Consider the following 51,953-nt stretch of genomic DNA (forward strand, 5'->3'; position numbering starts at 1 on the left):
CCTTCAAATCAATACATCACAAAGAGAAAACCGCATGCTTCGATCTATAAAATTTTATAACAGAAAATTGTGAGTTATTTCTCACATTGAACAAAAAGCCATCCCGCAACAGTCCGGCAATGTCGGCGCAATCACAGAATGGCTTTTTATCAGAAATAATCTTGTAAACTCCAGAGGACGCACTTGGAGTGGGTAGTTTCGTTGCTCAAAATTCGCGTTGGATTCCTGTTTCCCTTTATGATATGAATTGCATCTGCAGATATCAATCAATCTTCTGAAAATTTTCAGAAGATGTCATGTGCGGCTGCATCAATCCGCTTGCGGAGAATTTCCTGAACCTCCTGCATCAGCAGCAATCCGGTGGAAAACCCGTATTGAAATGCATCGCTGCTTTCTGTATCGCAGATAATCAGTGTCTGTTCCAGCATCTGGTCCACCAGCGCCATATCCTCCTCGCTCAGATTGTTCCGCAGGTCTTTCAGGAGCTGTTCAATCTCCTTGCCCGCCTGTTTGTGCCGGCTGTTTCCCTCCAGGTTATTTTCACAGGGAAGCAACTCTCCCCGGTAGATTGCATCCAATACCATGCGGATTCCCTCCTTTATCACAGAAGCTGCTTTTCTTTGTGGGTAGCAAGAGAGAAGTTGTAGGGCGCACTGGGCCGTCCGTCCGGGAAGTTGGGCGCGGGCAGGGTATTCAGAATGCGCACCATCTCCTGCAGTCTGTCAGAATAGCCGTTTGTCAGCAGGATTCCCCGGGTGGGCTGAATTCCCTCCAGAACCAGACCGTCCCAGTACATGCGCAGCTGGTACAGATCCTTCGGTTCCGCCTTTCGAGTCTTCAGCTCATAGATATCGCATTTTCCATTTTCTCCTTTGTCCACCACATCCACGCGGGTACCGGTGGGCCAGACGCAAATCTCGCTGGTTACCTCATCCTCCGGGTTTGCTGCCTTGAGAATTTTCATCCACTTCTTTTTCAGTTCATCCTCGCTGAATGTGGCTGCGTTTTTCTGCGGCGGGAACTCAGCCAGCGCTTCAAAGACCTTGTCCCAGTCCGGGTCGTTGCGGTCAATACCGGTCTTGTTGTTCAGAGTGGCAAGAACACCACGGGGCAGCTCCGGCAGGATCAGCTCGCCTACAAAATCGTTGTAGCTGTTGTGCCGGGAAATGGGCGTGCCGTCTTCTTTATGCCAGATTTCACCCAGCTGAGCGGTGGCAATCACCCGCTTGCCCAGCCGAATATCGATGCCCTGCGTGGGCTGGGTTCCCTGATAGTAATACCGGGACTTGCCGCCCAGTACCAGATGATCCCGCTTGGATTTATCGAGGGTGCCATGGACGTAGATCACCGGTACAATCTGGCCGCCCAGTTCCACTTCCAGTTTTTCGGTGCGGGCCATCATCATGGGAACCTGGATGGGCGGAACCAGCATACTGCTCTGGCCTACCGTCACCGCGATCTTGGCGCTGGGCTCCAGCGTGACCGGATCCAGTTCCAGGTAGCCCCGGTAGGCAACGCCCAGATGCTCGATCAGCCACAGCCGCAGGGTGGCCAGATCGCTAAGCTTCCGGTTGCCCTGCCGCTGCAGGGTGCGGGCAATGGCCATCGGCACCCGCACATAGATGACCGTGGAGGGATCAGGCCACTGAAGATTCAGGCCCTCGGGCAGCTGAAGAGCGTCTTCCTCTGTTACGGTCATCTTCAGGTCAAAGGGGCCGCTCACTTTGTAATAAGGGCCGGGCTGGCTGCGGGTGTAGATGCACCAGTCACCGGTGCCGCCGGACAGACAGGCCAGCGCATTGTTGAGACCATATCCGTGCTCATTCAGGCGGCTGTTGGTCAGCGGAGCACTGCCCAGCTGAAGCGCATTGGTGAGTGCGGCAAGATCCATGCCACAGCCCCAGTCGGCCACTGCCAGGTGAATATAGTTCTTGTCCGCATCAGGTGCCAGCGCCACGCAGATCCGAGCCTTTTCGCCCGCCAGTGCGGCGGCAAGAGCATCATCGCACCCCTCGAGGATACCCTGATGGAAGAGCATTCCTTGACGGGCCAGCCCGACAAAAGCCTTGCGGGTGATGTTGATGGAGATTTCGTGGCTCTCGTTGGTGGCAGCGGTGATGTTGTTCATGTTCTGGTTGTTCATATTGAATCCTCTCTTTCTTATTTATAAGGAATGTGGTTGATTCACTGCCCTCTTACGGCTTGTTTTGTTGCGGCCGGCATGTTATGATGAGAGGGCAAATTGGATTATTTTGGCGAATGGTTCATTTTGCGTTTGCCGTGTCTGAGTTGCCGCTCAGATACGGCTTTTTTCGTGTGGGGAAAGCAATCTTTATCACGGCCAGCAGGCAGGGACAATGACCGAACTGCCTGCTTCGGTGATCCGGGATGTTGTCCGCTTCATAGATGAAGTGGGCACGGATGCGTGGGATGTGTTTCATGCGATACCTCCTATTCATGGTAATCTAAGGGTGTAGTGGTGTTCCCATGCTTATATTATAATATACTGTCGACAGTATTGCAAGCAGCAATTCAGGAAAATACTGACGATAGTATAAGTTGTGGATTGTGCACTTTGACAATAGAGCTGAGAGCGACTTTCCTATATAATTAAAATACTTATAATATAAAAGGAACGAGGTGCCTATAATGCCATATACTGATGCCCAAAAAAGGGCGACGGCCAAATATAACGCCAAGGCATATGATCGCATTGAAATCAAAGTAAAAAAAGGCCAGAAAGAAATCATTCAGAAGCGGGCGGAGCTACTGAATAAAAGCGTGAACGGCTATATTACAGATTTGATTGAAGAGGATCTGGCCGGCAACGATTTGGCGGAATATGCAGAAGCCAATTCTGAGTCAATTTAAATACGACTTACAGGAAGATGGCGGTCCCCCTGAGCACAAATCGACACGTTCAACTATACGAAAGAGGATGCTTGGGAAATCCAATGCCTCAAGAGACCACCGCACCAGCCATAAACCAAGCCTGCTTACATATTGCGAGATAAAGAACCTTACATAAAGCAAAGGAACCTACCCAGAGCCTTGATTGGCACTGGGTAGGTTCCTCTTTTTATAATTTATTAAATCAACTGCCGTATCTGTCCATTACCCTCCCGGCTCAGCTTCTTCAGCCAAGTATCTTCCACCAGAATTTGCAGATGCTCCCGGAACGCAAAATCATACAGATTTTTCAGGTCACTGTGCGTATCATCTGTCATCAGAGCTCTCAGTGACGACAGAGTCCACTTCCAGCGTGAAGTCAAACGGGAACCCTAACGTTCTATATGATCCATCCGGTCAGCATCCAAAACAGACCGCACACCGAAGCCCACTGGGTGCCGATCCACATTCAGGATCATGGCGCTCTATTCCACTTCCACAAATTTTGCTGTATTGGCGTTCAATAAGTAGAAAGACCAGAGTGAATTTATGGAGAACAGCGCTTCATATACTCCTGTTTTAGATTTGCTTTTGCAACTGCTTCTGGAAGAACTGCGTGTTGTATAGCTTCCGTGCAACAGGTACATTCAGCCGGCTCTTCTTGTAGCCCAACACAATCTGACAATTGTTGGCCATATCCCCGATCAACAGTTGACCAGAAACGAATCGGGCCATCGGAGAATTTAAAAACAACAAAGGTTCTGCCATCTCGACAGGGGTAGCCAAACGACCGGCTGTGCCATTTTCTTTTAGCAGCGCCTCTATGCCTTCTTTTGTTCCAGTGCAATCCCAATCAACCGATCGGTCTGATCTGCCATAAACAGTGGGACATTCAGCACATCATCATCCAACTTCAAATTACTCAGTGAAAATCGGACACGGAGCTTAACCTGGTCTGGAAATAGTTCTTTGAATTTCTTGAGACTTCTGCTGGTGGTATTGGCTTCGGACTTGACCTCCACAGGAAAAATATCGTTTTCACGCTGAATCAGGAAATCCACCTCATAAGGAGGATTTGTCTGCGTCCAGTACCGAGGAGTCACTTCAAACTGTGTAATCAAAGTCTGAAGCACAAAATTTTCAGTTAATGCGCCCTTGAACTCGGTAAATAACCGATTACCCTCACCAAAGGCAGTCGGTGCCAGTTGCGCCAGTCGGCGGAGCAGCCCCACATCCACCAGATAAATCTTGAAAGCAGCGAGGTCATCATAAGCAGACACAGGCAAACCCGGAGCCGTACTGCGGTAGACCTTATGCACCAGTCTGGCATCCACCAGCCACTGCAAGGCATCCTCGTATTCACGGGCCCGTGCCCCTTCTTTGACTACCTTGTAGATAAACTTTTTGTTTTCCCTCGCCAACTGGGACGGTATGGACTTCCAGATCATTGAAATCTTGGGAAACTCGCTGATGTTAGGGTGCTTGGCAAAGTCACGTTCATAAGCACCAATAATCCCAGACAGAGCTTCCTGCATGGCTTCCACATCCCTTGCTTCTGTCCACATCTTGACGGGTTCTGGCATACCACCGGTCACATAGTACATTTTCAGCTTTTCATACAAAGGATTAAAGAAGGCATCGGGAATTGGCTCAATGGTGTTTACTGTCTCCAGATAATTTGCAAAGTTCGCATCTCCATTGGCCAATAGAAATTCTGTAAAGGTCATGGGATCAATCTGCATAAAATTGACCTTGCCTACCGGGAAAGAAGATGGCTTTGCTAAGGCAATACCCAGGAGAGAACCAGCGCAGGCAATATGATACTGCGGCGCATTCTCACAGAAATACTTCATGGAATTGATGACCTTAGGGCAATCCTGTACTTCGTCAAAAATAATAAGGGTCTTCTCTGGCCGAATCTTCTGACCACTTGCCAGCATCAAATTCTGCAAAATTCGGTCTACATCTTTCGTGGTTTCAAAAAACTGCTTGTACTCTTCGTTTTCATCAAAGTTGAAATAAGCAGTATTTTCGTAGTAGCGTTTGCCGAATTCTTTCAGAATCCAGGTCTTGCCGACCTGGCGCACACCTTTTAAAATTAAAGGTTTGCGATAGGGAGAATTCTTCCACTTCAGCAGTTTCTTCAGAATCAATCGTTCCATATATACGCCCCATCACACTTTTATGATATATTTAGTGCCTATTAATCACACTTTTATTATATGTCAAAACGTCAAAAAATACAAGCTGAATCACAAAATTATATGTATTTTAAGGCGATACAATCACACTATTATTAAAAATCCCAATTGAATTTTCTGGAAAAGCAGAAGGCCTGGATTTTATATCACAAGTAGCATCCAGGCCTTTGGGGAGTAACTATGGAGCTATACAGGAGCCGATCAATCTGACTACCGTAGATGCAGATTACCGGTATAATCTGGCCGCCCACTTCCAGCACTTGGCATAGTATCCGTCGGTGGCAAATTCCGGTGGGTGGAGAAAAGGCTCTGCTCACTGAAGGAGCCGTTCAGCTCGGCTTCGGCAATGCTCTCATCAAAGTCATTCTGATACAGGGAGACATTTCGCCAGCACAACTGGGAATCCGCCTGTTTTACCCAAAAGATATCGTTGAGAGAAGGCGCATGGCTGACCTGCAGAAAGCCGTCCAATGTGCAGCAGCCATATTTCTCCAGAAGCTGCTCGATGTGCTTTCGGTGCTTGGGGGCACGCCGCCCTTCCAAAAAGCTCAGAAGAGATTTATCGCCAATAGGGCGCAAGGACGAGAGCTAGATTCCTTCCAAAGCCACCACATCGCAGAATTTATCCTCTTGGGTAGAGAACTCCAGAAATGGTGTGTCTTGGTTCAGCAAAATCCAGTCCATCTTGGCCCCCTCCTTCCTGTTTTTCATCATACCTTAGAACCGGTGCTATTCTTGCCTTTCTCTGTCTGTAAAAGAGAGCACTCCCCCTTTTCTGCTCCCGCTGGTGTTGAAACTATTGATTTATTGGTGTCCAACAAGTATTCTCTTCGAGAAGAAGTACGGAAAGCCTATTCTTTTTGGAAATGCAGTCCTTAATATCCCTGAATGTCAAATCTGCTCTATTCATAGGCCTTCTCATATAATCATCGGCCATCTCCCGATGCGCATTTATTGTGGCATCTTTCCAACACCCAACGTATCGAAGGGGGCATATATTCCGTTAGTCCGTACTGCTACTTTCTTCTTTCTGCAAAATCTCAATAAGCTCCAAGATACGCTCGTAGGATTTGGCTGCCTCCGGCACACCCACCAAAGCATTCCTGATTTTTTCCAAAGCCCCAATATTGCCCAAACGATCTTCCTCTGTCTCGTTGCTTTCGCAGCTGATCAGCGATCCAAATATAAAATTCCGCATGATTTCTGTCTCGGAGTTGTCATCTCGAAACAAATCTATAATCTGATCTTTATTGTCGATCATTTTCTTCACCCTTCTCTGTATCCGTCATTTTATTATTCTGGACTCCAGTTTTCATCCAGTAATCTCTTCTGCTCTGCCACTTCCTTCTGCGTCATCTCCTTCTCTTTGCGCAGCTGTGCCACAAAGGCTCAAAATTTTTCCTGATCGATTGCAAACACTCTGCTCGTCTCAAGGAAAGCATACCAGTAATCCGGCCGAGTGGCAACCGAACAACAGTAGAGTCCCCTTTTTTCGCCCGCCTGACAGAAGATTCCCGCCCCATTTCCGGAAAATGCGGGTGGTTTTCCCTTCTATTGACACCCTGTCTGAATTCCTGTATCGTTTTTATAAAGACGGTTCCAAAATTCCGCACACTTCGTCATCCGGAAGGTGCGAAATGCAGTCATGCAGGAAGGGATGTTTGCTCATGAAATGCTATGATGAACAGCTGCGTCAGTTACAGGCCCAGTGCGCCCGCAAGAAAAAGCTGGATGCTTCCATAGAGGAACTACGCGCCCAGCGCAAAACCTATGCCGATCGTGCGGATGAGCTTCGAAAACTCCTCGCTGACGAACAGGCGGATGTGGAACGGCTGGAGGGGCGCAGTCTGGCTGCTTTCTTTTATCAGATGGTTGGCAAAATGGATGAAAAGCTGACCAAAGAGCAGCAGGAAGCCTATGCCGCTCAGGTAAAATACGATGCCGCTGCCCGGGAGCTGGAAGGCATTGAACGGGATTTGAAGCGATGCGAAGACGAGCGAAACTCGCTCTGGGGCTGTGAGGCTCGCTACGATGCCGTCCTGCAGGAAAAAACGCTTGCCGTAAAAGCTGCGGGCGGGCCCACCGCGGAAAAGATCCTGCAGCTGGAAGAGCGAAACGGCTACTTGGACAGCCAAAAGCGGGAATTGCAGGAAGCGATGAGTGCCGGGAATGCCGCACTGTCCTGCGCGGATCAAATTCTGTCCGAACTGAACAGTGCAGAAGGCTGGGGAACCTGGGATCTGGTCGGCGGCGGACTGCTCACAGATCTGGCAAAGCACAGTCATCTGGACCAGGCACAGGCTTCTGTGGAAACCCTGCAGACACAGCTGCGTTGCTTCAAAACCGAGCTGGCCGACGTGACGATTGATGCGGACATTCAGGTCAGCATTGATGGTTTTCTGCGTGTGGCCGATTACTTCTTTGACGGAATCTTTGCCGACTGGGCTGTACTGGATCAGATTCACCAGTCCCAACAGCAGGTACAGCGCATCCGCAATCAGATCGAAAGTGTTCTGAACCATTTACACACATTGATGAATCAGACGGACGCAGAGCTGTCCCGTATTTCTCGGGAAATAGAGCAACTGGTCGCGGGGATCTCCATGTAAGATTCGTGAATCGCACCTTTGCCGAGTGAAACTTTCTTCACCGCTCCACTTTGGGTTCCGTTCGGGATAAATCCAAAACGGCCTGCACACCAGTGCTCCATGGGCTTTCCGGTACAGCTCTTCCCTGTTCCGCGCCGGAAAGCTCCCACCAGGCTTATCCGGTTCCAGAATCACAGGAAGGTCGGTTTTCAGTTCTTCCACATAAACAAGAGGGATCTGCTGACAAACAGCAGATCCCTCTTGTTCAATTAACGCATGATTACCTCAATGCCTCCCGAAATTCCGAAGTGTTTCAAGGCCGCCTTATGCAAGAGCGGTTCGGTTACCCTCCAAACCTTCTGACGATACCGACTGCGATTTTTCTCCGCATTTTCTTCCATACTCAAGGTTTCATCAAAATCAGTCAGAAGATGACGTACAGCATCAGCCAAAAAATCATTTTTGGCCGGCTTGTGCGTCATTGCATAAATCACCTTATAGTGCTTTGCTGCCTCGTAATATGCCAAGCGGGTATGACCAAACGCGATTTCACTGCTGAGCGCCCCCGATTTTTCCAACAAATCACCAACCAGATACGGCTTTCCGTTGTTGGCGGGAACCCCCTTTTCCTTCGCATACACAACACGCCAGGCACAGTCCGAAATCGGGATAAACTCACGCACCAGCGGGTGCAGCAAGCAGCTTGTAGGCTTTACATCCCCGAGAGTACATTTGCCCTCACGGCAAAAAACGCAGGCTCCCATTTTTCCAGTTGCCCCAAGCGTGACTGCCGTTACAGCCTTGCTTTTTTCATCGCAAATCGGCTGACAGAACTTATCATAAAACTTTTTTGCAGATAAATTCAGGTACCGCGAAATGCGCTGAATGTCTGCCAGTGTAACCTCTGCATCGATCGCCTTGCAGCAGCAGACAGAATTCTCTGCCCGTTCCACAATGACAGTATCTTCAGCGGTCACTTCGCGGTAGGTAGAGCCTTGATTTTTCATATTCGTATTCATTTTGTTACGTCTCCTTTTTTAAGATATTTATAAAACAAAAAGCCATCCTGTGATGCTTCAGCGATAATCACGCCGATAAAATCACCAGATGGCTTTTTATTCACAACATTATTTCAATTTTGAGATTAGGAAGAAAAAAGGGCCCACTTGGTGTAGGAACTTACGAAACACCAAATGAGCCTTGGATTCTTGCTTGGTTTTATTGTATCGTTAATCAGCGGTTTTGTCAATTTTTTAAGTTGAAAATTTTATTTTTTTCAAATAAAACAATTCTTATCTTACAATGAAAAAATCCAGTTTCCGCAATATTTTCCCAGCCGTAGATCGCATGGTTTAACCAGATCCCCGCGTTATACCCAATAGCGTTCCTATCCTTTTATGATTTCACCACACCCACAGAGCATAAAAATCAAAGACTTTTAAAACACCTATTGTTATTCCCGCATATTCGTTACCGGCAAATTCAATTCCACTTTTTCTCCCTGCGAGGTATTGGAAAGATGAAGAGAACCACCATGCTGTTTTGCAGTCTGTGCGGCGCAAAACAGGCCCATCCCCAGATGCCCCTCCTGAGGGCGGCTGGCATCACTGGTGAAAAAGGGCTGGCCGCCCTTGGCGAGAGCCGCAGCTGAAAACCCGGGGCCAGTATCCTCCACCGAAAGGTTCACCTGTTTCTCTTCCGGTAATATATTCAGAACAACTTTGCCACCCGCCGGGGTATAACGCACCGCATTATCCAGAAGATTCATCACTGCCCGATCCAAAGCAGCACGATATACCCAAAGAGAAATGGGCGGAACCGAAGAACAAACGAATTCCACCTGTTTGGCTCCGCAAAGGCTTTGCCCGGTCTGCTTCCAGCCTTCTGCCAGGTACTCCAGAGAGACCTGTTCTTTCTGTTGTTCCACCATTCCTTCCGGGCTGGTCATGGCTCGGAGTTGTACCAGATACTCCTGCATTCGAACCGCACTGCGAAGGATAGTCTCTACCATTTCCTTCTGGAAACCGATTTGTCAAGGGGAGATTACCCTGGAGTTATACATTTTTCTTTTTTGAGCTTCTGAGCCGTCGCCTTTCACCGCGGCCCTAAAATTTTGCATAAACACGACACAAGATCAGCAGCGTGTAAGCAATCAGAAAAAACTAAACCGCCTGTCCCTATGGCCGAGATAAGGGTCACTAGGACAAGCGGTTTTCTTTGCCTTAAATGATGACTGGTAAGATGTACATATTCCATGACGTTAGTCAGAACGGAAATAAGCCTGGTGGTGTACCATAACATCGTCTAGAATGCCTGAATCATCAAAACCAAGCTTCCAAGAGGCCGGGTCAAGAGGGTCATCAATTTCGTATTTCAAGCTATATCCACCATAGGTTGCCTCAAAGCTATCGTTCGGTTGGCCATACAGTTTTAAGACATCTTCTCTGGTAGACCATCCCAGCATCAACCCACCGGGAAGGCGTAGTTCTGTACCGGAAAAGTCGTAGTTGCCATATATTACATGAATACCTCCCACCGTGCTCTCGGCGACGGGGATTGTGCTTTCGGTGGTGTTGAAGACACAGACGCTGATATCCTGCTCGTGGTCATTGGTCAACGAGACCCATTCCCATTCATAGGACGCATACGGGCCTTCCGCGCCAGCCAGAGAAAGCCCGGCATCCTCCTCGGAAATCACCCACCCATCGTCAAGGAAAGCCGCAAGGGGAACTGGTAATGTATAAACCGTATCATTGATCTGGATTGAAAAACTTTCCCAATCATTCGGGAGTTCAGGGGATGGTGGGTACAATTCTGCCCCTGACGCGTCGAGTTCTGTCATAAATTCGAGCGACATCAAGGTGGAGGTGTGCGGCAGGTAGGTGACTTTCGCAAACAGATTGTAGTCGTTCCCGCCCCACAGCGCGCGCCCTTCCTCGTACCTCTTTTCACTGATTTCAAAGGAATGCCGCTCGCCGGTCATATCTACGCCGCGCAGATAATAGTCGTCCGAACCATAGTCCCCGATCCCTCGCGAATATTCAAATTCCAGCCGCTCCAAATAGGCGGCTTCCGGGCGCTTGAGATAGGGAATGTCCAAAACGAGCGGCCGGACAAGGAAGAAAGCGGCGGCGACGCATAGCAGAATGCCTGCGGTTCTGCCGACCTTTTGCAGGAACGTTGCGTCCGGCCGAATCAGCAGTACGAATAAGACAAGGGCGATGATCACCGCTACCAGCCCTAAACCGCCATGGACAATGACGGCTTGCATAAACCCCGTGATTCCGATGGCAAAGGCATCGGCGCTTGTAAACCATTCCATCACCGCGAGGATGGTGATCGGCAGAAAAAAGATGACGGCAAGGAACAAAATAAACCATTTTAACTCCGCCTTGTTTTTTTCGCCGCCGGGTGTTCTTTCGTCTGTTCGGTTCTCATTTATATTGTTCATTTTCTCTCTTGCTTTTATGAAAATCAGTGTTTCAAACGCTCCAGTACCTCGCAAATCGCGAGCATCCCCTGTTTTTGATCTTTGATTTTGGCGGTGATGCTGTTGTTGACCAGCGACAATTTTATTTTGGTTTTCCCGCTTTTCGCTTTGATGATCCGCTGGGAAGGCAGTAAACCTTTTTGTACTTTCAGTTCGTCAAACTGGTCAAACGGAATGCAGATTTTACCGTAAATATGCGAGATATCAAAAGTTTCCAACACTGCGATAACCAATGTTTTTTCTGTCACGCCAACATAACAATATACATTACTCAAAGCTCCCAGTGCCAACATTTCAGCCGTCCCAGACATCAAGGTCCCCCATGCTTTTCCCTGGTACGTTTCCCCGTCCGGGCAAATACTGGCTAACATTTCATTCATATCTTTCTCATTCATGAACAAAGTCATATAGTTCACCTCGTTGTTTTGTTCATGGGTCAGTGGATCCGATTCCATCTTAGTTATAGCACTTATCTTATTTTACGATGTGAAATCAGGGTAAAATACCCGTAAATATTAGGCGAGAAAGGCACAAGGTTACCCAATAATTTGGCTACGACGAGATTCTGGAAGATGTGATGCTCGCTGAGGAGTGGGAAGGAAGTCCATGAAAATGTCAGAAAGGCTTGTTCCTGATAATGATAGCATTTAATGAAATCTTTTGAATCAGTTCCGGGATCATGCCATAATTTTACGCAATCTTAGCCTGCTCATGATAGATGTCAAACACGAATCACGATATAATTATACTGAATTGTTGTATCTAATGGATGAGGCGTTTTTTATGGGGGCTTTCTTTGACTGGCTGCTGTCAAATTCGAACGGAATCATTACAGTGATCGTCATCCTGGCGGTTGCGATTCCGTCTTTAACCGTAGTCCGCAGGCTGACGAAAGGGCATGTCAGCAAAAATTCCTGCACCGTACAGACCGTGGGATTTATCCGCTCCACCCGGCAGACCGGCCTGTATGTCAACGAAAACCCGCAGCTGCTTTTTGAACTGGACGCCCTGGCGGAGGACGGAACGGTGTTCCAGACCAGCGTGCGGAAAATCATCCCCATAACGGCGATGGCCGGTATGGTTCCCGGCAGGGCGATCCCCATCCGCTATAACCCGGACGACAGAATCCGGGCAGTGTGGGACTACCATCCGGATGAATCGCTGGCGCAGGAACGCGCCGCCCGCTATCTGTGCCAAAAGCACCCGGGCGATCTTTCCTATGAACAGCGGATGGAGCTGTTAAAAAACGGCGTGATGAAAAAGGCGTTGCTGAAAAGCTTCCGGCTGACCGGGAAAGAAGAGGCCGGGGACTATGAGGCAGAAGCGGCCATCCAGCTTGCCGGCGAGGAGCAGAGCGGCCATACATTCGAGCGAACGCTGTATGTACCCAATACGGCTTTGGAATACCTGATTCCCGGGCGGTATGTGGACGTGCGCGTCATCCCGGGCAGGGAAAATCTCTTTGTTTTTGTACTGGATACCTCCGTGGCGTCCGGCATCAGTTAAGAGGAATACGGCGTCCGTTTGATACAGAGAAAGGGGTTGACCGTTTCGTGGAAAACGTATGGCGTCTTTTTTTCAACTGGATGGCTGAAAATCCGATTCGGGCCACCGTGATCATATCTGCGGTGGTCATTGCGCTGTGTATCCTGCTGGGATTTGTGCTCCCGGCCAGATCCGAAAGGCGGAAAAGGGAGAAGGAGCAGCACTGGAGGGATGCCCGCACAGTGAAGACTTTGGGTTTTATCCGTTCCGCAAAGCATACGGGACGATGCGTCAATGACAATCCCGAGTTTCGCTTCGTGGTGGACGCACTGGCCGAGGACGGGACTTTTTTTGATACCACCGTGACGGAAATCATCCCGAGGGCGCAGCTTCCCATGTGCGCCGTCGAAGCGCCGCTCTCCATCCGGTATGACCCGGCAGACCGCTCCCATGCCATCGGGGATGATAATCCGGATGCCGATGTGCTGAATGAGCGCATCGCCCGCTACCAGTGCCGAAAACATCCGGGCGAGCTGACCTATGAACAGCGCATGGAGCTTAGCAGAAACAGCGTGGTCAAAAAAGCGCTGCTGGAAAACCTGCGGCTGACCGGGAAAGAGGAAGCCGGGGACTGGGAAGCGGAAGCGACGGTTCGGATCACGGACAATGCGGCGGGAGACACGGTCATGAACCGCACCCTTTATCTAAACGACAAGATGCTTAAGCATATGGTTCCAGGCAAATACATCGACATCAGCGTTGTGCCGGGCAGGGAGGACTTTTTCGGTATCGTAACGGATATCGCTACGAAGGTTGTCCCTGAGAAAAGCGGGTCTTGAACGTCAAGCGGGCGCTCTTTCCTGTCCGGGATAACGTCAAAAAAGAAAGGATTGCGTTTTGAAAACGATCATTCATGATCTTAATAAAGCAGACTTCTCTGCTTTTGAACTTCCAGATGAAAATGTCGTGGTTTTCACTGCGGACGGCCAGTATGCTCCGTGCAGTGGCTGCTTTGCATGCTGGCTGAAAAATACCGGATTCTGTGTGATGGACGACTCCTTGAAACATGCGGGCGCATTGATCGGGCAAAGCGACCCGCTGATCATTATCAGCCGTTTGTGCTACGGCGGCTACAGCCCCGGCGTCAAGGCTGTTTTGGACCGCGCTATTGGAGTATCCCTCCCCTTCTTTACCTGGCGGGGCGGCCAAACCCATCATATAGGGCGCTACCCGCAGCGAAAACTGCTGCGGGTTCTCTTTTACGGAGATTCTACGGAATCGGAACGGCAGACTGCCACAGAGCTTGCCGAGCGTAACCGGCTCAACCTTGGATACAAAACAGCGGAAACGCTGTTTTTCCAAAATCCTGCACAGATCAGGGGAGCAATATCATGAAGCTGCTGATCTTCAATGCAAGCCCCAAAAAGAGAGGCGGCGCTTCTCAATTTTTCTCCGGTATCCTCCGGCTGTTTCTTCCCGGCCTTGTCAAAAAAACGGTTCCTCTGCGGAGCCGGAAAGACTTTGACCATGCGCTTTCCCAGTTGGGCAGCGCGGACGCCGTATGTATCTCTTTCCCGCTTTATGTGGATGGATTGCCCTCTCATTTAGCAGAGTTCCTATCGCTGGCAGAAGAATATTGTAAAGCCCGTTCTCTTCGGTTCCGCCTGTACGCCATTGCCAACAACGGCTTTATAGAGGGACAGCAAAACCGTACTGCACTGCGGATACTGGAATCCTGGTGCCTGCATTCCGGCGCTATCTGGAGCGGCGGGATCGGGATTGGCGGAGGCGTCATGCTGCGGATGCTGGGAATCGTCTATCCTGTTTTGATCGCGCTATCTATCGTACAGATCGCCGTTTCGTTTCTTACGGCAGGAAGCGTACCGCCGGACATGCTTTATACCCTCGCCATTCAGGCGGGAAGCTGGCTGTTTTTCAATTTCGGTGTATTGTTTTGCCTGGCCCGGTTGTCTGCGGCCGTTTACAAGCGCAAAACCGTAAAGAGCCGCTACACCCGTGTGCTGCTTCCATCCTTCCTGTTTGTTCCGATTGCCGATCTGTTTATGATTCTATCCTCTCTGTCTTGCGGCCGGTTCCTGTTCGCACTTTTAAAACAGGACGATTGTTCTCGTAATAAGGGGTAAGGTGATTGCATGAAGTCTGTCATTTTATACGGAAGCAGGTACGGAAGCGCCCGCCGGTATGCGCAGGAGCTGTCAAAGCAAACAGATATCCCTGCTGTCAGCTATCAAGAAGCACCGCCGCTTTCCAAACTGGAAACGATCGTGTATATCGGCGCGCTGTATGCCGGAGGCGTTCTGGGATTGACAAAGACGCTGCGAAGGCAGTCATTCGGAGAGCATCAAAGGCTGGTGATCGTTACGGTCGGGCTGGCTGATCCGGATATACCGCAAAATCGGGAGAATATCCGGAACTCCCTGCAAAAACAGATTCCCGCCCAGCTATATGGCAGAGCAGCGGTTTTCCATCTGCGAGGCGCCATTGATTATCAGGCGCTATCTCTGGGACACCGAACCATGATGGCGCTACTGCACCGATCTCTGCAAAAGAAACCGGCGGAAGAATGGAGCGAAGAAGACAAGGCGTTAATGGAAACCTACGGCAAGCAGGCAGATTTTGTCGATTTCGCTTCCCTGCGGCCGATTATCAATGAGATGCAGAGGGAAAGCAGGTAAGAAAAATTATTTGAATGCATAGCTTAGCCAGTTTGGCTTTCTCTGCTGCGAGGGATTCTATGTAGGTGCCACGAGCGCATTATTTTACGCTCTCTTATCAATCGGGTGCTTTCACGCGTATCGGAAAGGAAATGGTTTATGGCTGAAAAGCGAACTGTCCGCTTTGTAAAATGGCTGATTAAGGTTGTGATATCCTACGCAGTGTTTATCGGGACCGGCTGGCTTCTCGGGCGGATCCCCGCTCAAAAAATTGGCCTTTCCGAGGATATGTTTTTCGATCTGCGGATATTTTTCATGCTGTTCGGCCCCATTTATCTCTCTCTGATCGTAAAAATTGTTTTGACAATTCTGGCCGCAATAAAGCATAAAGAAAAAGATACCGCCGAACAAAACAGGGGCGTTCTGCTTGCCGTCACTGCCATATTGATGCTTGCAAATCTGTCCAATGCCCAGACCGCAGCGGATCTGAGCAGCGGACTCATCGAAAGCAAAGGGCTGAAAAGCCTGAACAGGAACAAACGGTACAATCTGAAAGGCAAGCGGTTTTTAAATATTTTCCTTCCCATCGCCTTTTATATGCTGATCCTGGAGATATTGACGCTGCTGGTCTGCATCGTCACCTTCGCACCGTTATCCAACGCGGCAAGCAACGCTTTTATTTTTACCATCGCCCTGACCGCTTTGCTCCTGCTGTTGATCCCACTCATTCTCACTTTTATCTCCGGGTTTAAGGGAGACAAGGCGGAACATGAAATAAAGCGGGACAAGGAACGGCAGGCCGCAGTTGTGTCCGGCAACCTGGTCCTAGAAACCGATCCCATTCGCCGCAAACAGTATCTGCGGCTGCCGAAGCTGCTTGTGCTGGCGGTTTGCCCGGGCTCGTTCCTGCCTTCTTTTCTCGTGCTGTATTTCACCAAGAACCATCAGGACCAGTTGGCGGTCTTGATGCTGCGTCAGCCGTTTATGGCTCTGGCGGCCGCCTCGATCTTCGCTGTGATCCCGCTTCTGATGTACTGGGCAAACTGCTCAGGGACGTCTTTGGTTCAGCGCGTATATCTCTCGGAAAACCGGCTGTGCTATACCGGTCATAGCGGCAGCATGGACGAGCGGGTGGAATTTGCCTTTGTGCTGCTCCGGCTGAAAGAGTATTCTGTGGGAAGACGATCCATCTGTATCCGGGGAATATTTACCCGGAAGCCAAAGGACGCCTACGGTACGCATCAGAAAAATGCCTTTTCCAAGACGCTCTGGATTCCCCGCACCTTTCCAGTGGAGCAGGAACGGATCCTGCTGGATTTTTTAAGAAAAGCGTAGCCGTAAAATGATTTGCGCTCACACACTCCAAAAAAGATAACAAAGGAGACTTCAGAATGTATAAGACGATTGTTGTAAAATACTCTCCTAAAGCAAAGGAAATGGCTGCAAGAATCGAAGATGTAGCCAATCAAATGGAACAGGAAGGATTTGAACTGGTTTCTTGTTCTATTACACCTTCTTCCAAGGGGATTCTGGTTTTTAGACAGATAAAGGCTCCCCAACCGACCGAAGTTTGTGAACACGAAAAAGGATAAAATAAAAATCCCACCCAATTTACGCTGCTTATCTGTGAATAAGCTTATCCTGCTACACACACAGCAAAAACATAAAATTCCTTTTCAGGTTGTGCTGAGCAGTCAGTTTTGCAACCTGAAAGGGATTTTGCCATTTTGTCTATTACTGCTGCGCAGCTTCAAGTAGCGCCTTTTTAAGCTGCCGCTCGATCCTCAGGAGGTCCGCTTCCGCACTCTGGCGGGCAGCGCGGCCCTCCTGCCGGTGCAGTCCCAGAGCGATCTTGATCTGGCTTTCCCACAGTGGAACGGTGCTGAGAGCCGCCATTTGGATTTTATCTGCCGGCATTTTATCGTTGCTCTGGATCAACCGGATCTGCGGCGCAGTCTGGATGGCGACGTTTTTGCTCAGCTTTAGGTCGTGAATTTTCTCTTCAAAGCGGTTCACGGCGTCTACAAAATCTCATACCACCTGGGCGCTCATAGGATCGTCCTCGTCCGACGCCTCGGCATGAAGCTTCGGCAGGTTGGAAGCTTTATCCAGTATATCATCGCCTCCGGATGAAGGACAGCAGGACTGCAAGAATCCCAACAAGAAGGATGCCGGCCGAGAGACCCATGAGGATACCGGAGGTGAAATCCTGGGACGGAGATCCGCCCGCCGCCCTGGAAACAATCCCCAAAACAATACCGAGCAGGATCAGCAGTACGCCGATACATCGTTTCCGGCTGCTCCTGAGCTTTTGCCTTATCCGTGCGATGGCCTCCTGAAAAGAACGATTTCCCTTCATATCGCTAACAACCTGTGCTATACTTGGTGCAAAGCCATTACCATTTTGCTCTTTCATCGCTTTTCCTTTCCGCTGGGTTGTTGGCACTTTCCAGTGTACAGGATTTAAAAGAGCATCGGTAGTGGCTTTATCTTTTCCGACTAGGTGTGGCTGCGAACTCCCGACACTTGAAGGTTAGTTTCGCCCGACCCGAATAATGGTAAACACATCCGCTAAGACTTCTCCCTCAGAGCTGAGAATGAAGCAATCGTGTTTATCCTTTGAGACATCAACACCAACAGAAACGACCATACCAGGCCGGCCAGATAGCCGGCCGGTGTATCCTTGGGAAGACGAATGCGGATATTGCCCGTTCGGATCTCGATGCTTTCTTCGCAAACCACCGGCGCGGCCTTTTCCAGAGCCGTCTCTGTGCTCCGATGGGAAGATTGTTCCGGCAGTTCCACCTGCACCGGCACGATCTCCTGCGGCGCCAAAAGTTCTCCGGCCAATTCATCCCGAAGCCGTTTTTGCCACCGCATGAAGGTGGAATAGCCAATGCCGTTCTCTGCGCACCACTCCCGCTTGCTTTTTCCGCTGTGCGTACACTCCTGCACAAGCTGCAGGCACCGCTGCTTTTTCAGATTTACATATTCCTTGCCCATTTTATTGCTCCTTTGTGAGACTTTTGAGACTTCTGAGATTTTTGCGACTTCTTAGACTTTTGAGACCTCTTTTCTCATTTGTCCCATTTCCTCCTATTGTCCCACATCCTTTCAGCCTTCGGTAGCCGGGGGATTATGGAGCGGTTACGTTTTCTCCACCCAAGGCTAAAAATTGGCATAAAAAATACCCCGTCAGATTTCTCTGACGAGGTAAGATAGGTTCAGACTATTGAATCATGCCCAGCAAGGACTTTGTGCTCTCCATGATGTCCTCGTAGCTGATTGTGGCAGCGTATGGATATTTATTCTGGTAGGACTTCCACAACGCATGCAGTTGCTCATCGTTCTCAACGGCTGCAATAATCTGCGGTGCGTCCGTTCTCAAATTTTCTGTACTCCGCTTTTTGCAAGTGGCATCAAACGCTCTTCCTAAAACTTCTGCATTGATTTCCTGTTCATAGATAGCAAGCAGCGTTCTGATATCGTAGAAATCCCTCATGCGTGTGTTCAGGAGACCTCTTGCAAGAACCGTCTGAAGCTTTTCCGCAAGGATGGTTTCGAGGTTGTATGACCATAGACTGATTGATCGGTCATCCAGCAGCAACTTATATTGATACTCAACTGCCCTAGGCGTAATCACGTCGCCAGTCGAAATATCAATTTTCATTGGAGTAATGAGCTTCCCCATTACGGCGTTCATAGTGAACCGAATACCCGGATACTCCATTTCGTCCATAATGTTGGAAACTTCTTTGATCTCGAATGTCACACCGTCTCCGAGGTCAATATTCTTGATTTCATTTACAATTCGAAGTGCATCCTCCGCAGAAAGATTTTGATTCTTGAGACTGGTATCAATGTCCATCGTAGATCGGAGTGCTACGCCGACCATCGCAGTCACAAGCATTCCACCCTTGATGATGAAATTGTCCTTGTACTGCGAAACCGCAACTCGTTCCAAGAATCGTTCCATCATGTAGATTCGCATCAGTGTTCTTGCATCGGCTTTGTTCTTTTGGGCGACACTTTTAATTCGCCCCTTTACCTGATCTGGTGTAAGCTGCATTTTACAATAGTACTCCCATATATCTTCGGATCACATTATCAACACGAAACAACTTCGCATATTTCATCAATCGGTTCAGATCTTTATCTTTTCTCGACACATACGCTTTAAGAACCGAATTGAACTCCTGTGCCTCAATGGAATTACGGCTTCGCATCAAATCGCAGATTGTTCTTTCCAAATCGTACATCGGGATTTCATTACCACAATTGTCTTTGACCATGATTTTTCCGACATCCAAAAGTTCCTTCTTCACCGTGTAAGCTTTACAACTTCCATCGGCTGTCAATCTGTGCGAATTGTAGCCACTATAAATGGTAAACGTATGCACAAGTGGCTCTCTGTCCGTCAGATCATAATAGTAAAATGCTTCGTCATGCGAAAAAACAGCATTGGGGCATCTCTGATGCAGCACATACAATTCGTCCGGCCAGTTTTCACTCGCGGAATAGATTCCACGGCCGACCTGTTCTAATCCATTTTCACGAACATATTTATAGAATTTGAATTTTGATACTCCAGATTTTCCTGCAATGCGCGGCGTCAAGTAGTCATGGCTTTGAATCAGTCTTGTCATCTCATTCATAGAACCACCAACCTTTCGTGCTTATATTGTAAGTGAAATAAGCACGAAAGTCAAGTAAAATTCAACGACCGTGCTTATTTCGTTTTTAATATATGAACGGTCGTTGAGTGAGATGCTGTTAAAATTTGTCAAAGTCAGCCTGCGAAGCCAGTTCTCGATAGGGATACTCGTCGTTCTGCCGCTCTGTGAACATGTCGTTGACCAACCCGATGGTCAGCAAGTCGAGGTCGGCGATGCTGATACCGAGCTGCACACAGCGCAGCATGAAGAGCGGGGTGGTCATTACCCGCTCACTTTTGCGAGGTTTTTTCTTGCCTCTACCTCCGTCTGCACGTTCAGGCCCCACAGTTCGATCAACTGGGGCAAAATCTGGTAGATGGAGAAGGTTGCAAAAATCGCCACCCCAGCCCCATCTGCACGCAGTTTTAGCACCACCTTGCCGGAGTTTTAGCCCCACTTTCACGCACTGAAGCCCCAAAGCCTTATAATTGGTTTAGCACAGCCAAGCTGTGACTAAATCAATTGGAGGTTTCGTAATGACAAATTATCGGGAGATCTTGCGGTTAAGCAGTCTTCAGTACAGCCAGCGAACCATTGAATCAATGGCACACTGTTCCAGACATACGGTGCGAGATGTACTGCAGGCAGCAAAGAAACAAGGCATATCCTGGCCCCTCTCCGACGATGTCGCCAATGCCGATCTGGAACAGCTTCTCTTTCCGAACAGGCACAAAGCATCCAGTCAATATGCTGAGCCCGACTATCCGTACATCCACCGCGAACTGGCACGGTCGGGCGTGACCCTGACGCTGCTATGGGAAGAATACTGCGCGAAGTGTCAGGAGGCGGGCCAAAGGCCGTACATGAGTACTCAGTTTGGCGAACGGTACCGCCGCAGTGCCTATCTGGAAGAAGAGAAGCCCTACATGCTGCCGCTGCCGGTCAGTGCGTTTGAACCGGCCGTCTGGTCGGTTGCCAAGGTCGCCAACGACTATCTTGTTACGGATGGCAGGAACAAGTATTCTGTTCCCTATAACTTGATGATTGGCGAGCGCGTGGACATCCGCGTGACTAAAACAACGGTAGAGGTATTCTACCACGGCAGCCGTGTAGCCAGCCACCGCCGGCTGCAGACCCGGCAGCGTGATCCGCTGGTGAAGCGCGAGCATATGCCGCCGGAGCACCAGAAATATCTCACCTACAACGCTGACGAGTTCAGCCGCTGGGCGATGTCGGTCGGTCCTATGACCGAGAAGGTAGCCGAACACTTCCTGAAGTCCGGTAAGGCCGCCGAGCAGGGCTACAAGGCCTGCGCTGGTCTGACCAAACTGGAACAGCGGTACGGCAAACAGCGGCTGGAGGCAGCCTGCGGCAAAACTCTGGCGTACAGCACCACGCCCTCGCTGCGCACCATTGCCAGCATTCTGAAAAATGACCTGGACAAGCCGGACAAGGCCGAGAGCCAACTGTCGCAGCCCAAAGCCAATAGCTACGGCATTACCCGCGGCGCGGCCTACTTCCGGAAGGGAGGTGTTGGCGCCGGGAGATCACGACCATATTTTGTCGGGAGTATTTAACCAATTTTTGTCGGCGAACTCCCGAGCCAGTTGAATAAACAAAAAGAGTCCCAACCCAGCACTTATAAATTAGTTGTTCTTTCATTACTGTCAGCTCAACTGTAGATATCCTAACAGTTTCTTTCCGCGGAAACTTTCAACACGCAGCTTAAACACAGTGGCATCGTCGAAGATGCAGTCCAGCGTACACAGCAAAGTAGCGTCTTCCTCAAAATCCTCGTACCAGAGGGCCGGGTTCTTGTTGCTGGTGAAGATCATATTGAAACTGCCTTCTTTGTTGTAGCGCTGGTCAATCAGGTGAAAGAACAGCTCGGTATTCTCCTTGTCAAAGGCACGGTGGCCAATCTCGTTAATAATCAGGCAAGAAGGGGGCACAAGACCATTGAGGCAGGAATCGGTCTTTCCAGAACGTCTGGCTGCCGTGAATCGGTCCTGGAGTTCAGACGCCCCGATAGCCATTACCATTTTGCTCTTTCATCGCTATTTCTTTCCGCTGGGTTGTTACACTTTTCGGTGTACAGGATTTAAAAGAGCATCGGTAGTGGCTTTATCTTTTCCGACTAGGTGTGACTGAGAACTCCCGACACTTGAAGGTTAGTTTTGCCCGACCCGAATAGAGGTGACCGCTGATGCTGAACCAGGCAACGATGGATATGCTCACGGCAATGAAGATGACCGCTATGGCAGCGGAGTTCGCCAACCAGTTGAAAGACCCCACGTTCAATGAACTGGGCTTCGAGGAGCGCCTGGGCTTGCTGGTAAATGCGGAATGGAACCGACGCCAGAGCAACAAACTGAACAGATTTATCCGCAACGCGCGCTTCGCCGTGCCGTCTGCCACTGTAGAAGGCATTGAATACCACGAGGACCGAAAGCTGGACAAGGCACAGATGCTGCGGTTTGCCACCTGCCAGTACATTGACGAAGGCCACCACATTATCCTCAAGGGAGCCTCTGGCAACGGCAAGACTTACATCGCCTGTGCCCTGGGCAATGCCGCCTGCCGCCGTTTCAAGAAGGTGCAGTACATCCGTATGCCAGAGCTGCTGGACGAACTGAGCATTGCCCGCAGTGGTGGAACACTGAAAAAGGTGCTTGAATCGTACAAGAAGAAAGACCTGCTGATTCTGGACGAATGGCTGATTCGTCCGCTGTCCCCGCAAGAATCCTATGATATGCTGGAAATTGTGGAGGCGCGGTGCCACAAGTCTACGATCTTTTGCACGCAGTACGAATCTGAGGGTTGGTACACCAGGATTGATCCCAACCCGGAATCTGACAGCCCCGTTTCAGAAGCCATTATGGACCGCATTATCCACAACGCTTATGAGGTTCTGGTGGATGGCCGAGTCTCGATGCGGGAACGCAAGGGCTTGAAGGCCACTCGGGAAGGCGGTGGCCAGGATGTGTGACCGCCCATATCTTTGCGATGAGGAAAAATGTATGGTTTTAGAACTGGAACGGGCCTGCTACAACGAGATGGAGCGTGAGTCGATGGAATACTTTTACGCAGCTGAGAAAGAACTCCAACGACAGCGCGAGCGGATTCGACAGTTGGAGAACATCTTGACAGAGAACGGCATTCCTGTTCCTGAAGAAAGTTGACCTGAGCTCTGCTGGCTGGCTTAGCTGGCAGAGCTTTTGCATGTGCCACAGGGGGTGTCGTTTTAGAGCGATGAGGTGTCGCTGGTTCTCCGGCAGGGTGTCGCTAAAACTCCGGCGATGCAGGTGGGGCTTCAGTGCGTGAAAGTGGGGCTAAAACTCCGGCAAGGTGGTGCTAAAACTGCGTGCAGATGAGGCTGGGGTGGCGATTTTTGCAGCTGCGGATCGAACGGTACTTTGTGCCGGAGGAAGCCCTGCGGGAAGCCTTGCTGAACGCACTGTGCCACAAGCAGTATCAATCCGGCGTCCCCATTCAGATCAGCGTATATGAAGATAAGCTGTATATCGCCAACTGCGGATGTCTGCCGGAAAACTGGACGCTGGAAAACCTGATGAGCAAGCACGCTTCCAGCCCCTACAATCCCAACATTGCTCATGTGTTTTATCTGGCGGGTTTTATTGAAAGCTGGGGACGTGGCATTGAGAAAATCTGCTCTGCCTGTGAAAAGGACGGTGTGCCGTAGCCGGAATATACGATCAACCCCGGCGATATTATGATAAAATTCTCTGCGCCAGAGGATCGGGTCATCCGTTCTGTTACCGGCAGGGTGACAGAAAAGGTAACAGATAAAGTGACAGATACCTTGGACGAAACATCGCTCAAAATATTGAATCTTCTTGCGGTTGACCCGGCTTACACAACGACTTTTCTTGCTGAAAACCTGTCTTTGAGCCGGAAAACCGTATCTCTAAGATTGAAAATGCTCAAAGAGAATGGCTTGATTAAGCGCATCGGTTCCGACCGCAAAGGATACTGGAAGTTGCTGAAATAACGCAAAATGCCCTCACGGCAGGCTGACAAGGCTTGCTGTGAGGGCATTGCTGCTTATTCTGCGTACACAAGTTCATGCAGGACAATTTCTTCGGCCCGGCTGTGGATGCTATTTCTCCGGCGCACCCACTCCATCTGATCGTCGGCTTTCAGTGCTTCGGTCACGCCTTCCTGGCGCATCATGGCAGTCTCGATGATTTCCAGCCGGTTTTTGCAGGCGGCGTCGGTTTCCGCCAAATGGGGAAAGAGTTTTTCTGTAAGCAGCAGGGTACTGTAAAGGGCCGGACGGTACTCCTTCAGATAGGCACGACGCATCCGTCCATACTTGCCGATGTGATACTCCTTTGTGTCTGACAATACGAGGTTGGGAATCAAGTAGTCCCCGCATTGTGTGTAGGTCAGTTCCATAATGGCCTCCTTTGTGGGAATGTGTGGGGTTGACAGTTACGGTCAGGTTCAGGGGCATCCCTCCTTCATCACAACTGTCTTTTCATTCGCCACAAATGAGCCGCAGTCATGACGTAATTTTCGGTGGTGTAATCCACCCTTTATAAGTTACATCATGAGTTGGATTCAGTGCGTCCTCTTCCAGCAACTCCGCGTTTCCACTGATTACCGTCAGAGGTGTTTTCAGGTCGTGAGTCAGGGCAGCCAGCTCCAGACGGCGCTGCTGCTCCATCGCCCATTGATCTTTCAACGACTGGGCCAGACTCGCCCGCAGCTTATCCATAGCCGCCAGTGTATCTCCAAATTCCCGCACACGGGCCTGGCCGTTCAAGGGTTCATCCAGACGCTGCCGGGCGATGGTCTGCGCAGCGGAAGTGAGCAGATCTGCATCCCGCCGCAACAGTCCTGCAAAATGCCGGGTCAAAAGAGTCCCAGCTCCCAGGCAGCACACCAGCAGCACCAGGAGTGCACAGGTCTGAAACTCCGGCAATCTTTCCTGGAGCGTTTTCATTCCATAGGGCATGGAATAATCATACTGCACCACACAGAATCGATTTTCGGAAAGTTTGGCAATTCGATGATACTGCGTATAGAAGATTCCTTGACCAGTTGAATCCCCGGTCAGAGCGGATTTTGCATAAGCCAAGTGGCGCTCATTCATATTGCCAGCATCGATGAGCTGATGTCCGCCGTCAAAAATCGCCCATCGATAATAGTATGGAATGTCTTCCGGCGTCAGTGTTCCGGCAGTCAGGGAAGAAATCAGATTATCCACTCCATCAGCCGCTGTGCTGGCCGGATAGACAACCTTCATCTGCATTAAAATGGTCAGACCCATCCACCAGAGAATCGCCAACAGCAAAATGACTGCGCTTGTGGTAATGAGATAGCGCCAAAACAGAGTCGTCAGCCCAGCCGGGCGCTTTATTCTTTTTTCCATTTGTACCCAACTCCCCAGACTGTTTCAATCGGGCTTTCATTCAATGGGCGAAGTTTGGCCCGAATGTTCTTGATATGTTCGGTAATAGCCGAAGCGTCTGCCACGCCTTCGTATCCGAATGCTGCCTCGTAGAGTTGCTCCTTGGAAAAGGTCTGCCCCGGTCGCATGGCCAAATGCTCGCAGATGGTATATTCACTCCGGGTCAACTTGAGCGGTTTTCCCTGAAAATAAACCGCTTTCTCCCCCAGATCAAAGTCCAGGTTTCCCCGCCGCAAACGGGTGTGTGGGGTGCGCTGCTGCCGTCGCAAATGAGCAGCCACTCTGGCTCGCAGTTCCGCCAACCGGAAGGGCTTGGTCAGGTAATCATCTCCGCCGATTCCAAGGCCGGTGAGGACGTCTGTTTCCTCGGTTTTTGCTGTCAGGAAAAGGATGGGGCAATCGGCCAAATTCCGGATCCGGCGGCAAAGGGTAAAGCCATCCTCCCCCGGCATCATAACATCCAGCAGAATACAGTCTGCCCAGCGGCAGGCCGCCTGATCCACCTCGTTTCCCCTGAGATGGGCGGACACCTGGTGCCCGTCCCGTTCCAGAACTGTTTTCAACAGGGTACAAAGGTCCTTATCGTCGTCTACCACCAGAATATGTGCCATGTTTCTCTCCTCACTTCAGCCAGAGATACATCCCCCAGGACAGGGCATACAAAATGTACACATGGGCGGGATAAAAGACATAGAACAACGCCTTGTGTCCCCCACCGCGCTCCCCATTATACCGCAGCATCAGCGGTGCAGCCAGAATCCCGTAGATCTCATAGTATCGGGTGAAGAGATGCGTCCAAGTGAAGTCCGGCAGATAAGAAGCCATCAGACCCATATATATCACACCGTAAAGAATGTAGTAGACACAAAAGGCAGCCACCTGTACCTTTCGGTTCTTTCGGAACAGGTACAGCACCAGACCCATGGCCAGCACCGGCCAGCTACTGTCTCCGGTAACACCCCATATTGGAACGAAGGAATAGCACAGAAAGCCCAGCGGGGTACTCAATACCGGGAATTGAATCATCAGCAAGGAAGCCAGAAACGGCCAGGCCAGCGGAAACAGTACCGCCACAAGACCTGGAAACAGCTTTTTCTCAGCCAGCCAGTCAATTCCCTGCCAGATCACCATAAGAATCACAAAAGCAGTCATGATGCCATTGGTGGGATAAAAGCCATCCGGTCGCACAAACACTCCGCCATAAGCCATGAAAAAGAGCAAAGCGGACATAATGACCGAAATAATGTAGACCTTTGCAAAATAACGTTTCCGATTATGCGTGTGAGTAAACCCTTCCACAAGGCAAAACATAAACAAGGGCGTACCCAGTCGCCCCACCATGCTGAACCATTCAGGAATTTGGCCGGTAAAGCCAAAGAAATAGTGAATGTGATCCATCACCATGGTGACCAGAGCAATCCATTTGAGCCCTGTCTCCGTAATGCCTTTTGCTTGTATCTGTTTCAGTGTTGTTCCCATATCGCAGATGTCTCCTTTCTTGATGCTGCCATCGTAGCATCCAATTCTAAGGAAACAATAAGGGACCCACCGATTTTTGAACAGGTCCAGTAAAAACGGGCAGTGATAAAATCCCCCCTGGTGTAGGAAAATAAACTACATCAGGGGATATTGTCATGGAAAATGAAATCACACACACATTCAAGTGTTGTTAGCTGAGATCAAAGCTATGCTGGCAGAAGGGAAAATACAAAGAGAGATTGCGGAACACTTCGGTTTTAAAGATAAGCAGGTAGTAAAAGAGCTGCTCAAGCGTGAGAGACGAAAGGAACGCAAACTGGAAGCCGGGATTCAGGAGAAGAGTGTGCTTTTCTTAAAGCGAAGAGTTATGCAGATAAAGATTAACGTTTGCTAGACATGAGTTATTGCTCTAGTAATTAAGTCATTTCTTCTGGGAGTCTGAAGCAGTCAAAATATATATTTAATGTATTTGCAATACGATTGATTCCGCTTTAATATACCATTTCCTCCAAATAGGATATACCATATCAACAAAATAGATCACAAATCGTTGAAGAGTATTTTTATATATAGTGCTAGCCAACAGGCTAAACAGAAAAATCAAAATAGCGAGTAAAAATACCCATCCAACAACCAAATTGTATCCAAATTTATTGTAAACGTAATTCCACAAAAGCGGACGATAATAATATGCTAGCAAGTTGTTTTCATGTATAATATAAACAAGAAACGACATCCTAGAAATATTGTTTATTATATTATTTTCAAAGTGGATATTTTGAGATATATTAAATATGGATATGGCAAGTAAAATAGTAAAAGGGCTGCAATTTTTATTCCAATGCAATAATTTATCGTGGAGATAATAAAATCTCAATCCCAGGAAGTTAGTAAACAAAACAATACATATATGCCCTATCAAACCAGTTGCTGCAAAGAACAGATTGAGACTTACGTTTTTGGTCAATCTTGGAAGGTAAAATTTCAAATATGCAATAATAAAATAGATTGTAATCCACAGAATAAGATCGGTCTCAAAAAAAGAAGGGACAATATAGTTGCATCCTATATACAAAAAAGATAGCACAAATGTGCATCTAAACAAACTACTTTGATCGATTCGATATATGACTATATTAATAAACGGGTGCAGCGCATAGAAAATCAAATAACATGTTATATACCAGTTGTTTGAGAAAGTCGTTGGAAAAAATTGCTTTATTATCATTTCGATGCCCAGATTTCCATTTCGCATATCGTATACAATGATAAATAGTAAAACGGATATTACCCAAACATCTAAAATCATTTGTAGAATTTTCTTGTTACTGCTTCGTTTGCTTTCCAAAAGGAACCAAGCAGAGCAAACAAAAAATATAGAGTTTCCAAGGGGCCCAAAATTCCTTAGCAACGCTAATAATAAATATTGAATATTACTGGTTGCATTTGAGATATCAATTACATAGTCGCTATATGGAATATTGGGGTTATTTGTCCCTAGTGTTTGAATCACATGACTTATTATTATAAGAACAATAGATATTACTTTTATAAATTCAATGCTTGAATTCCGTTTTTTAACGTCACATGTTCTACTGTTCGATTGAACCATAAAATCTCTCCTAGTTATAAAAAGACTATTTTGCAACCAGTTTTTTCATTATAGTAATAATACATTTGTATAGATTTATAATGAACTTACAAAATAAACTTACTTCTTTGAGTGCTCTTTCAAACTACCGGGCATAAATAATCATATACAATAATTGACTTCACATTTTGCCTTTGGCATCTCCTGCAGTTCCACACCAGATCCACTATTCAGAACACCCCCCAAATTTTTAGGTCAGAAAGCAAGAAATATGCTAGAACCTTCCTGTGCTTCTCGTTGATCTGCTCCAGATATTCTTCGTTTTCCGCCTGCAGCTAAGCCAAAGACTGCTTGGTAGTCACCCATTCATCGTACAACCGACCAAGAATCTGCTGAAGCGTCATGAACACATCAGACCAGCAACAAGTATTTTGCAATTGGAGAGAATCTCTCAGCGATATCCTGATACTACGGCTCTTTTAATTTGCTTACATCATTGCTTAGATCGGGTGAAACTAACGCAAACAATGCCCAAAAACATCAGAGAGTGCCAGCCCCCCTCATGCTGGAAACCAGATATGTGCCCATGTTTTACATGAAGAGATCATATTGAGAGGCCTATGTCAGTAGGGTGCTTACGTTTAGAGAGGGCAAGCTAGTTTGCTTTGAAAGCTCATTGCGGCTTTTTTTCGCTTAAATATCCGACTGAAAACGGAAGTACTGTGCACACACTAGTAAGTACAAAAGTATCTTTCATAAATGGCGAGTGTTGTTCATGAACACATGAAACAAAAGTATAGCATCCCTACATAATGCTTACCCCTTTAAAACTTTCTCTCCCAATACTCCTTTGTCAAAGGATAATCAAGTAGCGATTTTTCAACAATTTATCACTGCACCCAAACGTTCTGCTTCAACCTCGATAACGGATACTTTATCGATAACTCACAGCAAGGGGCGCATAAATACTCTCGAGTTTTTTATGATATTGCTTTTAAAATTGCACTGTGTGCTCTGGCAAGTTCAAAAACACGTTATTGGGGGCATCCTTCTAGCACAAAGAGTAAAGTCTTTCTCCTTGTGCAGTTCAATGTCTTTAGCTGAACATCTTCAATGTTTACGCCACACCATCTTGTTGACCACGCCCACATAGCTCTGGATGATCTTAACCACCTTGGTGGACACATCCTCCACATAGTTGGGCACGGGGATGCCGATGTCACCGTTGTCGTTCATGGCCACGGCGGTTTCCACCGCCTGCTCCACGCCGCCGGCGGTGATGCCCGCTAGGATGAAGCAGCCCTTGTCCAGCGCCTCGGGGCGCTCGGTGGAGGTGCGGATGCACACCGCCGGGAAGGGCTTGCCGATGCTGGTGAAGAAGCTGGACTCCTCGGGCAGAGTGCCGGAGTCGCTCACCACGCAGTAGGCGTTCATCTGCAAATGGTTGTAGTCGTGGAAGCCCAGAGGCTCGTGCAGCCGCACCCGCTCGTCCAGCTTGAAGCCCATGGCGCCCAGCCGCTTGCGGCTGCGGGGATGGCAGGAGTAGAGAATGGGCATGTTGTATTTTTCCGCCAGCGCGTTGATGGAGGAGAACAGAGCCAAAAAGTTTTTCTCGGTGTCGATGTTCTCCTCCCGGTGGGCGCTCAGCAGCATGTATTTGTGGGGCTCCAGGCCCAGCCGCTCCAACACGTCGGAGGCTTCGATCTGGGCGAGATTGGCCCGCAGAACCTCGGCCATGGGGCTGCCGGTCACATAGGTGCGCTCCTTGGCGGTGCCCTCGGCGTTCAGGTAGCGGCGGGCATGTTCGGAGTAGCACAGGTTCACGTCCGCAATGTGGTCCACGATGCGGCGGTTGGTCTCCTCGGGCAGGCACTCGTCGAAGCACCGGTTGCCCGCTTCCATGTGGAAGATGGGAATGTGCAGCCGCTTGGCCGAAATGGCGGACAGGCAGCTGTTGGTGTCGCCCAGAATCAGCAGGGCGTCCGGCTTCAATTCCACCATCAGCTTGTAGCTTTTGGCGATGATGTTGCCGATGGTCTCGCCCAGGTCCGCGCCCACCGCGTTCAGGTAGTGGTCCGGTGCCCGCAGGCCCAGATCCTCAAAGAAAATGCCGTTCAGGGTGTAGTCGTAGTTCTGGCCGGTGTGCACCAGAATCTGGTCGAAGTATTTGTCGCATTTCTTGATCACGGCGGCAAGGCGGATAATCTCCGGCCGGGTGCCCACGATGGTCATCAGTTTCAATTTACTCATAGCTCACTCTTCCCTTTTCAGAGGATAGCTTCGATTTTCCACAACCATCCCCGCTTCAATCTTGGTATACTGCGGAATCTGATTTTCAGCTTTTACTGTAGCATTCAAACAGATGTGTACACCCTCTTCAATCACGCAATCATGATCTATCACGGCATTGCAGTTGATAATTGAACCGGCCTTTACGACAGTATTAGTGTTTACTATCGCCCCCGGAAGGACCACAACACCTTCCCCAATGTCCGCAGTTGGGCTCACATATGCCTTTTTGTGTACAAGTGTTGCAACCGAAAGATTGTTCTGCTGCAACTGATGAATCCATTGCAATCGCAACTCATTGTTTCCAAATGCCGGATAAAATGCTGTTCCTGCATCAGCAAATTCAAGATAATCTTTGCACTTTCCCAGTACTTTATAGACTTCGGTTCCGTCATCAAGAAAAGCCACTTCCAGATATAGGCCACTCTGTCTGGCAATATCTGCAACCACTTTGCCAAATCCACCTGCTCCTAAAATCAGTAAACGATCCATCCTTCTACTCCTCTATCAAACAGGCTCAAAGTAAGTATCCGGATGCTCAGGATCAAATGCTTCGTTCGCCCACATAACCGTCACCAGATCGTCCGTTTCCGAAAGATTGATGATGTTATGTGTATAGCCCGGCAGCATGTGCACCGCTTGGATATTCTCTCCAGACACCTTGAATTCCAGGACCTCGTCTGTATCCACCTTGCGCTGTTGAATCAAGGCAGTACCTGCAACCACAATGAAGAATTCCCACTTTGTGTTGTGCCAATGCTGGCCTTTCGTGATGCCGGGTTTCGAAATATTCACCGAGATCTGACCACAATTTGCAGTTTTCAGCAGCTCAGTAAAACTTCCCCGTTCATCACAATTCATTTTAAGGGAGAAGCAGGTCTTCTCTTTGGGCAGATAAGAGAGATAGGTGGAATACAGTTTCTTTGCGAACGAACCTGCAGGAATTTCAGGCAATTGCAGCGTCTTCGGCTGGTCACGGAAAGATTCCAGCAACTCCACAATCTGTCCCAGCGTTGCCTTATGGGTAGTCGGCACGAAGCAATATCTCCCCTGGTTATCCGCAACAGCTTCTAGGCCATTGTAGTTACACCGATGCTCCTTGCTTTCCAGTGCGTTCAGCATTTCCTCCACCAGATCATCGATGTACAGAAGCTCCAGTTCGGTCGACGGATCATTCACCTGAATCGGCAAATCATTGGCAATATTGTTGCAGAAAGTGGCCACTGCACTATTGTAGTTAGGACGACACCATTTACCAAAAAGATTTGGGAATCGATACACCAATACTTTTGCCCCATTGTCTTGAGCATAAGTAAAGAACAGCTCTTCCCCGGCCAACTTACTTTTCCCGTAATCCGACTGCCCATATCGGCCAATCAAAGTCGCTTGAATGGAACTTGACAGCATTACCGGACAGGTATTGTTGTGCTTTTTCAGTGTATCCAGAAGAACCGTAGCAAACCCGAAATTCCCCTGCATAAACTCGCTTTGATCTTTGGGGCGATTTACTCCCGCCAGGTTGAATACAAAATCAGCTTCCGCACAGAACTTGTCCAGCAGTGCAGGATCTGTATCCAGATCATACTCAAAGATCTCATTGATCGAGAGGTTCGGACGAGTCCGGTTCTTTCCCTGCGCAATGTTGCGCAGATTGTAAACAAGATTTTTGCCTACAAAACCACTCGCTCCGGTTACGAGGATATTCATTTCCCCGCCTCCCAGTTTTTCAAGGCTTCCTGAACGTAATCTGTGGTCAGAATCTTCTTTACAGTGCCTTCAACATCCAGTCGATTAGTGTTATGGCTGGTATATGCTTCGTCTGCCATAGTCTTCACTTGACCATTCACCACAAATTTATCGTAGTTCAGGTCACGGCTGTCCGCAGCAACACGATAGTATCCACCCATATCCTCGCTGCGCAGACGCTCTTCACAAGTCATAAGGGTTTCATAAAGTTTCTCTCCGTGACGCGTGCCAATAATATTGGTACCCGTATCGCCAAACAGCTGCTGTACTGCCTTTGCCAGGTCACCAATGGTGGAAGCATCTGCTTTCTGAATGAACAGATCGCCAGGATTTGCATGCTGGAATGCGAACATTACCAGATCCACAGCCTCATCCAGATTCATCAGGAAACGAGTCATGTGAGGATCAGTAATAGTGATGGGTTTTCCTGCCTTGATCTGATCGATGAACAGAGGAATCACGCTGCCCCGGCTGCACATCACATTGCCATAACGGGTGCAGCAGATGGTAGTATTGCCTCTCTCCGCTGCAACACGGGCATTGGCATAGATGACATGCTCCATCATCGCTTTGGAAATCCCCATAGCGTTAATCGGATAGGCAGCCTTATCAGTGGACAGGCACACCACTCGCTTCACGCCAGTCTCAATCGCAGCATGCAACACATTGTCCGTACCCATTACATTGGTGCGAACAGCTTCCATCGGGAAGAACTCACAGCTGGGTACCTGCTTCAGAGCCGCAGCATGGAAGATGTAGTCCACACCGTACATTGCATCACGGACAGACTGGGCATTACGCACGTCACCAATGAAGAAGCGAACTTTCCCAGCATGTTCAGGATGTTTGGCCTGAAGCTCGTGGCGCATATCGTCCTGCTTTTTCTCATCACGAGAGAAGATTCGGATCTCCTGCAGATCCGAATCCAGAAAGTGTTTCAGAACAGTGGAACCGAAAGAACCGGTACCACCGGTGATCATAAGAGTAGCGTTGTTAAATTTTGACATTTCTCTTCATCCCTCTTTTTTACTTTTTTTATCCGACAGTTTGACTGCTCTACCTACTAACCGACGAAACTCTGGTCTCCATCCAAAACATAGGAGCAAAGCAATATTGCATGAAAGGAAACTAACCGTTGCCTTCAAAAGAAAGCCAATGATCCCCGGGACCATAATCATCTGACAGAAAGATGCACTCACTGCTCCTAAAATAAGCATAAGAGCCATCCCCATCAAATATCGGACATAATATCTCCAGACAGGCCTATGCAATATGTTCTTATATACAATATACCCCTCTGGAATTTCACAGATGAGAATGCGGGAGATTACGGTTGCAATGTAAACGCCGAACAGACCACTTTTGAACGCCAACAAGATTGACAGCATGATGTTTCCAATTCCCCAAAAAAAGTAAGGCCATTTCATTTGATCAAACAGTCCGGATGTCACCCGAAAGGTATATACCGGAAGGTTTATGCCATTTACAAACGCAATCAGAACCAAAGCGATAACAATCTTTGCATCCACAGAATATTGATTTCCCAACCAAATCTCAATAAAAGGATTTAACACAGCTATCATACAAGCACAACAAACTGCGTATATCCAGTAAACCAGTATAAATAACTCATCAAAAACACTTTGCTTTTCACTCGTTTTGGCCGACACATTAAAATTTCCTAGACTTCCCGTCACACCTGCCAGAGCTCCCCATAGGATTGTAGACGCCGAATTGATGACCATCGTATAATTAGACACAATACCTACAGAAGTGAGTCCAATAATTTTTGCAATTACAATATTGTCTGTTCCGCTGCTGACCACACCTGCTACTTTTGAGATGGCCAGAGCCTTTACATCACTAAAAATCTTTTTTGTTTCACTTTTTTCAAGTGGTGGAAGTGAACCTCTTTGCTGTAACCATGGATAGGTGTGTTGTACGTAAACACTCAGAATCACATTGCTCAACCCTGTGCATAGAACCTGAATCAATAGGAACCCATAGTACGAACCGACCGATAATAGTACCCCAATCTGCAAAAGAATTTGGAAAATCTTTGCGCCCTGTTGGATATACAGTACAACATATTTTTTTTGATCCACAAGCAGGATGGATTGTTTGTAAGCCAACAGATAGGAGGATACATTGTTGAGCAAGAACAACCAGAAAATCACCTGAAAATTTTCTGGAATATTTGGCTTTTCTGCAACAAGATAGTCCAAAAAAAAGGACAAAATCAAACCTACAATAGTCACCAACGCAGCAATTCCGCGATATGCTAGCTTATACACCTGCATCAATTGCTGGAGCTTTTGCTGATTTCCCTCCTTTGCAGGCCGATACATGGCAAAAGACAGCGCTTCACCGATCCCCAACTCTGCAAAGGAAAGAATAGTCAATATATTGCTAAAAAGTCCGTTGATACCTAAATATTCGTTGGATAGGATACGAACAAATATACTTCTGGCCACAAAGTTCAGAATCAGTGTTACACTCTGGCAGAAAAATCCCGCAATTACATTTTTGATACTCTTTTTTGTTCGAGAACTTCCCATTGGCATCCCTCATTTTTTTATTATAGACACTATCGCCAGCAAAATATTGTATAACGGCCTACAATAATAGTAAAGCGTGAGTCGCAACTTTTGTTGAACTGAAAGCCCCTTCTGCTTCCAAACAGCTTTTCGGTATTCCGATAGAAACTCCATCGCCATATTAAGTTTTTCCTGATCCGTTTTCATCCCGCTTTTAATATAAGAATTGTAGGTCCCTAGAGCAAATTTTAAAGCATTGCAGAGACAGGTGTCCTCCACTTCCTGATAGTGTTTTTTCGCATAAACATAATGCTGATACATTCCCCAAAAAATATCAGCCGATTTGCTCCAGGAATGGCTAAGCGATGTCCCCTGTTCATTCATCCGATAATTATAAAATGGTTGCTTCAAAAAGCCCACTTTACCATTGGATGCCGCAAAAGGAAGCCAAGAAATAGCCAAGTCCTCATATTTCATTGCTTCTGGAAAGCGTAATTTTTCCCAGCATGCACGCTTATAAATTTTCATCCACGGCTGTCCCCCAATGGCATCCATTAGTGTCAACTTTTCGATTTCTCTTGCCGTTTTGATAGTGCGGTCAGGAAAATATTCAAATCTTCTTTCTCGACAATCTGTACCACGGATAATTTTTGCCGTACAGAAAACAATATCTAACTTCGCCTCATTTGCAAATTCTAACATGGATGTATAGGTTTCCGGCTCGATCCAGTCATCGCTGTCCACAAAGGCGATCCAGTCACCGGTACACTGCTCTAATGCTGCATTACGTGCCGCCCCCTGTCCCTTGTTTTTTTGATGAATCACATGAATCCGCGAATCTAATTCCGCATACATGTCACATATATCTGGACATTTATCTGGAGAACCATCATCCACCAACCATATTTCCAAGTTTTTATATGTTTGATTTATCACTGAACGCACACATTGATCAAGATACTCTTCCACTTTATAAACTGGAATTATCACGGATATTTTCTTCACTAGCGTATCCTCTTTCTAGAATTGAACTTTGCTTTCAAAAGTGCTTAGTTTCTCAATACTCAAGAAGAATCTTCAAATTACTTTATTTATTCGATTTTGCTGCCTGGACCAATCGCCACGGTTTCCTGATTTCCACTCAACAAATGTTTAGCTAACGCCACAAAATTAGCAGCTGCATTCTTAGCAGACCATGTATCGTGAACTGTATGATAGGCGTTATGCCCAAGTCTTTCTCTTAATTGCATCGAATCCATCAAACGTTTCGTTTGCAAAAAGAGCATTTCTTCATCACCATTGTGATACATTAATCCATTTTGTTCATCTTGCAGTAAAAAACCAACAGAACCAATTTCATCATTTGCGACAACTGCACAGCCACTGTTCATGCTTTCATTAAGCACAGCACCCCATCCTTCTTTTTTGTCACTGGTAAACAAAAAGATAGACGCCCTTTCCATATAGGCTCGTACTTCTTCGGCCGGCACTGATCCGTTAAAAGTAATCTTATCTGCCACATCTAATTCATATTGATATTGCTCTAAAAATGAACGCATTTCGCCATCACCTACAACATTTAGGTGAAAAGAATATCCTTGTCTTTTCAATTTACTTGCTAAACGGAGAGCTTTCTCTGGATGCTTAAGGGGAATCAATCTTCCCACCCATAGGATATTTATTTCGATATTCGATTTTGATTCAATCAGCTTTTGAATATCGTATTCTTTTGCTTCAGGAAAATACCCCCAGCGATAGCACTTATTTTTATAGCATCCCATTTTATAAAAATCACTGGCAGTATATGAACTAGCACATAACATATAAAGTGGTTTACTTTGAAATCTTCCATGGTGCAACCATGTTCCGCCTAATACACGAATAAAATTTGTAATTTTAATTCCGTCTTTATACGGTCGTTCACTATACTTAAATGTGATTTTATTTTTCTTCAATCTGGGAATAATGTATTCATCCGGTGCACTACCTATAATAACGATATCACTTTCAAACGCTAACTCATGCGCTTTTTGACAAAGTCTCTTACTTTCATAAGCTTTTACCTCAAATGAGTATTCTTTCACCACCTTCCAGCCCATATTTGTTCTTTCAGCATCCATTGGTACCGTTGAAATAAAATGATAGTTACTCCCTAAAATTTTATGCATTTCCAAACAAAATGGTATTTGATGATGATTCAAAAAATTTGATATAAATGTTATTTTCATCTATCAATCCTCCCAAAACGGAATATATGGAGATACGTTTAAGTATCCGCTTCCCGTATTTATGTTGAAAAATATAAAGCAGCATACAACCAAAGCCGATGTTATGCAGAATCTTAATTTCCAATCATCTTTACAAATATCGGCTATTGTCTGTGGAAGCACTAGACAAATAAAAAACATGAAATAGTACCCTACACGTGCTACACTGGAATGGTATAATCCAAGCCCCTGAACCAAAGCACCAATTAACAAATAATTCCGATATGCATTATATTCATTTGTATATTTCATGAATAATTCTGCAGCAATCCACACCAACGAATACATCAAAAACGCTTCATAAGCTCCTGTATTTTCTGCCTGATAATCCGTTTGTTTATAAATGGTTACCATAAGGGCAACCACCATATTCCCAAAAAGGATCTCAAATATAAACACTGGAAACATAAAGATCACCGTGTTTTTAGGGAACTTCCAATAATATAGTGGATATACAATCAAAAAGACCAACACGGATGTGTGAAATAGACTCGCAACACCAATAATTACGCAAAACGGAATCCATTCTTTTTTTTCTACAAAGTCATATGAAAATAAAGCAATAGAAAATGCTATCATTTGTCTCAGACCCGAAAAAGAGAAGGTAAACAATCCAAATGTTAGATAGATAACAATGCTGATTGCTGGAAATTTAGAGTGTTTTCGTATAAACATAAACACTGAACTTTGACAGATAGTCGCAACTATTCCAAGAAACAGCTGTTGCGAAACTCCTATCATATATAAAACTTTGCAAAAGACTCGATAGCCGATTTCAAAGTTAAATACAGGTGAAAACCAAGGCAACTGTCCACTCAATTCATATCCCGGAATATACATTCCTAAATCGATCCCTACAGTATTCTTTCTAAACGATTGCAAAAGGATTGTAAGGATGCATACAGCTACTACAAAGATATCATCTCTATTTTTCCTGTTTTTGATAGCACCAATCGTCATTAACCTCAGAAATCCAACACTTATAATCAATCCGTAATATGGCCCCATATTATATCCTTTCGCTATTAATGAGTGATTGGTAAACTTCAAGGTAATTTTTTGTCATATTTTCACAAGAAAATATATTTTTGGAATCATATGATATTTTTTCTTTATCTACCGATTCTTCAGCTGTCACCTCTATCATTTTTTTCAACTGCTCTAACTTTCCAAACGGAACCATCTTTACATATTCAATTGGAAAATCCGATTCTTCAAACCCATTATGAAAGTCGAAACAAACTATTGGCGTTCCACAACATAATGACTCTACACAAGTCGTAGGCAAACATTCTCTACTACTTGTAATCGTCATAACATCTGCTATCATATATAAAGTCGCTAGCTCTTCCTGATTTCTAGCTCTTCCCCAATAGATTCCATTAAAATCATCTGGCGGGGGGCTATCATTCCCATCTACTACAATCAAACAGTATTTGTCCTGATTTAGTTTTTGTGATAATTCCGTAATGTATCTCCCACCTTTTATAGGATTATTGTAATCGGCCGTAACATGTAAAACAATTTTCTTTTCTCCAATTTTAATTTTTTCCTTTAATTTATATGCTTTTTGCATATCATAAGAAAAAATAGTAGTATCAATCCCGTTAAAAATTGTTCTCATGTTATACTGTTCTAAAATTCTTGACTTCTGCGCACGTATATAAACCCATTTTGAAACAGGACATAACACCAATTCTTCAAATCCTTCAAATGACTCTTTCATTTTGTTCCAATTATATGCAACCGGAGCAAACAATAAAGATTTTAATGCTTTCTTTTTATTTGGACATTTCTTGCACCCTTTTTCCCACTGATTGCATTCAAATGCATAACTACAATTACCAGTATACATAAATTCTGCATGAAGTGTAATGACTGTTGGTATTTTTGCCTGCTTCAAATAATCCAATAGTTGATAGATGTCCACAAAAAAACCATTAATGCACTGCAGATGAACAATATCTGGAGTTTCATTTTTTAATACAGCAATTAAATTTCTTGTGCCGATAGGGGATACGGCGTAAGGTCTTCCTGTAAATCTAGAGATAAGATTCCAACTTTTTGCTTCCACCTCACTACATGTCTTAACAACATCACTTTGCGTACTATTTTGTCGTCTTCCATACAAAACAATGCTCTCAAATCCGTTTTCTTTCAAAGCATTATGTAAGTCTCTAGTAATCTTTCCAGTACTTCCATAATTATAGGTGCAATTAATTTGAACTATCTTCATTTACAGCCTCTTCTATAGCTCTTATAAAAATCTCTTGATTAATTCTGTAGGTATGATTTCTTTCAACAATGTGTTTGGCATTGTTGATTTTCTCGGATCTTTTCTTTGCATCATTCACAGCCTGTTTTAATACAGTTTTTAGCTCTCTGTGATTAGTACACACAAAAGCACAATCATTTTCTTTCAAATATATTGTTTCCGCAAGCTGTTCTGGGGCAAATAACAGAAATGGTGTTCCAGAGGCAAGCGCATCTGGAATTTTTGTAGAAAACGCTGCCTTCAAATTATTTTGATAAAAGGGTTCAAATGACTCTATGTGCAGCACTAAATGGGCTGTAGCCTGTTGCCTCAGAATTTCTTCATATGGAGCAAAACCTTTTAAGTGTATATTGGAATATTTTCCCAATTCATGATTTATTTCTTCCAAAAACTCCCCATAAACCTCTATGTAGCAAGAAGGTGAAACTTTTCTAACTTCTTCTGCCACCTTTATCAGTGACTGATATCGTCCAAGGCCCAAATTCCCTGCATAAACGATTTTTTGAGGGTTTCTTTCATCTGCAGGCACATCGATGTGATTAGCTGCATTCATTACAACTTCCGTTTTTCTTCGAAATTCTTTTCGATATAAATTTGCTAAATATGGTGTATTACAAACACAACACGCTGTAACAGTGAAGAGTTTTTTCAATGTCTTCTTATATTTCCATTTAAACATATCAAAAAAAACGTCTTTTTTGATAGAATTCAGATGATTATACTCTTTAAAATAATAATCTTCTGTCGTAAAAAGAACAACTTTAATTCCATTCTTTTTTGCAAGTTTATATGCTAAATTCAAAGTAAATGAACAGTCTCCTAATTGTACCACAATTACATCCGGACTGAAATGATCTAGAATTGATCTCACATCTACTTTCCAAATAGCTTGTTGCCATACTACTTCTCTCATTAAACTAACAAATGATGTACGTTTAATTAATATATCTGATTTTACTTTCTCAGCAGTTTCCGTATCAACTTCCAGCTTTCGTGGAGTACATTTAGTTTGGAAGATGCTCTTTAATGCCATTTTATCTGAAATTGCATAACTATCCATAATATATTTAGAACTCACAGCATTTCCATTGACACAGATTTGTACCAGAAGATCTTTTGAAATATTTTCTACCAAACACCCAAGTGTTCTTCCGTTAGAATCCGACTCAACAAGAGCATTATTAGAAATAATTAGAATTTTTTTATTATTCAAAATATCTTTTACTCCTCTTAAAACACTTTCATTTTTCAAGACAACTTATGAATCTGTCAACTTTATTCACTTGTACTACAATCCACAAAATCAGTTTGAAGTAATAGTTATGCAGTCCAGTTTTAATCAATCTCTAAAATACAAATCCCGTGTGTATACCTTTTTCAGCACATCTTCAATCTCCTGATTGAAGCGGTTAGCCAGGATTACATCGCTCTTCTGTTTGAATTCGTTCAGATCGTGAATCACTGTACAGTCCGCAAAGGAATCCTCTTGCAGAGTCGGCTCATAAATCACAACCTCCACACCCTGCTCCTTCACCAGGCGCATCACGTCCTGGATGCTGCTGGCCCGGAAGTTATCGCTGTTCGATTTCATGGTCAGGCGGTAAACGCCCACCACCTTCGGCTCATAGCTCAAAATCTGGTTTGCAATGAATTCCTTACGGGTTCCGTTCGATTCCACAATGGCACGAATCAGATTCTGCGGCACATCCTGATAATTCGCCAGCAGCTGCTTGGTATCTTTGGGCAGGCAGTATCCGCCATAACCAAAGCTGGGGTTATTGTAATAATCACCGATTCGTGGATCATAACCGATTCCTTCGATGATCTGCCTGGTGTTCAGTCCGCGCACCTCCGCATAGGTGTCTAACTCATTGAAATAAGCCACACGCAGTGCCAAGTATGTATTTGCAAACAGCTTGATTGCCTCGGCTTCGGTCAGATCCGTAATCAAGGTGGGGATTTCTTCTTTCAGTGCACCTGCTTTCAGCAGCTCCGCAAACTGCATCGCTTTCTCTTTCAGACGCGCATCCTGTGCCGGAGCGCCTACCACAATGCGGCTGGGATACAAATTATCGTAAAGAGCCTTGCTCTCACGCAAAAACTCGGGACTGAAAATGATGTTTTCGCATGCAAATCTCTGCCGGATATTTTTGGTGTATCCTACCGGGATGGTGGATTTGATCACCATGATTGCATCCGGTGCAATCGCCATTACCTGTTTGATTACCGACTCTACCGCCGAGGTATCAAAGTAATTCAAATTGGGGTCGTAGTTTGTGGGAGCCGCAATAACGACAAAATCCGCACCACTGTATGCCTTTTCGGCATCCAGTGTTGCGATCAGGTTTAATTGTTTGGTCTGCAAATATTCCTCGATCTCGTTATCCTGAATCGGGGAAATTTTATTGTTGATTTTTTCCACTTTTTCGGGAATGATATCCACTGCCCACACTTCGTTATGCTGCGCCAGCAGAACAGCCAGCGACAGCCCTACATATCCGGTACCCGCAACCGCGATTTTCATTGTTATTTATCCCTCTCTTACACTTTTTCTCGTTTTAGTCCGATTCCTGTTCCTTTTACAAAGGCCCAGCAAAACAGCGCAAATCCTGCTTTCCAAAGCGGAAGTTCTTCTACCTGGCGATACAGCATCCAATGATATTTAGCCAGTGCAATTTTATTGGCGGAAATAGAGTTCTTTCGTACACGGTAGCGCATCATTACATCCGGCATTCCCATAACTACATCCGTATGTTTCAGAAGTTTCAGCCATAGTGCAAAATCATTCCTCTTTTTTATATCAGGTACTCGAATATCGCCTAGCAAATTTCGATCATACATGACAGTAGAGTTTCCAATCGGATCACTTAGAAAAAGCATTTTATTGTAATCAGTGCGCTTCGGAGGAATCATCACTTCATGAAGCGAATCTCCTGTCTCATCCATTTTTTCATAGCCTGTGGCTGAAAAAACAGCATTGTTCTTTTTCATGAAATCCAACTGCTTTTCAAGCTTATCCTCAGTCCACAAATCATCACTGTCCAAGAACGCTATATAATCGCCTGTTGCATGATCCAAGCCAGTGTTTCGCGCAATTGCCGCACCACCGTTCTTTTTCTGTAGGACATAACAAATACGCTCATCGTTTTGCTGCTCTTCTTCCACAATCTCTTTAGTGTTATCTGTGGAGCAATCATCCACAATGATCAATTCCCAATCCTTGTGTGTCTGATTCTGCACGCACTGGATGGACTCCAGAATATATTTTCCGCAATTATAGGTCGGCATAATAATTGAAACTTTTTGACCCATGATACAATCTCGATTCCTCTCCGTTTATTTTCACATCGCCCGGCGCTGCTGACGCAACACCTGAGATTCCTCCTGGAACTGTGTGAATTCACACTGCTCCTTTTTCTCCTGAATCAGCTGCTCCTGTTGGTGATGCATCTCATCCCGATGATGGTGTGCAGTTACACCTTCTTTGATGTCCTGGCGGCCCAGCACCTTCAGTACACTGTCGAAAAACACTTTCGCATCGAAGGCCATGCTCACATTTTTTAAGTACTCCCGATCGTAGAATACTTTGTCGTAGTCGTTCAGCAGATCGCGTCCATTGATCTGTGCCCAACCGGTGATCCCCGGCTTCAGCTGATCTACGCCATAGTACCGGCGCAGGAAGTGCACACTGCGCTCTTGGCGAATCAACGGGCGGGGGCCGATCAGGCTCATGTCTCCCACCAGCACATTGAATAGCTGCGGAAGTTCATCGATGCTGGTATCCCGCAGGAATCGGCCCAGTTTGGAAATATAGCTGTCTGCATTCTGCAGATTTCCCGTAGAAGAGTACTTCGGGGCAGTGCTCTTCATTGTTCGAAACTTCACGATATAAAACACATGACTGTCCTGCCCCACTCGCTTCTGCCGAAAAAACACCGGTTCATTGGGACTGCTCAGTTTCTGCAATACTGCCACAAACAGAAACGGGATTGCCAGTACTACAAGTGCCATGCCAGAAACAATCATATCGAATATCCGCTTCATTTTCAGATATCTCCGCTGTTCCGAAGTCAGCGGAATACGGTGTTCCCGCATGATTCCTCTCATGGTTTTTGTTCTCAACTCTGTCTCCATCCTTCTGCTCCCCTTATGCGTATTTCAAATTCCCAATCGCTGTAATTTTTCCCGTTTCTCTGTGGGCAAAGGTTTTTTCGCCCCGGGCTGCAGGGCTCTCCTCTGCTCATAAATCCATCGGCCCAGCCAGATGCCGTCTCTGGTCTTGTATTTTGCAGGAATGTTCAGATTCCCATGCTCTTCCAGATATTCCTGCGCCAGTTCGTAGCGGTGCTGCCAGGAATCCTCTTTCTGCCAGATCATTCCGATTCTTTCCAGCATCTTCACCCGATCTGCATCCAGATGCTTTCCGCTTTCCGGCGGTTGCAGGTAAGCGTACCGCTGGCGGGCAACCCATTTGCCCAGAGCCAGTCCCTCACTGTTCTGGTAGGTGGGCGGCACGTTCAGATCCCCATGGATTTTGAAGTACTGCTCTGCTGCCAGATACCCCTGCATCCACTGATTATCCTTGCAATTGCCCCAGTACATTCCAATAGAATCCAGCCGGGCAATCTGCTCCTGACTCAACGGTTTCCGATTGAATTTTCCTTCCCGGGCCTGACGCAATGCTCGAATCCAGTTTCCCAGTGCAAATCCGTCCGGCGATTTGTAATCCACCGGTACGATTAAATTGCCATGCTCGTTGTAATATTCCGTCGCTCTGCAGTAGTTCTTCTCCCACTGCAGGCTGGGGGCATCCCAAACCATACCAATGGCATCCAACCGAGCGATTCGTTCCCTGTTCAGGATGCTTGCATGTTCGCCGTTTACCCGGCGCTGGCGCAGATTGTAAATCCAATTACCCAGTGCAAAGCCATCCGGTGCTTTATACCGGGCCGGAACAAGCAGATCGCCAAACTCCTCATAATAGGCTTTGGCGTGTTCAAACCCGTTTTCCCAGGCGCTTTCCAGCTGGTTTTCCCACACCATTCCGATGCTGTTCAGCCGTTCGATCTGTCCGGGAGTGAGTGTTCCACTGCGATTGCCTGCATACACCGACCGCTGTACACCGATCCAGTATCCCAGTGAAAGCCCTCCCGGCGTTTTATACCGTTTGGGAACCTTGAGATTCCCATATTCCGCTGCATACTCCTTGGCCGCAGCAAAGTACTGTTCCCAGGTTCCGCTCAGGCTGTTGCGCAGCGTTTCAAACAGAGTGCGACAGTCCTGTACCTGCTCCACTACCTGGAAGCGTTCGGTGACGATTTTCTCGCCTTCGCCCACCGCATACATGTGCTGCACGGCGGTGGCCATCTCCTCCTTGAGGGTATCAATGCTGCACAGTCCCTCGAAGTTATTCACTACATCCAGAATCAGGGGCACCACACTGTCACCTGCGGTCAGGGCACGGCCGATCTGTTGCTTGTAGATGATCGGGCTGATCGTGGGTCGGAACAGGATTACTCCTGAGATTCCATCCACATGCACACCCTCATTGAGCATGTCAATGCAGAAGAGCAGCTTCAGGGCACTGCTGGAATCCGCCTTGAATTCCGCAAACGCCTTGCTGGTACCCGGATCTTCGGAATAGGCCATGTAGAAATGGATGTCCGGATTCACTCCGGCAAACCAGCTGCGGGACTGTTCCATCATTTCGCGCATGTGCTCCATGCCGGAGCAGAACACGATGTATTTGCCGCTTTTGCTCGTCATGTGGCGGGCAAACACCTGCTCCAGACCATCCGCCTGCTCCAGCGCCCGGCGTAGGGCATCCAGATATTTCTGGTTCACATCCCGCAGCGCAGCCGGCCGCATGGTGCGCACCTGCTTCTGGTATCGTTCCAGCTCGTTCTGGTATTTGAACACGGTGGTCACATACTTCGGAGCAGGCAAAACTCCCCGGACGATCGCCTCACCCAGGGAAAGTTCACTTGCGATATGGCCTTCGAACAACTCTTCTGCCATATCGCGCATATTATCCAGATATCTCACGTTGGTTGCGGAAAGCCCCAGCAGCTTTGCCCCGGGATTGGCTGCAATGGTACGTTGTACCGCATTGCCCCACTGCTCTGCGCCGCACCGATGGAACTCATCCAGAATGATGTAATCCGCATTCACGGCCAATTCTTCCTCGCTGAGGAGCAGCAGTTTGGCATAGGTGCGGAAAGTTACATTGGACAGCTTGTCCGGCCCGCCGCAGCGTGCCAGACTTTCCATCTGAGTTGCATAAATATACTCGCTGGGACCAAGCCAGAGAATTCTCTTTTCCTCCTGATCCAGAGCGAGTTGAAATGCAATGAAGCTTTTTCCGGTTCCGGTGGGGTGGACGATGGCTGCTTTTCCTTCGCGTTCCAGCATGTCGACGGCGGAACGATACGCCTTTTGGTTGTGCTCAAACAATTTCACCGCCACATGCATCGCCTCCCTCTCCGCGGTTTACAACGTAAGAAGCAATATGTTTTGTCTTTTGGGACAGAAATTCGGGCAAATGACTGAATTCTTTCGAGAAGCATCGAATAGCATTGAAAAAAACTGCAAAATAGGTTATGATTAAAATAATCTTGTGTACCTTGTTCTAAATGCATTAATCTTTTATCTAAAAATTCGATACAGAATGCTTCTTCTGTCATATAAAAAAGCCCGCCACATTTCACTCCCAAAATGTGGCGGGCTTTTTCCTTCGTTTTTATTCGTTTTTTACCCTTTCATACAGCTTTTTTGCAGGGCAAAAAGGCCATCCGACTTCGGCGGATGGCCTTCGTTTTGTTCGGCTTTCCCTTACATTATAATATAAGGCGCAGTTTTTCGATCTGGCGGAGGTGCTCTTCCCCGCTGGTTCTTGTATAAATACGAGTTGTGTTGATGCTGCTGTGCCCCAGCAGACTTGCCAGATGTTCCAGATCCTGCTGACACTGGTAGAAACAGCGAGCAAACAGATGCCTCAGATTATGCGGAAAGACCTTTCGGGCAGAGACCTGCGCCTTTCTGCACAGAGCCTTCATCATCGCCCAGATATTACTGCGATTCACCGGTTTGCCTGAACGGGTTACAAAGATGCTTCCATGTGCAATTCCCCGTTCTCTGCAGTAGTGCAGGAGTTTTTCACACAGCCGCCGGGGCAGCAGGATGGTACGATATTTCCCCTTATTACAGATATCCGCCCGCCCCCTTTGCACTGTTTTCACCGTGATGAACCGCAGCTCGCTTACACGAATCCCGGTGGAACAAATAGTTTCCAGCAGATGAAACAAGCGCAGATCTCCTTTCCGGCGGGCGGCATGCAGAAGCCGGTAATATTCCTGACGGCTCAATTCCCGGCGCGGCTCCGCATAATGTCTGCGCTGCACCCGGACCGGACGCACCCGGCACTCCTGCCAGCCCATAAAATCGAAAAAGCCGTTTAGCGCTGCCAGTGCTACATTCACACTGGCCGGCGAATACCGCTCCATCAGCCATTGCTTGTAGCATACCGTTATTTCCTTTGTTACTGTTCTTCCTCCCACCCATTGCGCAAACGTGTGAAGCTGCTGCTGGTATCGATCAATCGTTTCTTTGGCCCGTTCTTTTTCAAACAACTCTTTGGAAAAGCCAATGACAGCCATTTCCTCTATGATATGTTCCATGAAATGGTATCACCTCCGCTTTCACTATAGCATACGGTGTTACCGACAATGATATTTTTGCGGATCGACTATATTATCGAGCTATGCAATTGATCATTTCAAGAAATTACCGAAAATTCGCTCCATTACTCTCCCTCGTATCCGTTGGCCGCTGTTCCGTACCAGGAAAGTCGTTGTCCACATTCTTTACAAAAATTGCAGTATTCGAACTCAATTGCCTGTCTGCACCGGGGACATCGATATCGTTCCATCCTTATGGAGTACTCCCGAACAGTCATCGGTATTCGATATTGGATGCACTCACAGAACACTTTTGCTTCGAACATCGTTATCTGGTAATGCATCCTTCGCATTGCAAGAAAACTCACAATTTTCTTATGTATATTCCTATATCTGTGAATTTTCTGTCCTGTCTCCATGATAAATGTTGCTGCCACGCCTTATTCAAAACATTCCTAGTTATAGTTATGTTCTCATAACTCTCCTATACTTTTTCTATGTGTGACAAGTCAGAAATCTTGACATTTCTTTTGTTCATAAATCAAAAACTATCTTTTCCCGAACCAAGTCAGCTAATTTTTATACATCCATGCACCATCACCATTAGTGCTACTTACATATCTTACTGATGCATTCTGCATTTCAACAAAAGCTGTTACCCTTAAATAAAAGGGGGATGGTTATGGATTCATTAAAAACTGTAGATTATACACTCATCGCCAAAAGGCTCAAAGAAATGCGTTTACAACGCCATCTGCGGCAGAAAGATGTTGCAGAAATCATGAAGATGACGGAGAACTATATCAGCCGGTTGGAGTCAGGAACAGTTCCCATCCTTCTGGAAAACCTATATTCATTTGCCTCCATTTATCACTGCTCTGTTATCGATTTCCTTCGCCCGGAAGTGGAAAACCCTGACGATTATCTTCTTGCTGCAATTAATCAGTTAGCTGAACAAGCGACTTCCAAACAGCGAGAACAGATTTTCAAGATCATGCAGGTGCTTTTAGACGATAATACAACCCACTAAGTAAGGCTACTCTCTTCGTCTGCTGAACCATCCATAATAGATTCTGTCATCGCCAGCCTTTCACGACTTTCGCTTTGTCAGTATATTGCTTTGCTTCTGTAGACAAGATGGAAAATCCCTACACAGGAGGCGTACATGTGAGACAATATATTACCGATGCTGTTCTCCTGCTTGATGACATTTGCCAACAGGATTACAAAGTCTTTTACAACAAGGCCTTTCAAATGACCCACGATCCGGAAGAATCCAGAGACATCGTGCAGGCTGCCTTTGAAAACACCTTGAAAATCATCCAGAAAGGGAAAACCATTCTCTCTACACGGGAGGATATCTCCCGCTACTTAATGCGCATTACCATCAATCTGGGAAAAACCTATTATAAAAAGAAATATCACCCGAATTTTCAGGTAGACAGCGTCGAGGACATGGAGCAGGCCTTTGATGCTTTGGCGCGCGAGAATTCACTTTTTGATTTTGATGACAAATATCGCGTGGTCGATTTGTGGGATTTGATTGAAAAAAGCTCCGCCAGACTTCCCAGACGCTCCAAAGAATACTTTATGTGGCGTCTTTATTATGGACTGGACGACAACGAGATTGCAGTAATCATGGGAGTCAAGCGTGCCAGTCTGTGTGTGTTGAAAAACCGCACTTTAAATCATCTGCGCAACGAAATGAAAAAATGCCTGGGGGGTGACTGATGTGGCCACAAAGAAAGAACTTCTAGAAAAGCTGGACAAGATTGACGATGAAGAACTTGCACACATGCTGGCTCTGGTCGCCTATCGGGAAAGCCAGGAGGAGCTGGATCAGTTGATTCAGTCGGAAGAGTATACTCCGCCAGATGAGATAGAAATGCGTGCTTTTCAGGAAAAATTCCACAAAGACAGTCAGCGAGCGTTGCATCGGTCCAAGAGCCGGGTAATACGGTGGGCGTGTGGGATTGCGGCAGCTGCTGTGTTTGCTTTTGCTGTACCCATATCGGCGGATAATGTTACTATTTTCGAACTAGTCGCACGGGTGTTTACAGACTACAGCGATATTTCTACCTTGGATGGGTATACGTTCGAAAAACCGGAAGAATGGGACTGTGAATACTATCCCACGTGGATACCGAGCACATTTCATTATAGTGGAGTTGGTTTTCGAGAATCATTACAATATCTCCGCTTTGAGTCATCCTCCGGCGAATTTTTGTTTGCCTATACAACTGATTGGACATTCAGTTATGGAGCTGTTGAAGAATCAACCGCTTCAAGCGCTATTGTATTGCACGAGGAAAGCGTTCCTGTTTACACCAGTCAGGATGGTGCGGTTAAAACCATATATCTACATGTAGGGAATGGAGTAATTATCATAAATGGAAAAATCACGCACGAACAAATTGTGAAAATCGCGCAAAATATTTCAAATTTATGACTTGATGTTATATGTTTTTATTTTTGCACTTATATATTATCAGAAAGCTAATTTTCCAAACTGATAGTTACTGGAGGTATCAACATGACAAAGAAAACCACTTTCCGAAGCATTAGTTTTCTACTTATTTGTATTTTGATGTTTAGCAATATGTGTGCTCCGGTTTTTGCATCGGATGAATGGCAAACTGATTTTAAGTTACCAAAATGGACCTACATCGTGTATGTGGGTGGTGGAGTATTGCAAACTACCGATTCTAAGGGACGGCACAGGGTTGGTGGCGATGTACTTGTGAGTGGCGGAGATAATATCGTCAATCTTGAAGCCACTGTTCAACGCTATAACGGTGGTTGGTATAATACCAGCTATAAATGGTCAGCCAGCGGTAAGGGAGATGCTGGAGTTTCAGAATATGTTTACTTAAATACAGGAACCTATCGCATGAGACTCGTCATTGAAGTATATTCTCCTTCGGGAGTGCTTTTGGAGGAAGAAACCTTGTACACCGGCGAAACGATCATTTAAATGTATATCTGAAAAAGCAATATTGGCAAAATATAAAGTAACTATTATTTTCAAAAGTTTTATTGATTTGCTGAAGTTCTAGTCCGGACTGACTACAAGAATCGGGCAGGTTTTGCACTGCATTGACTGTCCTGCGGTGGAAAAGTTCCAGTGTGTCCCATAAATAGGATCATCTATCCGCATTGCCTATTTCTGGCGGAGCCATACCGGATGCCAGAATACAACTTGGCGGACTGTTTTGCGTATCCTCCTTCCGCGTTGTAAGTACAATCCTGTGCAGCGATCGCCCCTCTGGATCATAGATGTATTGGATGGTTTGGTTGTGTGCAAACACTTCGCCAACGGAAAGGTACCGCTCCATTGGGGCTTCGGCCGATTGTTCCCAGTCACCTTCGGACACCAGAAAACTGTATTCCGGAAAATCAATATCCAGAGAGAGCCCATCTTCTGTTTCAAAAACATGAAGGTGGGCATCTTTCCATGAAAACAAAGTTTGAATCACCCAATGCAGCTGCATCAAAGAATAATGGCTTGGAATCCGTATTCGTCTGAAACAGGATGTGCCTACCAATTTTATATCCAGTATGGCCATCTTTCTGGAGATCACCGATTGCCCCGGATAGTGTTCAACGAAACTTTCCCGAAGCTTTTCCCGTGGATCTACATATTCCCCGTCGATTTTGACCAGATCCTCATTCAACGCCTGCACCAGATGGGATTGAAATTGTCTCACCGGAATGAATACTTCCGAAAAGAAGGAAACCTGCTCGCAAAAGTAGTTGAGATGTGCAACTGTATCGCGGTGCCGTGGGGTAGTATAGGAGATACGTCCACATTCCTGCAGATAGCGTTCAATGATCGCAGTGCTGATTCCATGTGCTTCCAGCATATCGCATGAATGATGTGGTCTATCTCCCGAATATGCCTGGAAGTCATGCCGTACAGTACAAATCCACATCGGGATTCATCATGCAGCACAACAATCGTCCTTCTTCGATTTACAATCATAATTGAAGAACTCCAGGTGTAAAACGGATCCACATCTTGATCTGCCTGAATAATGTCTTTTTTCAAAAACTCTTGCAATTTTTTTGTACATCCGATCTGCATTTTCCTTTTCCACCTACTTTTTGTGTAATTATTCCTTTATCATAGCAAATCCAATTCCTGTAAACCACGAATTCACAGATAAAAAAGCAACCTTTTCCATTACTTTTTCTTCTTGCTCCGTTTTCAGTTTTGACCACAATGAAGGTCTATGAGGATACAGCGCAGAAGCAGGATCGTATATGGTATGGCTATCAGCCGCAACAGTTCTTCACGGATGTGTCGGCCAGATGGATGTGTCACCATTTTAAACTTCGGACATATTGGGTTGAAAAGGAATCGACCGGTAAATCTGGTACACACGGCCTGTAATTTGGTACACATCGGGGGGCTGAAACGGGCTGCAAATTCTTACCAATCCGGGATATTTCCGCTGTTCGTTTTCTGCAAACTATAGCAAACAGCACATCCCCCTCTGTCAAAAGTAGTGGGAAATGTGAATTGGACCGGCAAAAGCATTGACGGAATGATCGTGGTCACCAATGCTGATCGGGCATTGGAAGAATGCCTTATTTTCGACGGCCGGAGTCTAGATTGATTGTAATTGATTGTATATGATCGTAATTTCACGTCGCCAACTGGCATGAAAAAA

At 46.6% G+C, this 51,953-nt stretch carries 55 protein-coding genes and 3 pseudogenes; 19 read left to right on the top strand and 39 right to left on the bottom strand.

Annotated elements, in window-relative coordinates; translation table 11 throughout:
- Positions 1–284: 284 nt before the first annotated feature.
- From PH256_RS08865 to PH256_RS08875, 3 genes are all read right to left on the bottom strand, one after another.
- Positions 285–584 carry a DUF6809 family protein gene (locus tag PH256_RS08865; protein WP_270913837.1) on the bottom strand — a complete coding sequence of 100 codons (300 nt, stop codon included), beginning with the start codon at positions 582–584 and terminating at the stop codon, positions 285–287.
- Positions 585–601: 17 nt separating this feature from the next.
- The gene (locus PH256_RS08870) at positions 602–2,143 is read right to left on the bottom strand and encodes a hypothetical protein (protein ID WP_270913838.1); all 1,542 of its coding nucleotides are present in this window, start codon (positions 2,141–2,143) and stop codon (positions 602–604) included.
- Between the two features lie 121 nt (positions 2,144–2,264).
- Positions 2,265–2,441 carry a hypothetical protein gene (locus PH256_RS08875; protein ID WP_270913839.1) on the bottom strand — a complete coding sequence of 59 codons (177 nt, stop codon included), beginning with the start codon at positions 2,439–2,441 and terminating at the stop codon, positions 2,265–2,267.
- Between the two features lie 208 nt (positions 2,442–2,649).
- Between PH256_RS08875 and PH256_RS08880 the strand changes: the two genes are divergently transcribed.
- Positions 2,650–2,871 carry a hypothetical protein gene (locus PH256_RS08880; RefSeq protein ID WP_270913840.1) on the top strand — a complete coding sequence of 74 codons (222 nt, stop codon included), beginning with the start codon at positions 2,650–2,652 and terminating at the stop codon, positions 2,869–2,871.
- Positions 2,872–3,089: 218 nt separating this feature from the next.
- On the opposite strand, the gene PH256_RS08885 is transcribed toward PH256_RS08880, so the two are convergent.
- On the bottom strand, positions 3,090–3,227 hold the full coding sequence (locus PH256_RS08885; protein WP_270913841.1) for a hypothetical protein: 138 nt from the start codon (positions 3,225–3,227) through the stop codon (positions 3,090–3,092).
- 483 nt (positions 3,228–3,710) lie between these two features.
- On the bottom strand, positions 3,711–5,051 hold the full coding sequence (locus PH256_RS08890; protein ID WP_058966160.1) for an ATP-binding protein: 1,341 nt from the start codon (positions 5,049–5,051) through the stop codon (positions 3,711–3,713).
- A gap of 258 nt (positions 5,052–5,309) precedes the next feature.
- Between PH256_RS08890 and PH256_RS08895 the strand changes: the two genes are divergently transcribed.
- The gene (locus tag PH256_RS08895) at positions 5,310–5,969 is read left to right on the top strand and encodes a hypothetical protein (RefSeq protein ID WP_270913842.1); all 660 of its coding nucleotides are present in this window, start codon (positions 5,310–5,312) and stop codon (positions 5,967–5,969) included.
- Positions 5,970–6,093: 124 nt separating this feature from the next.
- On the opposite strand, the gene PH256_RS08900 is transcribed toward PH256_RS08895, so the two are convergent.
- Positions 6,094–6,351 carry a hypothetical protein gene (locus PH256_RS08900; RefSeq protein ID WP_270913843.1) on the bottom strand — a complete coding sequence of 86 codons (258 nt, stop codon included), beginning with the start codon at positions 6,349–6,351 and terminating at the stop codon, positions 6,094–6,096.
- 406 nt (positions 6,352–6,757) lie between these two features.
- On the opposite strand from PH256_RS08900, the gene PH256_RS08905 reads away from it, so the two are divergent.
- Complete coding sequence (locus PH256_RS08905) at positions 6,758–7,699, top strand: hypothetical protein (RefSeq protein WP_270913844.1); 942 nt, start codon at positions 6,758–6,760, stop codon at positions 7,697–7,699.
- A 248-nt stretch (positions 7,700–7,947) separates the two neighbouring features.
- Here PH256_RS08905 and PH256_RS08910 read toward each other — a convergent pair whose 3' ends face one another.
- From PH256_RS08910 to PH256_RS08925, 4 genes are all read right to left on the bottom strand, one after another.
- Positions 7,948–8,697, bottom strand: a complete 750-nt coding sequence (locus PH256_RS08910) for a hypothetical protein (RefSeq protein WP_270913845.1) — start codon at positions 8,695–8,697, stop codon at positions 7,948–7,950.
- A 434-nt stretch (positions 8,698–9,131) separates the two neighbouring features.
- Complete coding sequence (locus PH256_RS08915; protein WP_270913846.1) at positions 9,132–9,656, bottom strand: sensor histidine kinase; 525 nt, start codon at positions 9,654–9,656, stop codon at positions 9,132–9,134.
- A 282-nt stretch (positions 9,657–9,938) separates the two neighbouring features.
- A complete protein-coding gene (locus PH256_RS08920) occupies positions 9,939–11,129 on the bottom strand; it encodes a hypothetical protein (protein WP_058966216.1) in 1,191 nt (396 codons plus the stop codon).
- Positions 11,130–11,152: 23 nt separating this feature from the next.
- Positions 11,153–11,623, bottom strand: a complete 471-nt coding sequence (locus PH256_RS08925) for a hypothetical protein (RefSeq protein WP_270913847.1) — start codon at positions 11,621–11,623, stop codon at positions 11,153–11,155.
- A 328-nt stretch (positions 11,624–11,951) separates the two neighbouring features.
- On the opposite strand from PH256_RS08925, the gene PH256_RS08930 reads away from it, so the two are divergent.
- From PH256_RS08930 to PH256_RS08960, 7 genes are all read left to right on the top strand, one after another.
- Complete coding sequence (locus PH256_RS08930; RefSeq protein WP_058966220.1) at positions 11,952–12,674, top strand: hypothetical protein; 723 nt, start codon at positions 11,952–11,954, stop codon at positions 12,672–12,674.
- A 47-nt stretch (positions 12,675–12,721) separates the two neighbouring features.
- On the top strand, positions 12,722–13,492 hold the full coding sequence (locus tag PH256_RS08935; RefSeq protein ID WP_270913848.1) for a hypothetical protein: 771 nt from the start codon (positions 12,722–12,724) through the stop codon (positions 13,490–13,492).
- A gap of 58 nt (positions 13,493–13,550) precedes the next feature.
- Positions 13,551–14,048 (top strand): flavodoxin family protein, encoded by a 498-nt coding sequence (locus PH256_RS08940; protein ID WP_058966224.1) that lies wholly within the window; start codon positions 13,551–13,553, stop codon positions 14,046–14,048.
- On the top strand, positions 14,045–14,797 hold the full coding sequence (locus PH256_RS08945) for a hypothetical protein (protein WP_270913849.1): 753 nt from the start codon (positions 14,045–14,047) through the stop codon (positions 14,795–14,797). Before PH256_RS08940 ends, PH256_RS08945 begins: the two co-directional genes overlap by 4 nt.
- A 9-nt stretch (positions 14,798–14,806) precedes the next feature.
- Positions 14,807–15,349, top strand: a complete 543-nt coding sequence (locus PH256_RS08950; RefSeq protein ID WP_058966228.1) for a flavodoxin domain-containing protein — start codon at positions 14,807–14,809, stop codon at positions 15,347–15,349.
- 138 nt (positions 15,350–15,487) lie between these two features.
- Positions 15,488–16,663, top strand: coding sequence for a hypothetical protein (locus PH256_RS08955; RefSeq protein ID WP_270913850.1), 1,176 nt, complete (start codon positions 15,488–15,490; stop codon positions 16,661–16,663).
- Between the two features lie 56 nt (positions 16,664–16,719).
- On the top strand, positions 16,720–16,920 hold the full coding sequence (locus PH256_RS08960; protein WP_087182776.1) for a hypothetical protein: 201 nt from the start codon (positions 16,720–16,722) through the stop codon (positions 16,918–16,920).
- A 142-nt stretch (positions 16,921–17,062) separates the two neighbouring features.
- Here PH256_RS08960 and PH256_RS08965 read toward each other — a convergent pair.
- The 6 genes and pseudogenes from PH256_RS08965 to PH256_RS08990 all read right to left on the bottom strand — a co-directional run.
- Positions 17,063–17,347, bottom strand: a pseudogene (locus tag PH256_RS08965) (toxic anion resistance protein); the annotation flags it as partial.
- Positions 17,348–17,444: 97 nt separating this feature from the next.
- Complete coding sequence (locus tag PH256_RS08970; protein ID WP_058966238.1) at positions 17,445–17,744, bottom strand: Ac45/VOA1 transmembrane domain-containing protein; 300 nt, start codon at positions 17,742–17,744, stop codon at positions 17,445–17,447.
- Positions 17,745–18,121: 377 nt separating this feature from the next.
- Positions 18,122–18,331: pseudogene (gene tnpA / locus PH256_RS15310) on the bottom strand (IS66 family insertion sequence element accessory protein TnpA); the annotation flags it as partial.
- Positions 18,332–18,557: 226 nt separating this feature from the next.
- Positions 18,558–19,397: a nucleotidyl transferase AbiEii/AbiGii toxin family protein gene (locus PH256_RS08980; protein WP_270913854.1), complete on the bottom strand. Its 840-nt coding sequence runs from the start codon at positions 19,395–19,397 to the stop codon at positions 18,558–18,560.
- A 1-nt stretch (position 19,398) separates the two neighbouring features.
- Positions 19,399–19,983 carry a type IV toxin-antitoxin system AbiEi family antitoxin domain-containing protein gene (locus PH256_RS08985; RefSeq protein ID WP_058966244.1) on the bottom strand — a complete coding sequence of 195 codons (585 nt, stop codon included), beginning with the start codon at positions 19,981–19,983 and terminating at the stop codon, positions 19,399–19,401.
- Between the two features lie 118 nt (positions 19,984–20,101).
- Positions 20,102–20,266, bottom strand: a complete 165-nt coding sequence (locus tag PH256_RS08990; protein ID WP_164496677.1) for a hypothetical protein — start codon at positions 20,264–20,266, stop codon at positions 20,102–20,104.
- Between the two features lie 580 nt (positions 20,267–20,846).
- Here PH256_RS08990 and PH256_RS08995 point away from each other — a divergent pair.
- The gene (locus PH256_RS08995) at positions 20,847–21,560 is read left to right on the top strand and encodes a Mu transposase domain-containing protein (RefSeq protein WP_270913855.1); all 714 of its coding nucleotides are present in this window, start codon (positions 20,847–20,849) and stop codon (positions 21,558–21,560) included.
- 90 nt (positions 21,561–21,650) lie between these two features.
- Here PH256_RS08995 and PH256_RS09000 read toward each other — a convergent pair whose 3' ends face one another.
- Complete coding sequence (locus PH256_RS09000) at positions 21,651–22,019, bottom strand: ATP-binding protein (protein WP_270913856.1); 369 nt, start codon at positions 22,017–22,019, stop codon at positions 21,651–21,653.
- Positions 22,020–22,189: 170 nt separating this feature from the next.
- Between PH256_RS09000 and PH256_RS09005 the strand changes: the two genes are divergently transcribed.
- From PH256_RS09005 to PH256_RS09020, 4 genes are all read left to right on the top strand, one after another.
- A complete protein-coding gene (locus PH256_RS09005; protein ID WP_087182772.1) occupies positions 22,190–22,972 on the top strand; it encodes an ATP-binding protein in 783 nt (260 codons plus the stop codon).
- A 31-nt stretch (positions 22,973–23,003) separates the two neighbouring features.
- Complete coding sequence (locus tag PH256_RS09010) at positions 23,004–23,165, top strand: hypothetical protein (RefSeq protein ID WP_162613447.1); 162 nt, start codon at positions 23,004–23,006, stop codon at positions 23,163–23,165.
- Positions 23,166–23,374: 209 nt separating this feature from the next.
- Complete coding sequence (locus tag PH256_RS09015) at positions 23,375–23,686, top strand: ATP-binding protein (protein WP_270913858.1); 312 nt, start codon at positions 23,375–23,377, stop codon at positions 23,684–23,686.
- Positions 23,687–23,716: 30 nt separating this feature from the next.
- Positions 23,717–23,995, top strand: coding sequence for a winged helix-turn-helix transcriptional regulator (locus PH256_RS09020; RefSeq protein ID WP_270913859.1), 279 nt, complete (start codon positions 23,717–23,719; stop codon positions 23,993–23,995).
- Between the two features lie 53 nt (positions 23,996–24,048).
- On the opposite strand, the gene PH256_RS09025 is transcribed toward PH256_RS09020, so the two are convergent.
- From PH256_RS09025 to PH256_RS09115, 20 genes are all read right to left on the bottom strand, one after another.
- Positions 24,049–24,402, bottom strand: a complete 354-nt coding sequence (locus tag PH256_RS09025) for a TnpV protein (RefSeq protein WP_270913860.1) — start codon at positions 24,400–24,402, stop codon at positions 24,049–24,051.
- Positions 24,403–24,508: 106 nt separating this feature from the next.
- Entirely contained in the window at positions 24,509–25,381 is an 873-nt protein-coding gene (locus PH256_RS09030; RefSeq protein WP_270913861.1) for a histidine kinase dimerization/phospho-acceptor domain-containing protein, read from the bottom strand.
- Complete coding sequence (locus tag PH256_RS09035; protein ID WP_270913862.1) at positions 25,366–26,031, bottom strand: response regulator transcription factor; 666 nt, start codon at positions 26,029–26,031, stop codon at positions 25,366–25,368. Before PH256_RS09035 ends, PH256_RS09030 begins: the two co-directional genes overlap by 16 nt.
- A 10-nt stretch (positions 26,032–26,041) precedes the next feature.
- Positions 26,042–26,899 (bottom strand): TraX family protein, encoded by an 858-nt coding sequence (locus tag PH256_RS09040; RefSeq protein WP_270913863.1) that lies wholly within the window; start codon positions 26,897–26,899, stop codon positions 26,042–26,044.
- 460 nt (positions 26,900–27,359) lie between these two features.
- Positions 27,360–28,511 (bottom strand): acyltransferase family protein, encoded by a 1,152-nt coding sequence (locus tag PH256_RS15315; RefSeq protein WP_442866656.1) that lies wholly within the window; start codon positions 28,509–28,511, stop codon positions 27,360–27,362.
- A gap of 1,089 nt (positions 28,512–29,600) precedes the next feature.
- Positions 29,601–30,740 carry a non-hydrolyzing UDP-N-acetylglucosamine 2-epimerase gene (gene wecB, locus PH256_RS09045; protein WP_270913864.1) on the bottom strand — a complete coding sequence of 380 codons (1,140 nt, stop codon included), beginning with the start codon at positions 30,738–30,740 and terminating at the stop codon, positions 29,601–29,603.
- Between the two features lie 3 nt (positions 30,741–30,743).
- Positions 30,744–31,271: a PglD-related sugar-binding protein gene (locus PH256_RS09050; RefSeq protein WP_270913865.1), complete on the bottom strand. Its 528-nt coding sequence runs from the start codon at positions 31,269–31,271 to the stop codon at positions 30,744–30,746.
- A 15-nt stretch (positions 31,272–31,286) separates the two neighbouring features.
- Positions 31,287–32,486, bottom strand: a complete 1,200-nt coding sequence (locus PH256_RS09055) for a capsular polysaccharide biosynthesis protein CapF (RefSeq protein WP_270913866.1) — start codon at positions 32,484–32,486, stop codon at positions 31,287–31,289.
- Positions 32,483–33,532 carry a polysaccharide biosynthesis protein gene (locus PH256_RS09060; RefSeq protein WP_270913867.1) on the bottom strand — a complete coding sequence of 350 codons (1,050 nt, stop codon included), beginning with the start codon at positions 33,530–33,532 and terminating at the stop codon, positions 32,483–32,485. The genes PH256_RS09055 and PH256_RS09060 overlap by 4 nt, the downstream gene beginning before the upstream one ends.
- Positions 33,533–33,538: 6 nt before the next feature.
- Positions 33,539–35,083 (bottom strand): lipopolysaccharide biosynthesis protein, encoded by a 1,545-nt coding sequence (locus PH256_RS09065; RefSeq protein ID WP_270913868.1) that lies wholly within the window; start codon positions 35,081–35,083, stop codon positions 33,539–33,541.
- Positions 35,084–35,092: 9 nt separating this feature from the next.
- Positions 35,093–36,067: a glycosyltransferase family 2 protein gene (locus tag PH256_RS09070; RefSeq protein ID WP_333766348.1), complete on the bottom strand. Its 975-nt coding sequence runs from the start codon at positions 36,065–36,067 to the stop codon at positions 35,093–35,095.
- An 86-nt stretch (positions 36,068–36,153) separates the two neighbouring features.
- On the bottom strand, positions 36,154–37,290 hold the full coding sequence (locus tag PH256_RS09075; RefSeq protein ID WP_270913869.1) for a glycosyltransferase family 4 protein: 1,137 nt from the start codon (positions 37,288–37,290) through the stop codon (positions 36,154–36,156).
- Positions 37,291–37,293: 3 nt separating this feature from the next.
- Positions 37,294–38,379, bottom strand: a complete 1,086-nt coding sequence (locus tag PH256_RS09080; RefSeq protein WP_270913870.1) for an EpsG family protein — start codon at positions 38,377–38,379, stop codon at positions 37,294–37,296.
- Entirely contained in the window at positions 38,339–39,565 is a 1,227-nt protein-coding gene (locus PH256_RS09085; RefSeq protein WP_270913871.1) for a glycosyltransferase, read from the bottom strand. The genes PH256_RS09080 and PH256_RS09085 overlap by 41 nt, the downstream gene beginning before the upstream one ends.
- Positions 39,546–40,856 carry a glycosyltransferase family protein gene (locus PH256_RS09090; RefSeq protein WP_270913872.1) on the bottom strand — a complete coding sequence of 437 codons (1,311 nt, stop codon included), beginning with the start codon at positions 40,854–40,856 and terminating at the stop codon, positions 39,546–39,548. The genes PH256_RS09085 and PH256_RS09090 overlap by 20 nt, the downstream gene beginning before the upstream one ends.
- An 87-nt stretch (positions 40,857–40,943) precedes the next feature.
- On the bottom strand, positions 40,944–42,128 hold the full coding sequence (locus PH256_RS09095; RefSeq protein WP_270913873.1) for a nucleotide sugar dehydrogenase: 1,185 nt from the start codon (positions 42,126–42,128) through the stop codon (positions 40,944–40,946).
- Positions 42,129–42,145: 17 nt separating this feature from the next.
- Positions 42,146–42,916 (bottom strand): glycosyltransferase family 2 protein, encoded by a 771-nt coding sequence (locus PH256_RS09100; protein WP_270913874.1) that lies wholly within the window; start codon positions 42,914–42,916, stop codon positions 42,146–42,148.
- Positions 42,917–42,946: 30 nt separating this feature from the next.
- The gene (locus PH256_RS09105) at positions 42,947–43,738 is read right to left on the bottom strand and encodes a sugar transferase (RefSeq protein ID WP_333766350.1); all 792 of its coding nucleotides are present in this window, start codon (positions 43,736–43,738) and stop codon (positions 42,947–42,949) included.
- Positions 43,739–43,762: 24 nt separating this feature from the next.
- Positions 43,763–46,075 carry a Helicase associated domain protein gene (locus PH256_RS09110; RefSeq protein WP_270913875.1) on the bottom strand — a complete coding sequence of 771 codons (2,313 nt, stop codon included), beginning with the start codon at positions 46,073–46,075 and terminating at the stop codon, positions 43,763–43,765.
- Between the two features lie 365 nt (positions 46,076–46,440).
- Positions 46,441–47,280 (bottom strand): tyrosine-type recombinase/integrase, encoded by an 840-nt coding sequence (locus PH256_RS09115; RefSeq protein WP_270913876.1) that lies wholly within the window; start codon positions 47,278–47,280, stop codon positions 46,441–46,443.
- A 682-nt stretch (positions 47,281–47,962) separates the two neighbouring features.
- Between PH256_RS09115 and PH256_RS09120 the strand changes: the two genes are divergently transcribed.
- From PH256_RS09120 to PH256_RS09135, 4 genes are all read left to right on the top strand, one after another.
- A complete protein-coding gene (locus PH256_RS09120; protein ID WP_162613411.1) occupies positions 47,963–48,310 on the top strand; it encodes a helix-turn-helix domain-containing protein in 348 nt (115 codons plus the stop codon).
- A 137-nt stretch (positions 48,311–48,447) separates the two neighbouring features.
- Positions 48,448–49,011 (top strand): RNA polymerase sigma factor, encoded by a 564-nt coding sequence (locus tag PH256_RS09125; protein WP_087182146.1) that lies wholly within the window; start codon positions 48,448–48,450, stop codon positions 49,009–49,011.
- A gap of 1 nt (position 49,012) precedes the next feature.
- Positions 49,013–49,729 (top strand): hypothetical protein, encoded by a 717-nt coding sequence (locus PH256_RS09130; RefSeq protein ID WP_270913877.1) that lies wholly within the window; start codon positions 49,013–49,015, stop codon positions 49,727–49,729.
- An 84-nt stretch (positions 49,730–49,813) separates the two neighbouring features.
- Entirely contained in the window at positions 49,814–50,254 is a 441-nt protein-coding gene (locus PH256_RS09135) for a hypothetical protein (protein ID WP_270913878.1), read from the top strand.
- Positions 50,255–50,423: 169 nt separating this feature from the next.
- On the opposite strand, the gene PH256_RS09140 is transcribed toward PH256_RS09135, so the two are convergent.
- Positions 50,424–51,143 (bottom strand): IS1096 element passenger TnpR family protein, encoded by a 720-nt coding sequence (locus tag PH256_RS09140; RefSeq protein ID WP_270913879.1) that lies wholly within the window; start codon positions 51,141–51,143, stop codon positions 50,424–50,426.
- A gap of 17 nt (positions 51,144–51,160) precedes the next feature.
- Positions 51,161–51,364, bottom strand: a pseudogene (locus PH256_RS15320) (DUF6933 domain-containing protein); the annotation flags it as partial.
- Positions 51,365–51,953: the final 589 nt, after the last annotated feature.

This window comes from Allofournierella sp. CML151 (assembly GCF_027853465.1).
Lineage (GTDB): Bacteria > Bacillota > Clostridia > Oscillospirales > Ruminococcaceae > Allofournierella.

What these genes read in the sequence shown, in the direction of transcription:
- PH256_RS09100 (WP_270913874.1), bottom strand. Translation starts at nt 42,916, where the DNA reads ATGGGTCAAAAAGTTTCAATTATTATGCCGACCTATAATTGCGGAAAA.
- PH256_RS09020 (WP_270913859.1), top strand. Translation starts at nt 23,717, where the DNA reads ATGATAAAATTCTCTGCGCCAGAGGATCGGGTCATCCGTTCTGTTACC.
- PH256_RS09120 (WP_162613411.1), top strand. Translation starts at nt 47,963, where the DNA reads ATGGATTCATTAAAAACTGTAGATTATACACTCATCGCCAAAAGGCTC.
- PH256_RS09005 (WP_087182772.1), top strand. Translation starts at nt 22,190, where the DNA reads ATGCTGAACCAGGCAACGATGGATATGCTCACGGCAATGAAGATGACC.
- PH256_RS09085 (WP_270913871.1), bottom strand. Translation starts at nt 39,565, where the DNA reads ATGAAGATAGTTCAAATTAATTGCACCTATAATTATGGAAGTACTGGA.
- PH256_RS09115 (WP_270913876.1), bottom strand. Translation starts at nt 47,280, where the DNA reads ATGGAACATATCATAGAGGAAATGGCTGTCATTGGCTTTTCCAAAGAG.
- PH256_RS09025 (WP_270913860.1), bottom strand. Translation starts at nt 24,402, where the DNA reads ATGGAACTGACCTACACACAATGCGGGGACTACTTGATTCCCAACCTC.
- PH256_RS08960 (WP_087182776.1), top strand. Translation starts at nt 16,720, where the DNA reads ATGTATAAGACGATTGTTGTAAAATACTCTCCTAAAGCAAAGGAAATG.
- PH256_RS08890 (WP_058966160.1), bottom strand. Translation starts at nt 5,051, where the DNA reads ATGGAACGATTGATTCTGAAGAAACTGCTGAAGTGGAAGAATTCTCCC.
- PH256_RS08900 (WP_270913843.1), bottom strand. Translation starts at nt 6,351, where the DNA reads ATGATCGACAATAAAGATCAGATTATAGATTTGTTTCGAGATGACAAC.
- PH256_RS08990 (WP_164496677.1), bottom strand. Translation starts at nt 20,266, where the DNA reads ATGACCACCCCGCTCTTCATGCTGCGCTGTGTGCAGCTCGGTATCAGC.
- PH256_RS08870 (WP_270913838.1), bottom strand. Translation starts at nt 2,143, where the DNA reads ATGAACAACCAGAACATGAACAACATCACCGCTGCCACCAACGAGAGC.
- PH256_RS08970 (WP_058966238.1), bottom strand. Translation starts at nt 17,744, where the DNA reads ATGAAAGAGCAAAATGGTAATGGCTTTGCACCAAGTATAGCACAGGTT.
- PH256_RS08895 (WP_270913842.1), top strand. Translation starts at nt 5,310, where the DNA reads ATGCAGATTACCGGTATAATCTGGCCGCCCACTTCCAGCACTTGGCAT.
- PH256_RS08905 (WP_270913844.1), top strand. Translation starts at nt 6,758, where the DNA reads ATGAAATGCTATGATGAACAGCTGCGTCAGTTACAGGCCCAGTGCGCC.
- PH256_RS08865 (WP_270913837.1), bottom strand. Translation starts at nt 584, where the DNA reads ATGGTATTGGATGCAATCTACCGGGGAGAGTTGCTTCCCTGTGAAAAT.
- PH256_RS08955 (WP_270913850.1), top strand. Translation starts at nt 15,488, where the DNA reads ATGGCTGAAAAGCGAACTGTCCGCTTTGTAAAATGGCTGATTAAGGTT.
- PH256_RS09030 (WP_270913861.1), bottom strand. Translation starts at nt 25,381, where the DNA reads ATGGAAAAAAGAATAAAGCGCCCGGCTGGGCTGACGACTCTGTTTTGG.
- PH256_RS09105 (WP_333766350.1), bottom strand. Translation starts at nt 43,738, where the DNA reads ATGGAGACAGAGTTGAGAACAAAAACCATGAGAGGAATCATGCGGGAA.
- PH256_RS09010 (WP_162613447.1), top strand. Translation starts at nt 23,004, where the DNA reads ATGGTTTTAGAACTGGAACGGGCCTGCTACAACGAGATGGAGCGTGAG.
- PH256_RS08930 (WP_058966220.1), top strand. Translation starts at nt 11,952, where the DNA reads ATGGGGGCTTTCTTTGACTGGCTGCTGTCAAATTCGAACGGAATCATT.
- wecB (WP_270913864.1), bottom strand. Translation starts at nt 30,740, where the DNA reads ATGAGTAAATTGAAACTGATGACCATCGTGGGCACCCGGCCGGAGATT.
- PH256_RS09095 (WP_270913873.1), bottom strand. Translation starts at nt 42,128, where the DNA reads ATGAAAATCGCGGTTGCGGGTACCGGATATGTAGGGCTGTCGCTGGCT.
- PH256_RS09060 (WP_270913867.1), bottom strand. Translation starts at nt 33,532, where the DNA reads ATGTCAAAATTTAACAACGCTACTCTTATGATCACCGGTGGTACCGGT.
- PH256_RS08885 (WP_270913841.1), bottom strand. Translation starts at nt 3,227, where the DNA reads ATGACAGATGATACGCACAGTGACCTGAAAAATCTGTATGATTTTGCG.
- PH256_RS08875 (WP_270913839.1), bottom strand. Translation starts at nt 2,441, where the DNA reads ATGAAACACATCCCACGCATCCGTGCCCACTTCATCTATGAAGCGGAC.
- PH256_RS09075 (WP_270913869.1), bottom strand. Translation starts at nt 37,290, where the DNA reads ATGAAAATAACATTTATATCAAATTTTTTGAATCATCATCAAATACCA.
- PH256_RS09000 (WP_270913856.1), bottom strand. Translation starts at nt 22,019, where the DNA reads ATGGCTATCGGGGCGTCTGAACTCCAGGACCGATTCACGGCAGCCAGA.
- PH256_RS09140 (WP_270913879.1), bottom strand. Translation starts at nt 51,143, where the DNA reads ATGCTGGAAGCACATGGAATCAGCACTGCGATCATTGAACGCTATCTG.
- PH256_RS09040 (WP_270913863.1), bottom strand. Translation starts at nt 26,899, where the DNA reads ATGGGAACAACACTGAAACAGATACAAGCAAAAGGCATTACGGAGACA.
- PH256_RS09055 (WP_270913866.1), bottom strand. Translation starts at nt 32,486, where the DNA reads ATGAATATCCTCGTAACCGGAGCGAGTGGTTTTGTAGGCAAAAATCTT.
- PH256_RS08985 (WP_058966244.1), bottom strand. Translation starts at nt 19,983, where the DNA reads ATGAATGAGATGACAAGACTGATTCAAAGCCATGACTACTTGACGCCG.
- PH256_RS09110 (WP_270913875.1), bottom strand. Translation starts at nt 46,075, where the DNA reads ATGCATGTGGCGGTGAAATTGTTTGAGCACAACCAAAAGGCGTATCGT.
- PH256_RS08980 (WP_270913854.1), bottom strand. Translation starts at nt 19,397, where the DNA reads ATGCAGCTTACACCAGATCAGGTAAAGGGGCGAATTAAAAGTGTCGCC.
- PH256_RS09035 (WP_270913862.1), bottom strand. Translation starts at nt 26,031, where the DNA reads ATGGCACATATTCTGGTGGTAGACGACGATAAGGACCTTTGTACCCTG.
- PH256_RS08910 (WP_270913845.1), bottom strand. Translation starts at nt 8,697, where the DNA reads ATGAATACGAATATGAAAAATCAAGGCTCTACCTACCGCGAAGTGACC.
- PH256_RS08920 (WP_058966216.1), bottom strand. Translation starts at nt 11,129, where the DNA reads ATGAACAATATAAATGAGAACCGAACAGACGAAAGAACACCCGGCGGC.
- PH256_RS09065 (WP_270913868.1), bottom strand. Translation starts at nt 35,083, where the DNA reads ATGGGAAGTTCTCGAACAAAAAAGAGTATCAAAAATGTAATTGCGGGA.
- PH256_RS08995 (WP_270913855.1), top strand. Translation starts at nt 20,847, where the DNA reads ATGAGTACTCAGTTTGGCGAACGGTACCGCCGCAGTGCCTATCTGGAA.
- PH256_RS15315 (WP_442866656.1), bottom strand. Translation starts at nt 28,511, where the DNA reads ATGGTTCAATCGAACAGTAGAACATGTGACGTTAAAAAACGGAATTCA.
- PH256_RS09135 (WP_270913878.1), top strand. Translation starts at nt 49,814, where the DNA reads ATGACAAAGAAAACCACTTTCCGAAGCATTAGTTTTCTACTTATTTGT.
- PH256_RS09050 (WP_270913865.1), bottom strand. Translation starts at nt 31,271, where the DNA reads ATGGATCGTTTACTGATTTTAGGAGCAGGTGGATTTGGCAAAGTGGTT.
- PH256_RS08915 (WP_270913846.1), bottom strand. Translation starts at nt 9,656, where the DNA reads ATGCAGGAGTATCTGGTACAACTCCGAGCCATGACCAGCCCGGAAGGA.
- PH256_RS08925 (WP_270913847.1), bottom strand. Translation starts at nt 11,623, where the DNA reads ATGGAATCGGATCCACTGACCCATGAACAAAACAACGAGGTGAACTAT.
- PH256_RS08880 (WP_270913840.1), top strand. Translation starts at nt 2,650, where the DNA reads ATGCCATATACTGATGCCCAAAAAAGGGCGACGGCCAAATATAACGCC.
- PH256_RS08945 (WP_270913849.1), top strand. Translation starts at nt 14,045, where the DNA reads ATGAAGCTGCTGATCTTCAATGCAAGCCCCAAAAAGAGAGGCGGCGCT.
- PH256_RS08950 (WP_058966228.1), top strand. Translation starts at nt 14,807, where the DNA reads ATGAAGTCTGTCATTTTATACGGAAGCAGGTACGGAAGCGCCCGCCGG.